This is a genomic window from Mangrovimonas sp. TPBH4, from assembly GCF_001280505.1.
Taxonomy (GTDB): Bacteria; Bacteroidota; Bacteroidia; order Flavobacteriales; family Flavobacteriaceae; genus Mangrovimonas_A.
The window spans coordinates 1-57,671 of sequence record NZ_LBIO01000055.1 but is presented as its reverse complement, the minus strand read 5'-3'; the positions used below and the strand labels follow the sequence as shown (position 1 = coordinate 57,671).

At 38.6% G+C, this 57,671-nt stretch carries 54 protein-coding genes (1 of these 54 running past the window's edge); 9 read left to right on the top strand and 45 right to left on the bottom strand.

Translation table 11 applies throughout. The features are described from left to right. Together ZA05_RS12270 and ZA05_RS12265 are read left to right on the top strand one after the other, a co-directional pair. On the top strand, nt 1-903 hold the 3' portion of the coding sequence (locus ZA05_RS12270; RefSeq protein WP_053991984.1) for a nucleoside transporter C-terminal domain-containing protein. Its footprint begins 810 nt before the window's first position; the window shows 903 of its 1,713 coding nt (coding positions 811-1,713); the start codon falls outside the window, past its left edge; it ends in the stop codon at nt 901-903. Nucleotides 904-1,085: 182 nt separating this feature from the next. Then, on the top strand, nt 1,086-1,910 hold the full coding sequence (locus tag ZA05_RS12265) for a thymidylate synthase (RefSeq protein WP_053991983.1): 825 nt from the start codon (nt 1,086-1,088) through the stop codon (nt 1,908-1,910). 72 nt (nt 1,911-1,982) lie between these two features. Here the strand turns inward: ZA05_RS12265 and ZA05_RS12260 are convergent, their stop codons facing one another. Next, a complete protein-coding gene (locus ZA05_RS12260) occupies nt 1,983-2,279 on the bottom strand; it encodes an isoamylase early set domain-containing protein (RefSeq protein ID WP_053991982.1) in 297 nt (98 codons plus the stop codon). 283 nt (nt 2,280-2,562) lie between these two features. Here ZA05_RS12260 and ZA05_RS12255 point away from each other — a divergent pair, with 283 nt between their 5' ends. The 4 genes from ZA05_RS12255 (at nt 2,563) to lspA (ending at nt 6,576) form a co-directional block, all read left to right on the top strand. Beyond that, nucleotides 2,563-3,447, top strand: coding sequence for a dihydrofolate reductase (locus tag ZA05_RS12255; RefSeq protein ID WP_053992108.1), 885 nt, complete (start codon nt 2,563-2,565; stop codon nt 3,445-3,447). A gap of 53 nt (nt 3,448-3,500) precedes the next feature. After that, nucleotides 3,501-5,057 (top strand): NAD(P)/FAD-dependent oxidoreductase, encoded by a 1,557-nt coding sequence (locus ZA05_RS12250; RefSeq protein WP_053991981.1) that lies wholly within the window; start codon nt 3,501-3,503, stop codon nt 5,055-5,057. Between the two features lie 121 nt (nt 5,058-5,178). Continuing rightward, a complete protein-coding gene (fabD, locus tag ZA05_RS12245) occupies nt 5,179-6,072 on the top strand; it encodes an ACP S-malonyltransferase (RefSeq protein WP_053991980.1) in 894 nt (297 codons plus the stop codon). A 6-nt stretch (nt 6,073-6,078) separates the two neighbouring features. Next, entirely contained in the window at nt 6,079-6,576 is a 498-nt protein-coding gene (gene lspA, locus ZA05_RS12240) for a signal peptidase II (protein WP_053991979.1), read from the top strand. A 33-nt stretch (nt 6,577-6,609) separates the two neighbouring features. Here lspA and ZA05_RS18490 read toward each other — a convergent pair whose 3' ends face one another. The 9 genes from ZA05_RS18490 to ZA05_RS12195 form a co-directional block, all read right to left on the bottom strand. After that, a complete protein-coding gene (locus ZA05_RS18490) occupies nt 6,610-6,801 on the bottom strand; it encodes a hypothetical protein (RefSeq protein WP_053991978.1) in 192 nt (63 codons plus the stop codon). A gap of 203 nt (nt 6,802-7,004) precedes the next feature. After that, complete coding sequence (locus ZA05_RS12230) at nt 7,005-8,603, bottom strand: aryl-sulfate sulfotransferase (RefSeq protein WP_231632492.1); 1,599 nt, start codon at nt 8,601-8,603, stop codon at nt 7,005-7,007. A gap of 126 nt (nt 8,604-8,729) precedes the next feature. Beyond that, a complete protein-coding gene (locus tag ZA05_RS12225) occupies nt 8,730-9,650 on the bottom strand; it encodes a hypothetical protein (RefSeq protein ID WP_053991976.1) in 921 nt (306 codons plus the stop codon). Nucleotides 9,651-9,665: 15 nt separating this feature from the next. Continuing rightward, the gene (locus ZA05_RS12220) at nt 9,666-11,366 is read right to left on the bottom strand and encodes a SusD/RagB family nutrient-binding outer membrane lipoprotein (protein WP_053991975.1); all 1,701 of its coding nucleotides are present in this window, start codon (nt 11,364-11,366) and stop codon (nt 9,666-9,668) included. Nucleotides 11,367-11,377: 11 nt separating this feature from the next. Further along, entirely contained in the window at nt 11,378-14,542 is a 3,165-nt protein-coding gene (locus ZA05_RS12215) for a SusC/RagA family TonB-linked outer membrane protein (protein ID WP_053991974.1), read from the bottom strand. Nucleotides 14,543-14,842: 300 nt separating this feature from the next. Beyond that, nucleotides 14,843-16,219, bottom strand: a complete 1,377-nt coding sequence (locus ZA05_RS12210; protein ID WP_053991973.1) for an AraC family transcriptional regulator — start codon at nt 16,217-16,219, stop codon at nt 14,843-14,845. Between the two features lie 198 nt (nt 16,220-16,417). Beyond that, nucleotides 16,418-17,704 (bottom strand): amidohydrolase family protein, encoded by a 1,287-nt coding sequence (locus tag ZA05_RS12205; protein WP_053992107.1) that lies wholly within the window; start codon nt 17,702-17,704, stop codon nt 16,418-16,420. Between the two features lie 11 nt (nt 17,705-17,715). Then, a complete protein-coding gene (gene galE / locus ZA05_RS12200) occupies nt 17,716-18,735 on the bottom strand; it encodes a UDP-glucose 4-epimerase GalE (protein WP_053991972.1) in 1,020 nt (339 codons plus the stop codon). 4 nt (nt 18,736-18,739) lie between these two features. Further along, the gene (locus ZA05_RS12195) at nt 18,740-19,897 is read right to left on the bottom strand and encodes a DegT/DnrJ/EryC1/StrS aminotransferase family protein (RefSeq protein ID WP_053991971.1); all 1,158 of its coding nucleotides are present in this window, start codon (nt 19,895-19,897) and stop codon (nt 18,740-18,742) included. A 135-nt stretch (nt 19,898-20,032) separates the two neighbouring features. Here ZA05_RS12195 and ZA05_RS12190 point away from each other — a divergent pair, with 135 nt between their 5' ends. Together ZA05_RS12190 and ZA05_RS18360 are read left to right on the top strand one after the other, a co-directional pair. Further along, nucleotides 20,033-21,268 carry a 3-deoxy-D-manno-octulosonic acid transferase gene (locus ZA05_RS12190; RefSeq protein ID WP_053991970.1) on the top strand — a complete coding sequence of 412 codons (1,236 nt, stop codon included), beginning with the start codon at nt 20,033-20,035 and terminating at the stop codon, nt 21,266-21,268. A 119-nt stretch (nt 21,269-21,387) separates the two neighbouring features. Continuing rightward, nucleotides 21,388-21,789: a hypothetical protein gene (locus ZA05_RS18360; protein ID WP_197276093.1), complete on the top strand. Its 402-nt coding sequence runs from the start codon at nt 21,388-21,390 to the stop codon at nt 21,787-21,789. 160 nt (nt 21,790-21,949) lie between these two features. Here the strand turns inward: ZA05_RS18360 and ZA05_RS12180 are convergent, their stop codons facing one another. The 34 genes from ZA05_RS12180 to hutH form a co-directional block, all read right to left on the bottom strand. Continuing rightward, on the bottom strand, nt 21,950-23,602 hold the full coding sequence (locus ZA05_RS12180) for a sodium/sugar symporter (RefSeq protein WP_053991969.1): 1,653 nt from the start codon (nt 23,600-23,602) through the stop codon (nt 21,950-21,952). Between the two features lie 176 nt (nt 23,603-23,778). Further along, on the bottom strand, nt 23,779-25,068 hold the full coding sequence (locus tag ZA05_RS12175) for a phenylacetate--CoA ligase family protein (protein ID WP_053991968.1): 1,290 nt from the start codon (nt 25,066-25,068) through the stop codon (nt 23,779-23,781). After that, entirely contained in the window at nt 25,068-26,732 is a 1,665-nt protein-coding gene (locus ZA05_RS12170) for a C45 family peptidase (protein ID WP_053991967.1), read from the bottom strand. The genes ZA05_RS12175 and ZA05_RS12170 overlap by 1 nt, the downstream gene beginning before the upstream one ends. A 7-nt stretch (nt 26,733-26,739) precedes the next feature. Beyond that, nucleotides 26,740-27,615, bottom strand: coding sequence for a cupin-like domain-containing protein (locus ZA05_RS12165; protein ID WP_053991966.1), 876 nt, complete (start codon nt 27,613-27,615; stop codon nt 26,740-26,742). A gap of 1 nt (nt 27,616) precedes the next feature. Beyond that, nucleotides 27,617-29,161 (bottom strand): NAD(P)/FAD-dependent oxidoreductase, encoded by a 1,545-nt coding sequence (locus tag ZA05_RS12160; protein WP_053991965.1) that lies wholly within the window; start codon nt 29,159-29,161, stop codon nt 27,617-27,619. Then, complete coding sequence (locus ZA05_RS12155; RefSeq protein ID WP_231632491.1) at nt 29,158-32,850, bottom strand: 1-acyl-sn-glycerol-3-phosphate acyltransferase; 3,693 nt, start codon at nt 32,848-32,850, stop codon at nt 29,158-29,160. Before ZA05_RS12155 ends, ZA05_RS12160 begins: the two co-directional genes overlap by 4 nt. Then, entirely contained in the window at nt 32,843-34,039 is a 1,197-nt protein-coding gene (locus tag ZA05_RS12150) for a DUF2062 domain-containing protein (protein WP_053991964.1), read from the bottom strand. The genes ZA05_RS12155 and ZA05_RS12150 overlap by 8 nt, the downstream gene beginning before the upstream one ends. Nucleotides 34,040-34,059: 20 nt before the next feature. Continuing rightward, nucleotides 34,060-34,554 (bottom strand): hypothetical protein, encoded by a 495-nt coding sequence (locus tag ZA05_RS12145; protein ID WP_053991963.1) that lies wholly within the window; start codon nt 34,552-34,554, stop codon nt 34,060-34,062. A 2-nt stretch (nt 34,555-34,556) separates the two neighbouring features. Further along, entirely contained in the window at nt 34,557-34,922 is a 366-nt protein-coding gene (locus ZA05_RS12140; protein ID WP_053991962.1) for a 3-hydroxyacyl-ACP dehydratase, read from the bottom strand. Between the two features lie 54 nt (nt 34,923-34,976). After that, nucleotides 34,977-35,558, bottom strand: a complete 582-nt coding sequence (locus ZA05_RS12135) for an outer membrane beta-barrel protein (RefSeq protein WP_197276092.1) — start codon at nt 35,556-35,558, stop codon at nt 34,977-34,979. An 8-nt stretch (nt 35,559-35,566) separates the two neighbouring features. Continuing rightward, nucleotides 35,567-36,178 (bottom strand): hypothetical protein, encoded by a 612-nt coding sequence (locus ZA05_RS12130; RefSeq protein WP_053991960.1) that lies wholly within the window; start codon nt 36,176-36,178, stop codon nt 35,567-35,569. Further along, nucleotides 36,156-36,773 carry an outer membrane lipoprotein carrier protein LolA gene (locus ZA05_RS12125; protein ID WP_053991959.1) on the bottom strand — a complete coding sequence of 206 codons (618 nt, stop codon included), beginning with the start codon at nt 36,771-36,773 and terminating at the stop codon, nt 36,156-36,158. The genes ZA05_RS12130 and ZA05_RS12125 overlap by 23 nt, the downstream gene beginning before the upstream one ends. Next, on the bottom strand, nt 36,766-37,542 hold the full coding sequence (locus ZA05_RS12120; protein ID WP_053991958.1) for a polysaccharide deacetylase family protein: 777 nt from the start codon (nt 37,540-37,542) through the stop codon (nt 36,766-36,768). Before ZA05_RS12120 ends, ZA05_RS12125 begins: the two co-directional genes overlap by 8 nt. Further along, nucleotides 37,536-38,600, bottom strand: coding sequence for a beta-ketoacyl synthase N-terminal-like domain-containing protein (locus tag ZA05_RS12115; protein WP_053991957.1), 1,065 nt, complete (start codon nt 38,598-38,600; stop codon nt 37,536-37,538). The genes ZA05_RS12120 and ZA05_RS12115 overlap by 7 nt, the downstream gene beginning before the upstream one ends. After that, nucleotides 38,600-39,802 carry a beta-ketoacyl synthase gene (locus ZA05_RS12110; RefSeq protein WP_053991956.1) on the bottom strand — a complete coding sequence of 401 codons (1,203 nt, stop codon included), beginning with the start codon at nt 39,800-39,802 and terminating at the stop codon, nt 38,600-38,602. The genes ZA05_RS12115 and ZA05_RS12110 overlap by 1 nt, the downstream gene beginning before the upstream one ends. Before the next feature lie 6 nt (nt 39,803-39,808). Further along, a complete protein-coding gene (locus ZA05_RS12105) occupies nt 39,809-40,066 on the bottom strand; it encodes a phosphopantetheine-binding protein (RefSeq protein ID WP_053991955.1) in 258 nt (85 codons plus the stop codon). 2 nt (nt 40,067-40,068) lie between these two features. Next, complete coding sequence (locus ZA05_RS12100; protein WP_053991954.1) at nt 40,069-40,686, bottom strand: 3-oxoacyl-ACP synthase; 618 nt, start codon at nt 40,684-40,686, stop codon at nt 40,069-40,071. A 2-nt stretch (nt 40,687-40,688) separates the two neighbouring features. Then, the gene (locus tag ZA05_RS12095; protein ID WP_053991953.1) at nt 40,689-41,750 is read right to left on the bottom strand and encodes a class I SAM-dependent methyltransferase; all 1,062 of its coding nucleotides are present in this window, start codon (nt 41,748-41,750) and stop codon (nt 40,689-40,691) included. A 14-nt stretch (nt 41,751-41,764) separates the two neighbouring features. Next, nucleotides 41,765-42,910: a beta-ketoacyl synthase N-terminal-like domain-containing protein gene (locus ZA05_RS12090; protein ID WP_053991952.1), complete on the bottom strand. Its 1,146-nt coding sequence runs from the start codon at nt 42,908-42,910 to the stop codon at nt 41,765-41,767. Then, on the bottom strand, nt 42,903-43,355 hold the full coding sequence (locus ZA05_RS12085; RefSeq protein ID WP_053991951.1) for a thioesterase family protein: 453 nt from the start codon (nt 43,353-43,355) through the stop codon (nt 42,903-42,905). Before ZA05_RS12085 ends, ZA05_RS12090 begins: the two co-directional genes overlap by 8 nt. After that, on the bottom strand, nt 43,333-44,598 hold the full coding sequence (locus tag ZA05_RS12080; RefSeq protein ID WP_053991950.1) for an ABC transporter permease: 1,266 nt from the start codon (nt 44,596-44,598) through the stop codon (nt 43,333-43,335). The genes ZA05_RS12085 and ZA05_RS12080 overlap by 23 nt, the downstream gene beginning before the upstream one ends. After that, nucleotides 44,591-45,334 carry an ABC transporter ATP-binding protein gene (locus ZA05_RS12075; protein ID WP_053991949.1) on the bottom strand — a complete coding sequence of 248 codons (744 nt, stop codon included), beginning with the start codon at nt 45,332-45,334 and terminating at the stop codon, nt 44,591-44,593. Before ZA05_RS12075 ends, ZA05_RS12080 begins: the two co-directional genes overlap by 8 nt. Nucleotides 45,335-45,339: 5 nt before the next feature. After that, the gene (locus ZA05_RS12070) at nt 45,340-46,335 is read right to left on the bottom strand and encodes a BtrH N-terminal domain-containing protein (RefSeq protein WP_053991948.1); all 996 of its coding nucleotides are present in this window, start codon (nt 46,333-46,335) and stop codon (nt 45,340-45,342) included. Then, the gene (locus ZA05_RS12065; RefSeq protein ID WP_053991947.1) at nt 46,325-46,768 is read right to left on the bottom strand and encodes a hypothetical protein; all 444 of its coding nucleotides are present in this window, start codon (nt 46,766-46,768) and stop codon (nt 46,325-46,327) included. The genes ZA05_RS12070 and ZA05_RS12065 overlap by 11 nt, the downstream gene beginning before the upstream one ends. A 5-nt stretch (nt 46,769-46,773) precedes the next feature. Continuing rightward, nucleotides 46,774-47,232 carry an ABC transporter permease gene (locus ZA05_RS12060; protein ID WP_053991946.1) on the bottom strand — a complete coding sequence of 153 codons (459 nt, stop codon included), beginning with the start codon at nt 47,230-47,232 and terminating at the stop codon, nt 46,774-46,776. Further along, nucleotides 47,232-47,663: a FabZ gene (locus ZA05_RS12055; protein ID WP_053991945.1), complete on the bottom strand. Its 432-nt coding sequence runs from the start codon at nt 47,661-47,663 to the stop codon at nt 47,232-47,234. The genes ZA05_RS12060 and ZA05_RS12055 overlap by 1 nt, the downstream gene beginning before the upstream one ends. A gap of 1 nt (nt 47,664) precedes the next feature. Beyond that, nucleotides 47,665-48,798, bottom strand: a complete 1,134-nt coding sequence (locus tag ZA05_RS12050; protein WP_053991944.1) for a beta-ketoacyl-ACP synthase III — start codon at nt 48,796-48,798, stop codon at nt 47,665-47,667. 21 nt (nt 48,799-48,819) lie between these two features. After that, complete coding sequence (locus ZA05_RS12045) at nt 48,820-49,734, bottom strand: hypothetical protein (protein ID WP_053991943.1); 915 nt, start codon at nt 49,732-49,734, stop codon at nt 48,820-48,822. 52 nt (nt 49,735-49,786) lie between these two features. Beyond that, complete coding sequence (locus ZA05_RS12040; RefSeq protein ID WP_053991942.1) at nt 49,787-50,674, bottom strand: lipid A biosynthesis acyltransferase; 888 nt, start codon at nt 50,672-50,674, stop codon at nt 49,787-49,789. 21 nt (nt 50,675-50,695) lie between these two features. Further along, complete coding sequence (locus tag ZA05_RS12035) at nt 50,696-50,938, bottom strand: phosphopantetheine-binding protein (RefSeq protein WP_053991941.1); 243 nt, start codon at nt 50,936-50,938, stop codon at nt 50,696-50,698. Next, nucleotides 50,938-52,164, bottom strand: a complete 1,227-nt coding sequence (locus ZA05_RS12030) for a beta-ketoacyl synthase (RefSeq protein WP_053991940.1) — start codon at nt 52,162-52,164, stop codon at nt 50,938-50,940. Before ZA05_RS12030 ends, ZA05_RS12035 begins: the two co-directional genes overlap by 1 nt. 13 nt (nt 52,165-52,177) lie before the next feature. Beyond that, entirely contained in the window at nt 52,178-52,909 is a 732-nt protein-coding gene (gene fabG, locus ZA05_RS12025) for a 3-oxoacyl-ACP reductase FabG (protein WP_053991939.1), read from the bottom strand. 44 nt (nt 52,910-52,953) lie between these two features. Then, nucleotides 52,954-54,081, bottom strand: a complete 1,128-nt coding sequence (locus ZA05_RS12020; RefSeq protein WP_053991938.1) for a WG repeat-containing protein — start codon at nt 54,079-54,081, stop codon at nt 52,954-52,956. 90 nt (nt 54,082-54,171) lie between these two features. Then, nucleotides 54,172-55,692 carry a histidine ammonia-lyase gene (gene hutH / locus ZA05_RS12015; RefSeq protein WP_053991937.1) on the bottom strand — a complete coding sequence of 507 codons (1,521 nt, stop codon included), beginning with the start codon at nt 55,690-55,692 and terminating at the stop codon, nt 54,172-54,174. Nucleotides 55,693-55,800: 108 nt separating this feature from the next. Between hutH and ZA05_RS12010 the strand changes: the two genes are divergently transcribed. Continuing rightward, nucleotides 55,801-57,045, top strand: coding sequence for an NAD(P)/FAD-dependent oxidoreductase (locus ZA05_RS12010; RefSeq protein WP_053991936.1), 1,245 nt, complete (start codon nt 55,801-55,803; stop codon nt 57,043-57,045). A gap of 37 nt (nt 57,046-57,082) precedes the next feature. Here ZA05_RS12010 and ZA05_RS12005 read toward each other — a convergent pair. After that, on the bottom strand, nt 57,083-57,671 hold a 589-nt coding region (locus tag ZA05_RS12005), incomplete at its 5' end, for a hypothetical protein (protein WP_231632490.1).

The following is a 57,671-nucleotide window of genomic DNA, read 5'->3' as shown; positions in this document are numbered from 1 at the left end:
TTACTAAAGATTTCCGGGGCCGAAAGTTTAAGTGTGGCAGGAAATATTTTCTTGGGCCAAACAGAATCCCCTTTGATGATCAAAGCCTATTTGGAAAAAATGAACCGTTCTGAAATCTTATTAGTCATGGTAGGCGGAATGGCCACCGTGGCAGGTGGTGTTTTGGCAGCATACATACGATTTTTGGGAGGAGGCGATCCTGCCATGGAGTTGTTTTATGCCAAACACTTATTGGCAGCCTCAGTGATGGCCGCGCCCGGAGCCATTGTAATTTCCAAAATTTTATTTCCCCAAACTGAAACTTTTGACTCGGAAATTAAAGTCACCCATGACGATATTGGTTCCAATATTTTGGATGCCATTGCCAACGGTACTTCCGAAGGATTAAAATTGGCCGTGAACGTAGGCGCTATGTTGTTAGTATTTCTGGCATTCATAGCCATGCTTAATGGTATTTTACAATGGTTTGGAGACATCACCACCTTGAATACCCTTGTGTCCAACCATACCATTTATAACAGTCTCTCTCTTGAATTTATCCTTGGTTATATTTTGGCTCCCGTCATGTGGCTCATTGGGGTTGCTCAAGAAGATGTCGCGTTAATGGGACAACTTTTAGGCGTTAAATTGGTAGCCAGTGAATTTGTGGGCTACATTCAATTGGCTGAACTCAAAGATATTGGAAATGTCCTTCACCTTAAATACGAAAAGTCCGTAATCATGGCCACCTACATGCTTTGTGGCTTTGCCAATTTCGCCTCCATTGGAATTCAAATTGGAGGAATTGGTTCCTTGGCGCCTGGTCAACGAAAAACCTTATCAGAATTTGGAATTAAAGCTTTAATTGGAGGTACTATTGCGTCCTTAATTTCAGCAACTATTGCAGGAATGATTATTGGTTAACCAACTGTACCAAACACAATCTATTGTGTTCTTGTTTAGTTGATAACTTTTAATATCATTTCATAGCCTCACCAATTTCTTGTTTGCCTTTTTTCTAATTTAGCCCCATATTTAGACATGTAAGTTTACGGCATGTTTTTCAACTAAAAACAAAGAAATCCCAGAGATACAGAACTAGGAATATGAAACAATACCACGACCTTGTCAAGCATGTTTTGGAGCATGGTAATGAAAAATCTGACCGCACAGGTACAGGAACCAAAAGTGTATTTGGATACCAAATGCGATTTGATTTAAGCGAAGGCTTCCCGATGGTGACCACCAAAAAATTGCACCTAAAATCCATTATTTACGAATTGCTTTGGTTTTTAAAAGGGGATACCAACATCGAGTACCTTACTGAAAACGGCGTTAGAATTTGGAATGAATGGGCCGATGAAAATGGTGACTTAGGTCCCGTTTACGGACATCAGTGGCGTAATTGGAACAGCGATGAGATCGACCAAATCAAGGAAGTCATCCAAACTCTGAAAACTAATCCAGACAGCAGACGTATGTTGGTTTCCGCATGGAATCCTTCGGTGCTTCCTGATACTTCGAAAAGCTTCAGTGAGAATGTTGCCAATGGAAAAGCGGCATTGCCGCCCTGCCATGCCTTCTTTCAATTTTATGTGGCCAATGGCAAACTTTCCTGCCAACTCTACCAACGCAGCGCCGATATCTTTTTGGGGGTACCGTTCAACATTGCATCCTACGCCCTCTTGACCATGATGATGGCTCAGGTTTGTGGTTATGAAGCCGGAGAATTCATCCATACTTTTGGAGATGCCCATATTTATAGCAACCACTACGAGCAATTGGAACTGCAATTATCCAGAGAGCCAAGACCTTTGCCTACCATGGTTTTAAACCCAGAAATCAAGGATATTTTTGAGTTTACTTTTGAAGACTTCACATTGGTCGGCTACGATCCACATCCTCACATTAAGGGAGTGGTTGCCGTATAATGCCCAAAATATATTCAAAAAAAAAAGCGCTTTAAGGATTCTTAAAGCGCTTTTTATATGGAATTAAAAAGGTTATAGGTTCAAAATACAATTGTCTGCTGAAGCATAATCACTCCATTTGTAGCCATCGGCTTGGTCGTCATTCACATAGGTTCCGTCTACCACATATCTAAATTCATACGAATGATCTTTCTCTAAATTCAAGGTTCCTTTAAAGGTGCCATTTTTCAATTTTTTAAGCTCTACAGCTCCAGTATCCCAGTCATTAAAGGTGCCTACCAAAGCTACTTTGCTCGCTTCCTCTGCAGGTAAGGAAAAAGTGACTTTACAAATTGGTTTACTCTTTAGGTATTGTTTTGAAATTGCCATGGTAAAATGAATTAATTATACTCAAATCTATGAAAGAAAACTTCAGCAACAAACTGAAATAAAGACATATACCGAATATTTATCATTTTCTTAAAAATGGCTTTATTTTAATTTAAAGAACAAAATAAAAACTTCTGTTTTTTGGCGTTTTAAAATCCAAACCCCATAAACAATACCATATCCATTTCATTTTCAACGCATCACACTCCCATTTCCTTTCCATAAATTAATGTTATCCATTTACACTAAAAAGAGTAAATTTACATTAACTAATATTCAACCTATGTTCGGAAAAAAGAAACCAACACCGCAAATAGACAAAGAACAATTGGAAATGCTTGAATACGCCCAAAAGCGCATCAAACAAAAAAAACGTCTATACTCCCATTTTGTGGTTTTCTTAATTGGTGCCGTGTTTCTAATCCTTGCCAACCTTGCCATGGGCATCGGCAAAGATGTCAAACCTTTTGGAGTCAATTGGTTTGTCTACCCTATCGTTATTTGGTTGTTCTTTTTGCTCTACCATACCTTTAATGTGTTCGTAACCCACAGATTTATGGGCAAAGATTGGGAACAAAACCAATTAAATAAGTTAGTCGCCAAACAGAAAGCAAAAATTGAAGAGCTTAAAAAAACACTTCCAGAGCCAACAGTTACAGCTGTAAAACCAGCAAAAAACAGTGAATTGACCATTATTGTAGCGGCTGCAGAAAACAATGTTATCGGGAAGGACAATGACTTGATCTGGCATTTAAGTGACGACTTAAAACGATTTAAAAACCTAACCAACGGACACCATATTATCATGGGAAGAAAAACCTTTGAAAGTTTCCCAAAACCGCTGCCAAACAGAACCCATATTGTCATCACCACCCAACAGGATTACAAAGTCCCCAGCGGAGTAGTTTTGGTGCACTCCTTGGAAGATGCCATCGATGCCGCCCAAAGTGATCCTCAGCCCTATATTATTGGTGGTGGCGAAATTTACAAACAAGCTATGGCCATTGCCGATAAAATTGAATTGACCAGAGTTCATGAAAGTTTTGAAGGCGACACCTATTTCCCTGAAATAGATCCAATGCAATGGAAGGAAGTGGCTAATAAATTCCACCAAAAAGACGACAAGCACGATTACTCATTTTCATTTTTAACTTACGAACGCGCGTAATTCTCTAGCTTAATAAATCGCAATAAAAGCTACTTTTTCAGTAATTTTGCCACATGGTAAAAGACATACAGCTGCGTGTAACTCTGGAAGAGGAAAGGCAAAGCGATATTCTGCTTCTTAAAGCAGCTCAATTTTTAGATATTCCTGCAGAAGACATTTCAGGAATTAAAGTGTTGCGTAAATCTATTGATGCCCGTAAACGCCTCATCATTCTTAATTACAAAATAGCTGTATACATAAAGGAACCCGTTCCTGACACTTCAGAATACCAATTTGATTACAAAGATGTTTCCAATGCCAAACCCATACATATTATTGGGTTTGGACCCGCAGGAATGTATGCCGCTTTGCGCTGTATTGAATTAGGATTTAAACCAGTAGTTCTCGAAAGAGGTAAAAATGTAAAAGACAGACGCCGCGACCTCAGAGCCATCAACCAAGAGCATTTTGTAAATGAAGACTCCAACTATTGTTTTGGAGAAGGCGGTGCTGGGACTTATAGTGATGGGAAACTCTACACCCGCAGTTTGAAACGCGGTGATGTTCGCAGAATTTTTGAAAATTTGGTGTATCACGGTGCCACAGACCAAATTCTAGTGGATGCCCACCCCCATATTGGGACCAATAAATTGCCAAAGGTGGTTACCAACATTCGTGAAACCATATTGAAATACGGAGGAGAAGTTCATTTTGAAACCCGTGTTTCCGATTTTACAATTAAGGGCGGTACCATCACGGCCATCCACACACAAAAAGGAGAAGAGATTCCTGTGAATCGCGTAATTCTTGCTACGGGACATTCTGCAAGAGACATCTTCTATTTATTGAACGACAAAAACATTTCTTTAAAAGCAAAATCTTTTGCAATGGGCGTTCGTGTGGAACATCCACAACATATTATCGACTCCATACAATATCACTGTTCTGGACAACGCGATGAACTTTTACCCGCTGCAGCCTATAGTCTGGTACAGCAGGTAAACAATCGCGGTGTTTATTCTTTTTGTATGTGTCCCGGCGGATTTATTGTGCCTGCGGCAACCGCTAATGGAGAAGTGGTGGTAAACGGAATGTCGCCATCAAAACGCAACAATGAATTTGCAAATTCAGGGATTGTTGTTGAAATAAATGCTGACACCGATTTGCACAAATATGAAAAGCACGGTGTATTTAAAGCCTTGGAATATCAAAAGGATTTGGAGCGTTTGGCCTTTACTGCTGGAGGCAGAACCCAAACTGCTCCCGCGCAACGACTCACCGATTTTGTGGAAGGCAATTTATCAACCGATCTCAACCCGACATCTTACCAACCGGGATTAAAATCGGCACCATTGCATTCATTACTACCAAAACTTATTGGCGGTTCGTTAAGAAAAGGGTTTAAAGCCTTCGGAGAAAAAATGAAAGGTTATTATACCTCCGAAGCTAATGTTATAGGCGTGGAATCTAGAACTTCTTCACCTGTGAATATTCCTAGAAACGAACAACTTGCACACCCTCAAATATCCAATCTTTACCCATGTGGTGAAGGTGGCGGTTATGCCGGTGGAATTATTTCCGCAGCCATGGATGGCGAACGTTGTGCAGAAGCTGCTACAGAGAATTTATAACAAGATTACAAAACGTGAATCCAAGTTAAAATATTAAGTTTCAAAACCTTTTATAGTGCTGATAAAGACTACTATCTTTTAAAGATATTATTCCTATTTTTGCATGACTAAAATTAATAACATGAATGCATATATATTCCCAGGTCAAGGTGCCCAATTTACAGGAATGGGTCTAGACCTTTACGAAAACTCAACTTTAGCCCAAGAACTTTTTGAAAAAGCCAATCAAATTCTAGGTTTTTCAATTACCGATATCATGTTTGAAGGAAGCGCTGAAGCCTTAAAAGAAACAAAAGTAACACAACCTGCCATATTTCTACATTCCGTAATACTAGCCAAAACTTTGGGAGATAAATTTCAACCAGACATGGTTGCTGGACACTCTCTAGGTGAATTTTCAGCATTGGTTGCCAACGGTACCCTAACGTTTGAAGACGGTTTGCGTTTGGTATCCCAACGTGCTATGGCTATGCAAAAAGCTTGCGAATTACAACCTAGCACCATGGCTGCTGTATTGGGCCTTGAAGATCAAGTTGTGGAAGATGTATGTGCTTCTATTGATGGTGTGGTAGTTGCTGCCAACTATAACTGCCCAGGACAATTGGTAATTTCCGGTGAAGTGGAAGCTATCAACAAGGCCTGTGAAGTATTGAAAGAAAAAGGAGCCCGTAGAGCATTGGTTTTACCTGTAGGAGGCGCATTCCACTCGCCTTTAATGGAGCCTGCAAGAGAAGAATTGGCTGCCGCTATTGAAAATACAACCTTCAGCCAACCCAAATGTCCAATCTACCAAAATGTAACGGCCAGCGCTGTAACCGATCCTGCAGAAATTAAGGCCAACTTAATTTCGCAGTTGACTGCTCCAGTAAGATGGACACAATCTGTTCAGCAAATGGTTGCCGATGGTGCTACACATTTCACTGAAGTTGGCCCTGGAAAAGTATTGCAAGGTTTGGTAAAGAAAATTAATAAAGAGTCTGAAACTGTTTCGGCAACCTTAGAAACCAACAACTAAACGCTCATGAAAATTTCAAGAAGTTTAGGAATTGTTCTGCTCATTGCGGCCAATATTGCCGTGGACCAAATTTCAAAAGTTATCATCAGGCAAAGTGTCGATCCAAGAGAACAAATCTCTTTGATTGGAGATGTGTTTGTAATGATGAATGTTGAAAACACAGGCGCATTTTTGGGCATGGGAAGTGATTTAAACCCAACTTTTAAGCTCATCTTCTTATTGCTATTACCTGTGTTGGTATTGGGATATTTAATCTATTACATCTTTAAAACAAAAACATTGGACCGCTTTAGTCTTGTGGCCTTATGCTGTATTGCCGGTGGAGGAATTGCCAATGTTTACGACCGCATTGTTTATGGATCAGTAACCGACTTTTTGCATCTTGATTTTGGAGGGATGTTAAAAACCGGAATATTTAACATTGCAGATGTCTCGGTAACCACAGGAATGATCATGCTGCTTGTGGCCAATTTTTTCCATAAGAAGACAACAAAAACCGCATAAAAAATAAAGCCTCAATATTGAGGCTTTTTTATTTTATCGTGCTAAAACACAATCTTCGCAGTCTTTGATTTTGCCATAATAGGTCTCCCTATATTTATGCAAGGTTTTAAAAGGAATACTTAAAAATTGCTTTTTAATGTATGTCACTTTTGTACTTAATAATCCCATCTTTGGGGTGAATCGTTCTTCGGAAATAGTTTCCCTTTTTATACTTATCAATTTCATTATAGTTCATTTATCATTGGGTACAAAGTAAGGCAACCTATTACCCAATTCCAAATCACAGCCAACAAACCATTAAAAATCAACCCATTAATATTACATCCTCAAACATTGTAGGATATCACTGAATATTTCTTAATGATAGGCAGTATTTGATAAACTATCTCGAATTCGTACAATTTGAAGTAAAAACCTACTTCTTTAACTTACATCTTAATCACTTTTTGATACAAAATGTGGCCATTTATCTTGAGTGAAACCATATACATTCCCCTTCCATAACCGCTAAAATCCAACACCTTTTCATACCCTTGAAAGATCAGTTTTCCCGTATAATCATATACGAAAATCTCCTCCATTCTATCTTTTGTTTCAACATAAAGTACAGTCCTTACGGGATTGGGATATAGCTTGACCTCACTTTGAGTTACTTCTTCAACATTGAGAATACTGCAATTTTCCAGATTAGGATTTAATTCAATAGGTAATCCAGGCGTGAGGTCCTTTCCTTCAAAGGCAACATAGTCGGGGGGATATTTGGTAGCTCTAAACGTCAAATTACTTTCGGGTACCTCTCCTTGACTTAAAATACTCCCTGATGCTTTTTGGGGGTTGATGTACTCCCAAACCTTATTCTCTTCAGAATCGATTTCAAAAAAATACCCAGAATCCGAATCGCAAATTAAAGTATTACCGTTTGGCAACCGTTGCGCACTAGACATGATCCTTGAAAACAAATTGGTCATGGGTGTATCGGTATATTGCCACTCCGCCTCCTCGGGCCCATAGGCTTGCCCCGCTTCATAAATATAATTATTGAATTCATCTACGGGAGGCTCAATAATATCGACGCTGGAAAACAATTCTGGCCTACCATTTCCATTATTATACATTAAAATCTTCCCTTCATCTACCAAACCTTCAGGGATCCAGTGAGGCGTATGTTGCCCAAAAAGCTGCTGATCTTCTTCATCTCCATGACCATAAGCTATTGGATTTCCCCACCGATACAAAAAGTCGCCACCTTTACCATAAAGTCCTCCGGTATGTCCAGCTGCTTCAAGTGTAGTTGTAGAGTGATCTATGATATAAATTTCATTTAACTGTCGAGAGCTTAAAATGATTTGATCCAAAGTTTCATTATACTGAATTGAATTGACATGCATCCAATTGGATGCCCGCACCGACACCCCTAAATAATTAACATCCAACAGTTCTGGATGCTCAGACACTACTCCAAAATTATCCTTAGCACTATCATAATCCTGAATTAAATGATCCCAAACATTCCATTCCCAAACAATTTCTCCAGAATCAAAGCCAACAGGAGCTACTTCTATAATTTGTTCATTATACAAGGAATCCTCATCCAAAAGCAAAGGGTCCCTCCCTGCTTGAAAGGCTTCCGTATCCGTTTTCTCGGTAACTGCCAAAATAAGAACATTTCCATTTGGAAGCGGATAAACATCATGGTGCTGTGAATAGTCTTCAGTTGAATATGTATACTCCCAAAGTACAGTACCATCCCAATCTATTTTTTGAATGACACCACCAATACCAGGCAATGAAAAATTGGAATTCTCCACAAAACCACACCTTAATATACTGCCATCTTCCAACAAATACACCGATTTCCCGTCGATATACTCACTTTCCCATTGGTTAATCACCTCGCCACAATTATTGATTAAATACGTTGTGGTATGATTGGTAAACAAGGTATATCCATTATAGGCTTCAGCAGTATTTGTAATTACTCCAACAGTATTTTGCGTATAAGACTGCCAAGAAAATAAGAACAGCATCAACGCAATTTTGATAGAAAAAATTCTTAAAATATAGTAACTATTTGTCCACATATGCTTTTACTAAAAACCTTCACTTTAATTAAAATGAAGGTTTCTTTAGTTATTATTCATCATACAATCTTATCATTCCGTGAATAGTGCAGGCCAATCGGCGCCGCCTTCTCTTGTAATCACTACGTCTCCAGAATCTCCATAATCATTCGTCCAAGACATGGACAACTCGGGGCCATTCACCCCAGTAATTACCCAGATATAGGTAAGTCCATATTGGTCTGTTCCTCCAGAAATAATCTCTCCACACACCTCGCTAAAGGTAGCTCCACCACTGGTTGCAGGTGTATCATTCCAGCAAGAAGATTCATATTGACCAAAACCAAGATCCGATGTCAAATAAGTACCTCCTCCTTGAGCAGTCCAAACAACAGTTCCTGTAACCTCTCCACTGGGGCAACCATAGCCATAGGCCGCTTGTAAATTACTGGATACGAACGAATGTGTACCGGCCAAATCAGACTCGCAAGACACCACATAATCCAATTTTGCCGTAAACATTGGAAAGGCATCGAAATCGGGTGCATAGTAATTGGCTTCCCCGTTCTCGTTTAGGATATCAAAACTACTTCCATCGGAAAAAGTAAAGCCCGTAAACAGTTTCAACATATCCCCTACTTGCACATCGTCAACACTATTGAGTTCCGGAAATGCATTGATAATATCCGATCCGCTAAGCGAATATTCCTTTGGAAACGTAGTAACATTTTCATCCAAAGTTGCGGGTCCATATAGCTCTCCATTTGTTGTGAGATAGAATGCCTTCAAATCGAAAGACTCCGGATTTCCCAATCCCACATCAACCGTAAACTGAAGTGTTAAATCATCAAAGCTCGTCAAGTCAATAAAATCGGCACTACCTTCGACAATATTGAAATCTGGCAAAGCCCCATATGATGTTTCAATCACCGAATCTCCACCGTCATTATCACACGCAGTTACCCCCAACAGGATGGAAATCAAGAAAATTATTATGTTATATTTTGTTTTCATAGTGTAAAATTTTGATTAGTTATCCCAGAAAATTGCATAGGTTGTCGCGTCCTTTTGGCTAGGCGCATTTTGATTGACATTCAACTCTGCTTGTGGCCAAAACAGTGAAATTTGATAGGATCTTGTCAACGTGGTTTCACTATCAACCAAAGGCCAATCATCTTCATTGTCCAATTGATATTCTGGTGAAGGTCCGTTAGGATCTGCTAAAACAGGATAGCCCGTTCTTCGGTAGTCGTTATATTGATCGAAAGGATCTCCAAAGGTCGACACCCACTTTTGGGTCATGATAATCTCCATTTGTTTTTCTGCGGAAGCTCCATCATACTCCTGCAAAATTCCTTCTACAAACTCCGTAACAGCAGCTGACCCTAAAAGAACAGGCACATCCTGAGTAGTTTCAGAATTAGCCACTACATTGTCCACCTTACTGAACGCCGCTATAATGGCTTCTTCCAATTTACTTCTGGCATTTCCTGGAATCAATCCAACTTGCATTAATTCTGCTTGAATGAACAGCGATTCATGATAGGTTAAAATTCTATGGGGAGCAGCCCCCGTTCCTGCACTAGCATTCGCACTCCCGCCTTGTCCGTCATCATATTTCCCTCCGCAAACATAGATCCCAGGATAGGTTGATGAATTTCTTGAGGTGAAATCCCTATTGGCACTTACACTACCAAACCTAATGGAATGGAAACCTGTATTTCTATCCCAATAATCTGCAAATGGATTGCCCGTTGTTGGGTCTCCTACATCTGGTGGTAGTTGATCTGGCACTAATTGATTGAAGAAATAATAGGGTAATCTAGGATCTGGAACTCCTGTATGGATATTAGGATTCCATCCTTTTAAAATTTCATAAAACCAAGGACTAGCATACTGTGACGTTTGCCCCGTCAGGTATGAATCTCTATATAATGGGTTTCGCTCATCGGCAGGCGATTGGGTGGACGTATAAGGATATTGAAAATCATCCGTTAGGCTCTGCATAAAATTATCTTCGGCAACCAAAGCACTCAAATCGCCAGCATTAAACATGGAAGACAAACGAATTTCGTTATACAATTTCAACTTCAAGGTGTTTACAAAACGGTTCCATTGAGCCACATTTCCACCATAAAACAAATCCTGACTTCCAGGATTCTGCCCAACACCACTGTTGATATTGGCCAAACCTTCATCAATCATCTCCAGAGCGGATTGGTAAATAAACTCCTGATCATCGAACACGGGACTTACCACGCCACTTTCCAAAAGTGCCGCTTCTGTAAAGGGCGCATCTCCCCAAACATCCACAATTATCACAGCTGTATAGGCCTTGATGATTTTAGCCATCCCAACCATAACCATTTCATTGTCTGCGGTTCCCTGTTCTATAATAATATTGGACTCCGTAAATACCGAATAGGCCACATCCCAAGAATTCTGCACATCCGCATTGTCCTGTTTTGTTCCGTATTGATCCTGCTCTTCCCTGTATACTATTTGATGTACGTAGCAAGACAACTCTTCTGCAATAAACAATTCGAATTCAGTAATCTGATTAAAACTCCCCTCAACATTCGTGAGTAACTGATCCAAGGGCGCTGTGGTTGGGTTATTAGGATCTGTATTGATATCCAAGTAGTCACTACAATTATACATACAGATGAAAAGAAGCCCAAGAGCTGAAATTTTAAGGTATTTTAATTTTATTTTGAATAGATTTCTCATGACCGTAATAATTAAAAAGTGACATTTATCTTAAACCCAAAGCGTTTTGAACTTGGAGCAGACTGTGTTTCTATCCCCTGAAGGTTTGTAGAACCATAGGAGGTTACATCGGGGTCGAAATGTGTATATTTGGGTACATTTGGAGCAAAATACCACAGGTTACTTCCAATCACAGAAAAGTTCAAGGCCCCAATAAAACTGTTTTCCAACCATTTCTTGGGAAGTTCATAGGAAAGAGACACTTCCCTCAATCTATAAACCGTACCATCATAAATGGAAGCCTCATCTACCGAATTGATACCAAACGTATTACTATTGGTGGTTGGTGAAAAGTACAGGTTGTTCATACTTACCTGAGTTACATTAGGAATCTTGTTCCCGTTACTGTCTAAAATGGGCAGCCCCGTATCCGGATCACCATAATACCCTGGAATAATGTAAGTATGCTCTCTATCTTCAGTATCCTTGGTCACCCCTCTACCCAGCAAGGACGCCAAAGTGGTAGAAGAAATATCCCCTCCTTCTTTCCAATCTATCTGAGCCCGAAGGGTTAAATTTTTAAATCGGAAGGTGTTTGTAAATCCAATTTTGAAATCTGGAGTAGGGTCTCCAATCACTTTATTTTCCAACGCCTGAAGGATTCCTCCGCCACCTTCTTCAATCAAATAATTCCCTTCTTCATCTCTTGCAAAGGCAGTTCCATAGAACACACCATATGGTTGTCCTTCTTCAACGAAACCAATTTGGTCAACATCAATAGGAAACCTATCAAGTCCTTCAATTAATTCCTTGACCTCATTTCTATTTCTGGTAAATGAGGTAAACGTTGTCCAAGAGAAATTGTCACTTCTCACAGGAGTCAAGGTAAGCCCTATTTCCACTCCGCGATTTTCCATTTTACCAATATTGGTCAATAACGCCGTATACCCAGAAGAGGTTGGCACATTTACCTGCGAAATCAAATCGGTCGTTGTTTTTTGGTACCAAGTGAAATCCAAAATGATGCGCTTATTGAAAAACTCCAAATCGGTTCCTATTTCAAACTCTTCGGTATTTTCAGGTTCCAGATCTGGATTTCCCAAAATAGTTGGCACAAAAACGGTGGGCTGACCCGCATAAACTGCTCCCAAACTAAACACCTTGTTAATTTGGTAAGGACTCGCATCTCTACCAACATTGGCCCATCCACCTCTTATTTTACCATAGCCCAAAACATCCCCTCCAATACCAAGGGCATCTGTAAAGATTAAAGATGCAGACACTGAAGGATATAAAAACCGATTGTTATCCTTTGGCAAGGTTGACGACCAATCGTTTCTTGCCGTAATATTTAAAAAAGCATAATCTTTAAAATTCAATCCAATATCTGTAAACACCCCAACAATACGCTTACGGGTGGATATATTAAAATCGGAAACCACATTTGAGGTATTATTAATGGTAAAGATATCATCGGCAATCAACCCTGTTCCTGTATAGCCAATATCCAAGGTTGAAAATTGGTTCACGTTATTCCCCAACAGCACATTAAGATTCAAATCTTTTGCCAAATCATGATTGTATGTAAACACCAATGTGGACTCTATTTCTTCACTCGAAAAATCTTCTGTTCTTACCTGTCCCAATCCCGCAGCTGCTCTAGAGCCTTTATCCGTGATTTCAACACGGTTCAAGACATATTTATTGATTCCCAACTGATAACGTGCACTGAGGTGACTGTTAAAATTATATTGCAGACTCACATTTGACACCGTTCTATTTACACTGGTAATAATTTGATTATGCTCCCAAGACCATAAAGGGTGATCATAGCCATCATTAGGCGTCACCGAAGCCCCTGTAATTGGGTCCTCATAGGGAAGTGTAAAATCCCATGTTCTACCAAGTACCAAAGCTCTCGCGAAAGAAGAAGCCGCTCCTGCATATTGATTTTCTCCAAAAAATCCACCGACCTGCTCACTGTCAGCATAGCTCAAATTGGCACCTATCTTTAAGCCATTCTCCAAGCTTACATTACCCCCTGTGGAAATATTGGTTCTCCTATACGTGTTGTAAGGAATGTACCCCTCTTGATCCAAATTAGAGAGCGTTAAACTGAAATTGTAGTTCTCATTGGCTGAATTCACATTAATGGAATTATCCGCCACTACACCTGTACGGAACAAGTCCTTCACATTATTGGGCTGCGCCACATAAGGCACGGTTGGCCCAAACATATCCGGAAAGGCATTCAACAAATTGGGCCAAGTTGGGATAGTTTCCCGAGAATCAAATCTTGCACCCCAAGACCCATTGGCATTGTTATAATTGAAATTGGTACCATTTCCATAGGTATTTTGATATTCCGGTAATCTTGCAATGGATTCAAGATATAATCCTGAGTTTAAAGAGACTTCAAACTTCTTATTGGAAAGCCCTCCCGATTTCCCAGATTTTGTAGTAATCACAATTACCCCATTTACAGCTCTCGATCCATACAACGCTGCTGCTACCGCGCCTTTCAGCACTTCTACACTGGCAATATCATTGGGGTCTAAGGACGAAATCCCAGATTCGTAACTACCACCCGTCCCTGTAGTTTGACTTGAGGTGGTTACTTCGTTGTTACTATAGGGCGTCCCATCAACAACAAACAAGGGCTGATTCCCTCCTTGAAACGACGTAATCCCGCGAATGTTGATTTTGTTGGCCGCCCCGGCTACCCCTGTAGATACATTTACATTAACCCCGGGCACCTTACCATTTAAGGACCTTACCAAATCCGGCTCGGAGTTTTCTGTTATTTCTTCGGATTCGATGGATTTTACCGAATACCCCAAAGCTTTGGAATTCCGTTTGATCCCCAAAGCCGTCACGACCACTTCATCCAATTGACTGGCATCTTCCTGCATGGTAAGATTGATGTCACTTGTAGTAGCGGTTACAGGTAGCTCAACCGTCTTTAGTCCCACAAAGGTGAATACTAACACATCTCCATCCTGTGCCTCAATGGTGAAATTACCATCAAAATCGGATTGGGTTCCTGTGGTAGTCCCCTTAACTATAATGTTAACCCCTGGCAAGGGTATACCGAACTCATCAATAATATTACCCGAGATGAGCTTCTGCTGGGCAAAGCTAATAGAGGAGACCAAAAACATTACAAGGAGCAAGCCTGAATTGTAAATCTTTCTCATAAGTTCATTTTTTAATTTCGAAGACTACTTTTACTAGTAGCACTTATTCTTTTAAATAAGAATGGCAGACAACAACGCAAGAAAAAAATGCATCGCAATGAGAAGGCTAATTCAAATTTCTTAACTACTGATTTCGAAAACAAGTTTAGTGGATTCCAATAAAAGTAGCTTGTCTGCCAAACTTTTATCTACATAAAGTAAGAGAAGATTTGTTGTATTTTTGGCAATCCCGATAAAGCTTTACCTTTTTTAAACAACCATAAAAACCAATAGATTAGCAGCTTAATAGAACAGAAGACATCATGAATTTTCCTTTCTAAATTGAGATGGAGTTAGCCCTGTACGCTTTTTAAAGGCATTGTTGAAGGTAACCTTATTGTTGAAGCCAACCTCATAGAAAATCTCACTGATATTCATTTTGAATTCTGGATTCGAAATCATCAACAGTTCTTTGGCTTCTTGAATTCTGTAATCGTTAACCAATTCAAAGAAGTTCTCATTAAAATGCTCATTAATGATTTGAGAAGTATTATGACGGGAAGTATCCAATTTTTCGGATAGCTTTTCAAGATTTAGAGAACTGTCTCTGTAGATTTTCTCATCAAGCAGCAACCTTACAAGTGCTTCTTTAAGCTCATTTGAAAAAGAGGAGGTCAAACCTGATTTTTGATATTTATCCTTAAGGGAAACATCCATTCTTTTGAACATGGAGCTAGCAAATACCTTGGGCTGAATATAAACCATGGATGCTATGTAAATTACCATTAAGGACATAGAAATAACCTGTGAATGGTATATAACATTGAGCCCTTGCGCAATTACCCCACTGATACTGATTCCATAAATAAAATAAGACAATACATACACCACATGAATTCGGTATAGGTTGTTCTTCCATTGGGTGGCCAATTCCTGGTTGGCAATACTTTCCTTTTGTTTGGAGCTAAAATATAATCTTCTAATTAATGCTCCATAAATAACCAAGGAAAGTAATTTTGGAACAAAAATCATCCATAGAAAATCAACTTTATCATATAAAGGACTTGTTCCCAGCATAATTCTCAACTTTTCCATGCCAGATAAGCTATAGATAGGAACCAAAACAACTAACAATCCTACAGCTGGTAGCAGATGTAATAAATCAATAATTCTAAAGTTGTAGTTTTGGATGATTCGTTTAAAATAGAAGTACAACAAGGGACCATACAACAAGGCTACGGAAGAGGCCATTAGATAAGTGTGCACATACTTATATTGATAATTGGTATTATACAAAACAAACTCCAAAATAAACAGAGAATGCACACACAAAAATGCACTGATAAGCATTTTAGCTAGTCGATCATTCTTTTTGGAAAAATTTAAAAGTATCGCAATAAAAAATCCAATCAGAGCAATGTAAAGATAAATAAACGACAGTACTGTCATTTTGGGGGTAAAGTCTTCTTCCAATTCTGAAAATAGATTGGTGTCTCGAATGGAATCGTATTCCTTAAATTCCATTGCCTCAAAATCGGCTGAATTTCTAATATATTTTTCAAGAAAATTTACAGCAGGTAATGGCTGATTTAAATTGGCATAAACCAATGACTTTTCTTTAAAACCAAATACCGAATCATAGGATGTATTTACAGATGCTACCCCGATATTTGAGCCATTTAAAGTAGAAGCTCTCATACTAACAGCCCATAAGAGACAAACCCAAAAAGTTAGGAACCAACAATATACAGATAAGGTACAAGGTAATATTTTACGATAAGAATGCATTTTTTGATTGAATAGCCTAACTAAAGTTATTCATTAATGCTTCCTAGCCGTCCTAAAAAAATCCTAAAATTTTGTTAATCAAGTATATCCCGATAAAGTTTTACCTTTTTAAGGGGCTGTTGACTTATATATTTCACCTGATTTCATTACAAAGACTACATTTTCCATAGTAGCAATGTTCTCTGTTGGATCATCGTTTGTAGCAATTAAGTCTGCCAAATAGCCTTCTTTAATTTGACCTAGTTCGTCTTGCATGTTTAATAACATGGCGTTGGTTACTGTGGCACATTTTAAAGTTTCTATGGCAGGCATTCCTGCTTCCACCATATAAGCAAACTCCTTAGCATTCTCGCCATGGATAAACACTCCGGCGTCCGTACCGAAGGCTATTCCAACACCTTTTTTGTAGGCTTTTCCAAAAGTAGTTTGAATTTTCGGTCCGATATTCAAAGCCTTTCCAACAATAACCTCGGGATAGTATCCTAGAATTTTAGCTTTGTCTGAAACTGTTTTTCCTGCCGTGATAGTAGGCACCAAATATACATCATGTTTTTTCATGAGCTCCATAGTTTCATCACTCATTAAGGTACCGTGTTCTATGGTTTTAACACCTCCTAAAATAGCACGTTGCATCCCTTCATCACCATGGGCATGAGCTGCCACATGAAAACCATAATCCTTGGCTGTCTCGCAAATAGCCTTTATTTCTTCTAAAGTAAATTGTGGATTTTGACCACTTTTGGCAACGCTCAATACACCACCTGTCGCAGTTATCTTTATTAGATCAGCGCCATTTTTATAGCGCTGCCTTACGGCTTTTTTGGCGTCCTCAACTCCATTGACAACGCCTTCTTTAGGACCGGGATTCCCAACAAGCTCTCTGTTGCTTCCATTGGTAGGGTCAGCATGACCTCCTGTGGTTGCCAAAGCCTTTTCCGCAGTAAAAATCCGCGGACCAATAACTTTTCCTGAGTTGATGGCATTTCGTAAAGACACATTCACTCCCGAGCCACCCAAATCCCTAACCGTTGTAAAACCCGACATTAAAGTAACCTTGGCATATTGTGTAGAGTTGAAGGCTACATCTGCTTCGTTAAGGGTATAACGCTCCAAATAGGCTTTTGGATTGGTTTCATGCTCAATATGCACATGCATATCTATAAGACCCGGCATGACCGTTTTGTCCTTCAAATCAATTACTGAATCCTTTTCCGATTCTGGGATTATAAAGCCATTTTTTACTGAGACAATTTTATTTCCTGAAACAACCACCGTTTTGTTGGTCAAAACTTTTTCGGCTTTCGTATCTACCAGCTTCCCACAATGTAAATAGAGGTCTTGTCCGGTTACCGAAAGTGAAAGTAACAGGATGCACAAGGAAATAAAATGTCTCATTATATTGGTTTTTAAATGTTCCTGATGTGCTTTTCCCACTTCCAAGCAGACTCCATGGCATCGTCAAGGTTCAATTCTGCTTTCCAACCCAATACTTCATTGGATTTAGAGGTATCTGCAAAGGCTTGGATCACATCCCCCGCTCTTCTCTCTGCAATTTTATAATTCAATTTAAGACCAGTTACCTTTTCAAAAGATTGGATCACTTCCAAAACAGAACTTCCCTTACCAGTCCCAATATTGAACACTTCATAATTTTCAGGGTTCTTCTTCTCCAAAAGGCGCTGTAAAGCTACCACGTGTGCCTTTGCTAAATCTACCACATGGATATAGTCTCTAATGCAAGTACCGTCTGGCGTTGGATAATCATCTCCAAATACCGACAATTGCTCTCTAAGGCCTGCTGCCGTTTGTGTGATAAAAGGTACTAAATTTTGAGGTACGCCTAATGGTAACTCTCCAATTTTTGCACTGGCATGCGCCCCAATTGGATTGAAATAGCGTAGAGAAATAGCATTTAGGTTTGACCTTACCTTACAGGTATCTACAATAATTTCCTCCCCTATTTGCTTGGTATTTCCATAAGGTGACTCAGCTGGTTTTACAGGGGCACTTTCCAAAATTGGAAGCTCATCAGCTTGTCCATATACCGTACAAGAAGAACTAAAGATGAAATTGGAAGCATCTAATTGAAGTACTGATTTCAGAACATAAATTAGAGTATTCAAGTTGTTTTCGTAATACATCAATGGTTCATTGACACTTTCTCCAACAGCCTTACTGGCAGCAAAATGAATCACACCAACAATGTCCTTATGCGCTTTGAAGAATTCTTCTACTCTTGACTTTTCCTTTAAGTCCAATTCCTCAAACAAAGGTCTTACTCCTGAAATAGCCTCGATTCCATCCAAAACCTCTATAGAGGAGTTAGAAAGATTATCGATAATGACTACTTCAAAACCTTTATTTTGCAATTCTACGACGGTGTGCGAGCCAATAAACCCGAGTCCTCCTGTTACCAGTACTTTCATTAAATTATTTGTTTATAAAATTAATAACTGTTGTTGTAATAAAGTCAATTTGTTCCGCATCCAATTCGGTGTGCATTGGCAAAGAAATTACCTCTTTCACCAATTGGTTGGTTACTGGAAAATCCTCCTCATTATATCTTTCGTCCTTGTATGCCTTTTGTGAATGTAAAGGAATTGGGTAATATACGCCACAAGGAATCCCGTTATCATTTAAGTGTTTTGCCAAAGCATCTCTATCTGTATTCAAAACCCTCAAAGTATATTGATGGAACACATGGCAATCGCAACCATCACAGATACCCTCACAACAAGCGCTTACCGTTTTTGGTATAATGATATTAGTTTGCCCTTCAAAAGCTTTGTTATACGCTATTGCCGCTGTTTGTCTTGCTTTATTGTAAGCATCTAGCTTTGGTAATTTTGCATTTAAAACGGCCGCTTGAATAGAATCCAACCTAGAATTAACACCAACCACATCATGATGGTAACGCTCATACATTCCATGATTTACAATTCCTCTAATAGTATGGGCCAAATCATCATCGTTTGTAAAGATGGCACCACCGTCACCATAACACCCTAAGTTCTTGGATGGGAAAAACGAAGTGGCCCCAACATTACCAATGGTTCCCGCCTTAACTTTTGTTCCATGGCTATAGGTATAATTAGCCCCAATAGCTTGGGCATTATCTTCTATCACAAACAAATTATGCTCTTTCGCAATTTCCATGATAGCTTCCATATTAGCACATTGTCCAAATAGATGCACCGGTACAATCGCTTTGGTCTTGGGAGTAATCGCCTTTTTGATGGCCTCAATATCAATATTGAAATTTTCAAGATCTACATCCACCAAAACAGGTGTTAATTGTAAAAGTGCGATCACCTCAACAGTTGCTGCAAAGGTAAAATCGGCAGTTATGACCTCATCTCCCGGTTTTAATCCCAGTCCCATCATGGCAATCTGCAGGGCATCGGTTCCATTGGCACAAGGAATCACGTGTTTTACGTTAAGATATTCTTCTAAATTGGCTTGAAACTCATGAACCTTAGGTCCGTTTATATAGGCTGTATTATCTAAAACTTCCTGAATGGAAGTATCCACGACATCTTTTATTTTGGCATATTGACTTTTAAGGTCTACCATCTGTATTTTTTTCATCTGAAATGTAATAATCGTTAAATGTAGAAAGGCCCATTGACACATGCGCCACAAAGAAGCGAATTTACGAAATTCAACAACGACAGCCAATGAATTTATAGTAAAGTACCGTATTTTAGCGGAAACAATTAACAGGTGAATTTATTATATAATTTAGGAATTTTCCTCACGGGAATTGTATTAAAAATCATTGCTCTTTTCAATTCAAAAATAAAATTGGGAGTTGAGGGAAGAGCCCACACTTTTGAAGTTTTAGAAAAATCCATCCTGCCTGGAGATAAAACTCTTTGGTTTCACTGTGCTTCTTTGGGAGAATATGAACAAGGGCTTCCGGTTTTTAAAAAACTAAGGGAACTATACCCAAATCACAAGGTAGTTCTAAGCTTCTTTTCACCTTCCGGCTATGAAATCCGAAAGAACTCCGAAATCGCGGATACCGTGGTTTACCTGCCTTTAGACTATAAACGCAAGGCCAAAAAATTTGTGGATTTGGTACACCCAGAAATCACTGTATTTGTAAAATATGACATTTGGCCCAACGTGTTAAACGAATTGCACAGACGCCATCTTAAAGCCTATTTAATTTCGGCTAATTTCCGACCTCAACAGTCGTACTTTAAATTTTATGGCGGGTATATGAGAAAAGCCCTAAACAGCTTTGACCACATTTTTGTTCAAAATGAAAGCTCTAAAACTCTTCTTGATTCCATAGGAATCACTCAAACAAGTGTTACAGGCGACACAAGATTCGATCGCGTTTCAGACCAACTCAACCAAGACAATCATTTGCCATTTATAGATAAGTTTAAACAGGAGGCGCTTTGCATTGTCATTGGGAGTTCATGGCCAGAGGACGAAGCGCTTCTTATTCCGCATATCAATTCACATGCTTCTGAAAATGTAAAATACATTATCGCGCCTCATAACATCAAACCCAACTTGATTGCTGACTTAAAAACACAGATCACGGCAAAAACAGTTCTTTTTTCGGAAAAAGAAGGGAAAGATCTTTCGCAATATTCCGTATTCATCATAGACACTATTGGATTGCTTACCAAAATTTATGCCTATGCCGATATTGCCTATGTTGGTGGTGCCATGGGAAAAACTGGACTTCATAATATTCTGGAACCTGCCGTTTTTGGCGTTCCGGTTATCATTGGAAAAAACTACAAAAAGTTCCCTGAGGCCCATAATATGATTGCCAACGGTGGTGTACAATCAATTTCTTCACAATCTCAACTTGACAGCACTTTAACCCAACTTACTGAAAATGAATCTCAAAGAAAAAAGCTTGGGTTATTGAACACAGATTTTGTCAAAAAAAACAAGGACGCCGTCATCCAAATCCTAAATTATATTCGTAAATAGACTAGCGACTTTAAAATATTTTTACTAAAAATGTTAATTTTTGCCATATTATTTATTGTCAATTAACTTTTTAGTAGTTAATTTCGCTATTAATTTTTAACACTAAAAAACTATTAACCATGAAAAAATTATTATTGATTCTTCTTGCAGTTGGAATTTCTTTCACCGCTTGTAAAGAAACAAAGGAAAAAACCGAAGAGGTAACTGAAACTGTAGAAAACACTATGGAAGATGCTGTTGATGCTGTTGAAGAAGCTGCAGAAGCCACTGGAGAGGCAGTTGAAGAAGCCGTAGATGCAACCGAAGAAGCTGTTGAGGATGCCATTGATGAGGCCGTGGAGGGTACACCAGTTGACACTGAATCTGTAACTGTTGAGTACGACTATATGGTTGCTGGAAAAGAAGTAAAAGGAAGCAAAACTTTTACAGGGTCTCAAGAAGAAGTTGAAGCCGCTGTTAAAATGCTTCAAGACTCTTTAACGAAAGTAGATCCTAATATCAAAGTTTCTATTAAGGAATAATAACATTGCTTGTTAAGCAAAGGAGACTGTCTGAAAGGGCAGTCTTTTTTTTTAAATTAACTCTCCCCATAGCCTCCATCCTACTATACCAAACAAAAAAGAGAACTGGCGCAAACCAATTCTCTTTCTTATAAATATCAGATTTAATCTTATTGTTCTATTACTTCCAGAACAAGGCATATAGCACTACTAAAATAATCATTACCGCAAAGGCCCCTATATTAAACACAGGTCCTGTTTTGAACAGTTTACTGTTTAATGGAATTCCTTTAGGATCTTCTTCTCCTTTATTCTGCATCAAGCTTACAATCACAATCACAATCATGGTTAAGATGGCAGTATAGCCCATTTGATCCATAAAAGGTATATCAACAAATATAGGACTTGTAGACCATCCCTTAGGCGCCACCTTAAAGTACATCGCAATTGGAATAGAAGTCAATGCCCCAACGATAGCAGCCTTGTTTGTAGTCTTTTTCCAGAAAAGTCCAAGAATAAATACCGCCAAAATACCAGGACTTACAACGCCCGTATACTCCTGAATGAATTGGAACGCTTGGTCAATCCCTCCTAGCAGTGGAGCCATAACACAAGCTACTACCAAGGCTACAGCTGCAGAAATTCGTCCCATGGTTACCGTTTGCTTAGAGCTAGCCTCTTTGTTGATATACTGTTTGTAGATATCCATGGTAAAAATGGTAGACGTTGAATTTAACATTGACGCCAAAGAAGACACAATTGCTGCCGCTAAAGCCGCAAAAGCCACTCCTTTAAGTCCTGCTGGTAAAAACTGTAATAACCAAGGATATGCCTTATCCGCTTGTTCCGTTGATGGTAAGTTTTGAAGTCCAGCTTCTCCAAGACTTCCTAAAATTTCAGGGTTATTTACCATTAAGTAAGCTGCAATACCAGGAATTACCACAATTAATGGAATGATCAACTTTAAGAATGCCGCCAATAAAATTCCTTTTTGAGCCTCCCTTAAAGATTTTGCTGCCAAAGTTCTTTGGATGATGTATTGGTTGAATCCCCAATAATAAAGGTTGGCAACCCACATACCCCCAACTAAAACACCTATTCCAGGTAGGTTTTTATACTCTGGGTGGGATTCATCCAAAATCATAGCAAAACGCTCTGGAACCGTTTCGTAAACCGTTTTGATTCCTGCTACAACTCCTTCTCCTCCCGAAACGGTATTCAAGGCTAAATACGTTGTGGCCAAACCACCCAAAACCAAGAACACTACTTGGATAACGTCGGTCCATGCTACTGCAGAAAGTCCTCCATACAATGAATAAGCTGCCGCAAATAGCGCCAATCCCATAACTCCATACATCATCGGAATTCCCATAATGGTTTCCAAAGCCAAAGCTCCCAAATACAGTACCGATGCCAAGTTTACGAACACATACAAGGCAATCCAGAACACTGCCAATATGGTCTTTAAATTGGTAGAATAACGTTTTTCAACAAATTCAGGGATGGTATACAGCCCTTTTTCAATAAAGATTGGCAGAAAAAATTTACCGACAATAAGCAATGTTAATGCCGCCATCCATTCATAGGAAGCAATTGCCAATCCGGATGCAAATCCAGACCCGGACATTCCAATAAATTGTTCTGCAGAAATATTCGCTGCAATCAAAGAGGCCCCAATGGCCCACCAAGGCAACGACTTACCCGCCAAAAAATAATCTTCGGCATTCTTTTCATGACCCTTCTTATCTCTTGACATCCATAATCCTACAGAAAGGATAAGTATGGCATAGGCAATAAATACAAAGTAGTCTAAAAACTCAAAAGAAGTATTCATAAAGTGGTTTTAAATATGTTAGTTAATTTCGAGCATGAAAGATACTAAAAAGTTACAACACGACTTCCTTTGAAACGGGAATTCCATGACATTTTCACAATAAAAAACCACCTCATTTTTGAAAAACGAAAAATTAGCCTTTCACATTTTCAAATCCTAAAACGAATAAGGATTACCTATTTTCTGTTATCGATTACCTTTATTGGTTTACGGCTCATTTTAGGAAACTGTAAAGCACTGATTTCTTGAGCATCGTGAAATTCAACTTTTGGAGCTACCCGCAATTTGGCTCTAAAATGATCCTTAATGGCTTGCTGTAACGCTTCCGAAGGGTTGCTTGCTGCAATCTTAATACAAATTTCATCTGTCCCAATTGCATTGTTGGAAATTTCCACGATATAACTTTGCACTTCTTGGAAGTCGTTCAAAATATTATCCATAGCTGGAGGGTACAAGGTCGTCCCCTTGTATTTGATCATTTGCTTCTTCCTGCCAACAACTGGCCCTAAGCGCAAGGTATTTCGGCCACATTTACATGGTGAGGTATGCGCCTTGACCATATCTCCCGTTTTAAATCGTAAAAGTGGCATCCCTTCCACACCTAGGGTGGTAATAGTAAGTTCACCAACCTCTCCATCGGCCACTGGTAGGTTTTCGTCATCCAATATTTCAACTATAATCAATTCCGGATGATGGTGTCCGCCTTGTTGATGCTCACATTCGGTGAAGGCTGTGTTCATTTCCGTAGAAGCGTAAGTAGAATACAATTCTATATCCCAACTCGAGGTTATTTTTTCAGCAAGAGTATTCAAAGTGAAATCTTGATTCCTTAAAGATTCCCCTATACAAATGGCTCCTTTCACACCTGACTCTTTTAAATTTATACCATGCTGGTTGGCGTATTCTATCAATTTCAACAGGAACGAAGGTACCGCAATAAGATAAGTGGGTTTGAATTTTAAAATAGAATCCCATTGCAATTCTGGAATGCCTGCACCTACCCTAATGATTCCCGCCCCCAATTTTCGGACTCCCAAAAAATAAGCCAGTCCCGCCATAAAACGTCTATCAATAGTGGTCATAAGTTGCAAAACATCGGTTTCGGCAACTCCTGCGCAGGCAAATGAAATAGCTTCGTTGTAGGCCAAACGTTCCAAATCTTGATCTGTTAAAGCGAATGTTACTGGATCCCCCAAGGTTCCAGAAGTCGTCACATAATCTATAACCTTATGCCTTGGTACACATAAAAAATCATCATTGTATCTTTGCAAATCCTCTTTAGTAGTTAAGGGTAATTTCACCAAATCCTCAAGTGTTTTAATGGTCGAGACATCAATATTGTGTGCCTCAAAAACCCTTTGATAATAGGTAGAATTCTCTTGGATATAACTTAGAAGTTCTCTTAATTTTTCCTCTTGGAACGATTCAATGTCTGCCAACGACGCTTTTTCAATTTCTGGAATCATTACTGTAATTGTCGTTTTATTTTTTTTAAATAATGTTGAATATCTTGCTTGTAAGGTACCGTTGAAATTTCCTTTGTCAAGGCTTTTCCAAACGCATTTTGCGCTGCAGTATAGTACTTTTTTTTGTAATAATACTGGCCTAACATATAATAGGTTTCCCAATAGTCAGGGTTTGATTTTTCGAATTCAAAAAGTAACTCTGGGCCTAAATGCATATCATTTTGAATGGCTTCTGTCAATCTTCTACTCAACACTCGGTAGTTCTCATAATTGGCATAGGCTTCGGTAAATAAAAATTCATCGGACTCAATGATGAGTGCTTCATTTTGAAGCGATCTTCCCTTTTCGCTATTTCCTCCAAATACCTCATCCAAATCATAAGCCACAAAAGCTCCCAACTGATAGGGAGGTGCAGAAACCCAAACCAGCCTCTTTGACGGCTGAAATACAATACCATGGTGCGCCAATAGCTGGTTTAAGGATTTTTCATTACCATAACCAATTAATTCATCTTTTAAGCCTTCTTTATTCCTTAGAATATCCACGGCAGCTTGAGGAGATAACTTTGGCACCTCATTTAAAAGTTCTTCCATTCTTTGATACCTATACATTGAATGACTTTCTGCGATATGTTTTAAATTATCTTCATCATGTACGTAAGCCTCACTTTGAAAATGATTGGAGCAGATCAACTCTTCAGAATTTGGCACTTCATACACGCCAAAATTTTCTGGAGACACTTCAATGGTCACGGCTCTATTATCGGCGGCACTGCCAACAAAAATAGATTCCGACACAAAAACCTCTCTTTTTTTGGCAATGGCTATAGCCTCTTCAATGGTTGAGGCATATTGTAAAATTTCGCGGGTAACAATGGAAATAGGAGTTTTAGCCTCCATAGGTACTTTGGATTTTCCAGCATTTATGGTCACGGTAAGTCCCTTCTCGTTCATCCCTGACACGACCCCAATCATTCCGGCCCATGTAACGGACATGAATTTGTAACCATTAGTTGGTTGGACAAAGGCTATGATCTTATTTTCGGAAAACTCATCGCCTGCATAAAAATCAAAATTGCGTCCTATTACCAAGTTTCCATCCTCCGTATTTTCTCCCCACGCAGCAAAAGAAGAACAGCCCACCAAGGCCAGATCCTGAAACGCATGGCCTATATCATGTGCTCCGTGTAAATATAAAATCCGAAGGTAATCATCTGCGACATAATCATAAGTGTCACCTGCGTATTTTGAAAGGCCCAAAATTTCAGATTTATACTCTTCTGGTACATGTAAGTACATTTTTCGGTTATACCACGCCAAGATTTTCCGCAGCATGTACTGTTTGAATTTAGAGGGCACCATTTCTTCGACCTTGCCCAACAGAGCTTCTTCCTGTTTTTCAAATAACTCTTTGGTCAAACTTCCAGAAACCAACCCCAATTGATAGGGATTTCCTGCCACAGAAAGCTCCCATAGCCCTTGTTGATTTTTCAATAGTCTATTGGCTCCAGCAATTAAAAACGTATCTGCTATTTTTTGTCGTTCCGGAATTTGAGAATTAAAACTATTTACATTTGGAGTGTCATGCAACGACTTTGAAACACCACAGGAGGTCATGACTACCAACATCAAACCATTCAGAGCCAAAAGCCCCTTTTTATACATCATACAACTAAGCTTCCCTTTTTAATAATTCATGAGTTTTGGCTATGGCCAACTCATTTTTGTAATCTATCCATTTTTGCCCCTTCAATTTCCGCATTACATTTTCAAAATGCCTCATGACAAACACATTGCTCAACATTTTCGCAAAGGTTTTGGGGCGTCTGGAAAACGCCCTTAAAGTCATCGAAAATCCACCATCCAAGTACTTGATGTAATGCCAATAACCACTAGGCATATAAAGAGCATCACCATGCTTCATTTCTATATATTGTCCTTCCAGACATTTTAATGCTGGATAGGACTCAAAATCTGGATTGTCCAAATCGATAGTTTCCAGATTGTGCACCGAATAAGGAATTTTATAGAGGTATTTGGTCTGTTCCGGAGAGAATAACATCACACTTTTTTTCCCGTGGAAATGAAAATGCATCAAATCGGCCAAATCCATATCAAAATGAGGCAACACTTTAGACCCAGTACTTCCAAAAAACATTACTGGCAAACGCTTGAAGAATTTCAGACCTATATCTGGATATTTAAAATCATTGGCCAAATCTGGCATTTTGTCCAAAATATTGTAAAAGAAAATCCTTAAATCGGTTGGTTTGGTCTTCAAAATCTCCATATAATCTTGAAGTTTCATCTTCATAACAGGCTCTGCGGAATACTGTTTTCCCTTTGTGGGTTCGTTATTATATAGATCCACAACTTGATCACCTGCCTTTTGCTGAATATAGTCCAGATTCCACTTTTCAAATGCGGGCCAATCCTGTGTTAAATTTTCAATTAAAACAGGTATCTGAGGTTTGTAATACTGTTTGACGAAATCTTCTTTCGAAATATTCTTTACTCGAGCTACCGGGGATGTTTTAATTGTTTGCATATTACACTATTTGCGCTTTTTTATTTGCTTCCAAAATTTTATCCAGTAAATAGTCCCTTCCCAAAATCTCCGAACATGTAATTACTGCTCCAATGGTGACTCCCAAAATGCCATGCATATTCAAACTCTGGCCAGTAAACAACAAATTTTTCACTTTGGTTTTGGGAGAAATAAACGACTGCATGGGCTTATTCACATCTTTCACATAGCCATACATAGCCCCTCTATTACAGGCAATATAGTCACGATACGACAGTGGCGTTGACGTATACACCTCCTCTATGCACTCCCGTATATTGGGAAATTTCTTTTCGAGTTCAACAATCACCTTTTCAGCCTTTTCAGCTTTGAATTCCTCGTAACTCTGTCCCCTTTCATTTTTATGGGCCACGGTATTAAAGGTATTTTCCCAAGGTTTCATTTCCTCATAACGCATATAGGTCATCACAGCAATGCTATCACCGTATTCGTCATTATTTTTATGTACGCCCATAGACATCATATAACTTTCGGGCCAACTCTCTTCCGTATAGTCCTGTGTATCCCAAATGTTATTGACATCCTTGAAAAAATAATAATTCTTATTGTGGTATTTAAAGGTATTAGGCTTTAACACCAAATATACAGTGAAGGCTGCAATGGTACTTTCAATATTATCCACCCTATTGGTATAGGCTTTCCTAAACTTGTCCTCACCTACCATCTTAAGGGTGAGCTTAGGCTCTATATTAGAAATGAACAAATTACCTTTTACCTCAGCCCCATTGGCACAGATTACCGATGCAATCTTGCCGTCTTCATAAGTGAACTTTTGCACTTCGTGATGCTTATACACCTCCCCACCATGCTCTAGCAATCTTCTCACCAAAAGTTTGGTAATTTGGCTTCCTCCATTCACACAACGATAAGCACTTTCAATAAATGAATTTACAGACAGGGCATGTACATAAAAAGGCGTTCTTGTAGCGTCGCCGGCATACAGATAGTTATTACCAGACAGCACTGCTCTTAACGTTTTATTTTCGGTTAGGGAATCTATATAGTCCTTAGCGCCCAAATTAAATATCTCGGCATCGTCATAATAGGCTTTACCTCGCTGCAGTGCATACAAGGGAAACTTAGCACAAACTTCCCTCAATTTGGAGCAATATTCCTTTATGGCTGTGCCTTCTTCTGGAAACTGTTCCAATAGCACCTCTTCATAATTCTCGTAACCCTGGGCATGTTTATATTCCTTTTCATCACCCTCGAATAGGATGACATCAAAACCATCTTCATCCATTTTTTTAAGTTGAAGTTCGTCCATTATACCAATATATTTGAAGTATTGGTAAAGGTTTTGACCTTCACTTAAGCCCCCTATATAATGGACTCCGGTATCGAAAATGGTTTTGTTTCTAACAAAGGTTTGCAGATTGCCTCCGTATTGATTGTTCTTCTCGAGAACACAAACACTATAGCCCTCTTTTGCTAAAATAATGGCAGATACCAATCCACCCAATCCACTACCAATAATGACTATATCATATGATTCTTTTAACTTCAAACTGTAATGGTTTTGTTTAAAAAGACTAAATGCTTTTGTTCATATTGTGCTGTATAATTTTCAAAACTGTAAGCTCCCTTAGCGTCCACATTCAACAGAATCACTTGAGTAGCCCCAATATCTAGGAACCATTGTTCCAAATCCACTTTAGAATACTCCTCTGCATTTACAATGCATACATCTGCGGATATTTTCAATAAATCCCCAATGGCATCGACATACGTGATCTTGCTGTTGTTGTTACTAATATAACTACTTTTCATTATGTCGCGAGTATTTTCATCGGTAATACAGCTGAATATTTTTCTGTCTGGACTATCTAAAGATAATAGAAAATCCAATTGTCCACAATCTTTTGAAAAATGTAAGATTGTAGCCCTTTTATCAACCTTATCCAAAATGGTTTTATATCTCTCTGCATTCAGTTTTAAATCGGCTTTGACTTTACTATACAGGTCATCACCCTTGTACCTAAAATCTTCCAAAACGATATTATGAAAATACTCTTTTCCTTCCAGTTGTTCCCTAAGAAGATCATATTCGGCTTTAAAATACGCACTGATATTTTTAGTTTGCTCTCTTGTTGTCTTTCCAAATTTATTTGCACCGTAAGGAATTCTAGGTAGCACTTTTAAGGTAATTTCTCCATCCTTAATAACAAAGCTACCTTTTGGCAGAACTTCTGAGTTTCCATGAATGATTACGGGAACAATGTCCAATTGGAATTGTTCGGCCAAATAAAAAGCTCCCTTATGAAACCGTTTGATTTTGTTGGTTCTTGACCGCGTCCCTTCTGGAAAAGCCATCAAGGAATACCCTTGATCAACCTTTTTCTTTAAATGGGACATCCCATTTTCGATACCACTGGACACTGGATAAAAGCCCGCCATTTGAACCGCCTTTCCAAAAATTGGCGAATTATACACCCAATCGTTCACCAAAAAAATAATTTTTGGATGCAACATCCCAATCGCAAGAATATCCAGAAAAGAAGTATGGTTTGCGATAATTACTGCCTGCTTTTCAAAAGTTTCTTTGGTTGGATTAATGATGGTTTTCTTTACAAAAGGATTGGTATACAACACCGATTTCATAAACTTGGACACCACTTTGTGGAACCATTTCATCTTTACCTTTTTACTAATGGGGATCAACGGCATGATGGCAACACTGTACAGGGACAACAATAAACCACTCAAACCATAATAGCCAAAAGAAACCACCGAGTGTACTAACAAACGTAACTTTATTGGGCGCTTCGCTTTGCTTCCAATAAACAACCAAAATAATGCAGGCTGAATGGTGAAAGCCACAATCATTGCAGATAAAATTCCTATGATAGAGACAACGGATATGGTATACAACGCAGGATGTTTTGCAAAAATCATGACCCCTACGCCTAAAATAGTTGTAATTACAGAAAGAATAATTGATGTTTTATAAGTAACCAACATGGGCTCTCCTGTCCTGTACTGATGCAACAAACCATTGGTAACAAAAATGCTATAGTCAATTCCCAATCCAAATATGAAGGAAGAAATGATAATGTTAAAAATATTAAACTGAACTCCAAAAAGCCCCATCATTCCAACGGTTAAAAACCAAGTTAGCATAATTGGTACCATTGTCACTAAAGTGAGCGATATACTCCTATAAAAGAGCAACAGCAATACTACAACTACCAGAAAACAGTACCCCAATAGATTGTTGAAATCGTTTTTGAGATGCCCCAAGAAGCGTTCGTTCATCTGTTGACGATCAATCACCAATACATTAGGCTGGTCTGCAAACGTTTCCAAAACTTCATCTACTTGTTCTTCATTCAACTTAACAAGGGAGGTTACCGTAGTAAAGTTATTTTTGGAACTGATATAATCATCCACCGGAATAGCTTCAACAACACTATAGCCTTCTATAGATAAAGGTTGAAAATCTAAATTCAAAAACGCATAGAACTTACCAAAAGTGGAATCCTTAAATCCTAATGGTCTTCCACTTTCCATCAAATTATTTTCAACTTCTTGCACCTTGGAATCACTCCAAAACCTGCGCCATTTGTTGATTTTTGATTGTTGCTGTTCCTGAGATTGCACCAAAGCGCCAACGGAACTGAAATTTATGAGGGCATCTCGGTTTTTTAAACTGTTCAATTTTTCAAACACCAAATCGTTTGCCGCAATAGCCTCTTCTTGTGAATTTCCATAAGCCGCCAAGTACATAGATTTGGATGCAATGTTGGTAAGTGTGTCCAAACGTTTTTGGGCTGCCATCAAAGTGGGCGGCTCATAATTGAGCTTACTGATATCCTGATTGAACTCTACCTTGGAATAGGTAAACACACTAATCACAAAACCAATAGTCAAAAGGCCAAAGGCCCATTTTTTACGATGCCATGGAAACATTGCAAAAACATCAATCCAAGTGGACTTTACCGAAGTTGTTTTGGATTCTCTTCTATAAACCTGAGGAATAAAAATCAAGGCAAACACTGAAGCTCCTAATACGCTTATGGCAGCAAACACACCTAAATCCTGTAGAGCCTGCGACTTTACAAACAACAAGCATAAAAAGGCCAAGGCTGTTGTTAAACTACTCATCAGGATAGGTTTTGTGATATCCTCATATAGGGCTTTCACATTGCTATTACTTCTAATGTGTGTTAATACGTGTAACGAATAATCCAAGGTTACCCCCAAAAGCACCGACCCAATCCCCAAAGAGACTGCCGATATTTTTTCCCTGACAAGAAACAATACTGCAATAGCCACCAACCCTCCAAACAAAGTTGGAGTAAAAAGTACTATCGGTAACCAAAGACGCTTGTAAAAAACAATAAGAATTATAAGCAAAATTGTCATTGCAATCCCTACCGTAAACTGGATATCCTTCTTGATCTGTTTGGCATTTTCAACGGCAATTAGAGCCCCTCCAAAATATTCACTTTGTACTTTCGTTTCTTTAAATTGGAAATTCAATGAGTCTTGCAGACTGTATAATTGTTCAGCAAACAAGGTATTTTGAGCTGTTTCACTAGAACTAAAACTTGGCGTAATAAACAACAACAAGTGGTTTTGATCCTTGCTGAGCAAAAATCCGTTGTGAAGTGTAAAATCATCACCAAAACTTAATTGCCTAAGCTTATTAAGTCCCATAAAAGAAAAGCCCAGAGGATCCTTTAAAATGGTTTGTTTAGCAACAATTCCTGTTGGAGACACTAACGTTTTATAGTTGTTTTTGGTTATGGCTTCAACACTGTCTTTCTGTAATTTCTGTTGAATAACAGCATAATCCCCATCATCCAAAAACAAGGGTAAATTTTGGTAAACAAAATCCAAGGTTTGCAAGGCTTGTTCATCTTCAACACGTCCTTGGACATCCTTTACATAACTTGAAAAATTAGTAGTGATACTATCCAAAAACTGAGCGCCATATTCCGTGAGTTCTTCTACGGAACCTGAGGATTCTTTCGAAATATGAACAATAATTTTATCTGCAAAATTTACAGTTTGAAGTACCTTTTGAACATCAGAGTCCTTTTCTTCAACAGGAATAAGTTTTGTGATATCTTCTTCAAAGACTATTTGGCTCGCCAACCAAGACAGTGCAACCACTGTCAACAGCATTCCTATAAAACCAATTGTTTTTCTTTTGGAAATCGTTTGGTATAGCGCGTAGAACACTTTAGCCATTCTTTAAAATCACTTTCTTTTTGTCAAAAATAGAAAAGAAAAGAAATCCAATGCTCCCAAATAGTGCAGACATGATAACTGCCAAGGTAAAACTGCCCACCAAATAGGCTTCCAAATGTTTGATCACACCAAAATTAGACGTGACCTCATCTATGGAATATGAAAATTCCACACCCAAAACATATTGCCCAATTTTTGAACTGGCATATAGCACAAATGGGATGAAAGGAGGCAAACTTACATTGGAAAATGCAAAAGCTATGGCCTTGTTCAACTTTAAAAATATAGCTAGAAAAATGACTAATACCGTATGAAAACCCCAAAATGGCGAAAGCCCTATAAACACGCCAAGGGCTATGGACAAGGCTTTTTTACTTGGTGAGTCGTAGCTTCCTAAAAAGTCTTCAACAAAAAAACGCTTAATCCCTTTTTTTTTAAGTTTTCTATAAACTTCTCTAGGCTTGATAAAGAAAATGGTTAAAAATACCAACCAAGTATTCAAGATGCTTATTCTGGTAAAATCCTTAAATGGTCTAAAGTGAGACACGCGTTCGCTCTCATCATAAAGCACTTGAATAGGCACATTTTTCACTTCAACATCACGCCAAGCAGCTTTAACGATTACTTCTATTTCAAACTCGAATTTGGTAGTGTAAAAGTTAAGAGACTTTAAATGTTTCAACGGATAAAGTCGAAATCCCGATTGGGTATCGTCCAATTTGATCCCGGTCTCAAACCAAAACCAAAAGTTTGAAAATTTATTTCCAAAACTACTCTTGGAAGGCACTCCTTCCTGACTCATATTACGAGCACCTATAAGCAACAACTCTCCCGTGGAATGATTTTCCAAGGCTTCCATAAACACAGGAATATCGCTAGGAAAATGCTGCCCGTCTGAATCGATGGAAATAACATAGTCATAACCGGACGCTTCAGCTTTTTTAAATCCTTCACGAAGCGCTACGCCCTTACCTTTGTTTTCCTTAAAATGTAAGCATTGAATATTTGGGTAAGATTGCAATATGGACTTTGTAGCATCTGTAGAGCCATCATTTACGACCAATATGTCATCAGTATATCCCAATACCCCATCGATTACCCTTTGCAAGGTACGATGGTTATTGTATGTTGGAATCAACACACAAACCTTAAGGTCTTTGATTTTCTGTGGAATTGGATCCGTATTCACTGAAATGAAGGCTTGTTTTATTAGAGCTTCGAAATTACTGTTTTTTCTTCAGTTGTAAAGACTTTAGACTGTAAAATATAGTCCTTGATATGTCCTTTAAGGTTAGGAGAATCAATGTTTCCGAACTCGTTTAGGAGCATCATTTTATCCTCTTCGATATCCTCTTTGTATTTCAGCAATTTAGGAGTGTTTTCCTGGATTCCCAAGCGCACAAATCGGGGTTCAATGGCATTGGGTGCCTTAGCGATGGCAAACTCAATAAAGGACACACCTTCTATAAAACCTTCCTTTTTTTCTCTAATTGTTGGAGCCTGCTTCGCCTTTAAGGCAATAGCCGCCCCTTTATAAGCCACCAACGAAATATCATCATCCTTGGTAACCTTGGATAGCGACTTATAGAAACCGTCTACTTTTGAACTATCGTGAGCAGCTTCCTTATAGGCACTTCTCACCTCTGCCAAATCCAAAGTTTGAAACAAAAGAAACGCAGCAACCAAAAGAAACATTGTTTTCATGCCTACACGACTTTAAATACGGAAGATAATTTTAGGGCTACGGTATCCATAAATTTTGTAACATTTTTCACCTTGATCAAATTATCAACCTCAGTTATGGCAAGGTCCAAATGCAAATCCGGAGTTACCTCAGGGTTGATGATGGCCATAAACTTCACATTGCTACAAGACTCCATAAACAACTTCTTACCCACTATCTCCTCTGTCAACTCTTTTATAATCTGCATCATGCAAACCCCCGGAGTAACAGGATTCCCAGGAAAATGCCCCATGAACACTTCATGATCCTTGTTTATGGTAATTTTTGCTGTCGCCGATTGATCTGTGACAACTAATTCATTTACAGTATAAAAATCCTTTAATAACATATCTTATTTTAAATCCTTAAGGACATTTGCCCTCCGGCACCTTAATTGTTTTTATTAGAATTGGAATTTATAGAACACACCAAACTGCAACACGCCATTCAGCACATTGTCGTCAAACAGTTCGTCGCCTTCTTCAAAATTCTCCCAATACCCATCTCTTATATCAATAATTCCCTGCTTGTAACGTAGCTCTAGCCCCAATCCAAATGGGAACTCGTAACCTACACCTCCAAAAAATGAAAAATCTACAGGTGTAATATCTGCATCTCCATCGGCAACATTAACTTCTATACTAGGTCCTATCAATAAATGCAAGCCTACATCTGGTACTACAAAAAATTTATTGGACAAAGCAAAGCCTATATATTTTATATCTACATCACCACTCTCGCCCATAACATTCCATTCATAACCCTGATTGGAAAACGAAGCTTCGACCTGTAACTCATAAAAGCTAACAAAATGAACGTTGGCAAACATGGCGCCTTGAAACCCTAACTTAGACTCTGATCTTGGAACATTAGACACCGTTGCGGAATTTAATCCTAATTTAAGCCCTGGACGCACCTTTACCTGTGAAAAACTCAGGGTAAAAGCAGCCATAACAAAAAGAAAAGTCAATAATAAATGTTTCATAGTTTTGGTCATTTAATTGATTTAAGGTTAATGTTTAACTTAATATTATGATGTAAAATCTCAATCTGTTTCGCTGTTTCTCCCTCTATATCACTAAACACGAAACTTACTTTTTCTTTCCTTCCTTTTGTCCTAACCACCTTTTGCAGTTCATCATTGTCAAAAAAATAATAATGCGCCCTGTTGTTTATTTCAGCTTCAAAAATATGTAAATTATCCTTGGTGTAAGCATTTACAATATCAACTGGATTATTAAGAAGCACCAAAAAATCATCCCTTAAAATATTGATGAGTATTTTCTTGTCCAATTCTTCCAAGATGTAATTCACCGAAAACTCATCATTTTCAAAAGAAAAATCGAACAGCTTATTTCCCATTTCGGTAGTAAATGCAAGTCTATGTGTATTGTTCCCTAGTTTTTTAACAATGAACAACCCTCCAAAAGATTTGTTGTACACCTGTATACTTGCCTTGTAAACGTAATCTCTGACTTCGTTGGAGAAATAAGGATTCTCTATTGAAGTTTGGATGGCCTTCTTTTGAAATCCGTTTTTCTTTGGATAAGAACCGCAGGACACTAGGAGCAATAAACCTAGACTAGTGAGCAAACATCTTGTCATCCAAAGGTGTGTTTAGTTTTTTATTGCTGAAAACAATTTTAGTGTAGTCTCCAGAAGGCTCAATCATTTTTACCTCAACAACATCACCCTGCGCGTTAAAGCTAATTTGAAAATCTTTGATGAATTTTGAAAACTTAGCATCCTTTGGTGCAAAGTGAACTTCGCTAAACTCACCACTTTTAAAATATACAATATCAAAAGCCGTGTCATCAAACATATCCCCTTTGACGCTTTTAACGATTAGGGCATTTAATTCCTTGAACATTTTATTGGACCCCAGATCAACATTGCTTTTTTTGCCTTCATCATCAATGTAAAGGGTCTCATTTTTAAAGATGACCTGATATTTAAAAGGCTCCACATAGGCCCATTTCAACAAATCTGGCGATTTAAAAGCCATACTGCCTTTAGTTACAATATCCTCCGACAAAAAGTCCATATGCTTGTACTGGGTAAAGTCGCTTACAATAGAATTGGTATTTAAGGCCAAAGCCTTTACTTTTTCCTTTAGGGCATTGGCTTCATCTGAAGTCATTTTGGTTTGCGCCTGTAAAGCGCCTAACACAAAAAACAATATATATACTAGGTTACGCATAAGCTTTAATGTTACACAGTGAATCTACAGTAACGGATTCTAGGTTCTTTTGGCGTAAAAATAACAATAACTGTTCCAAAACCCTTACCGATTTCTCGCTAGTATCGTGTAAAAGAATAATGTCTCCTTTTTTAAGATTCGAGGTAATTCTTTTTAGAACTTCTGTTTCACTCAATGAAGTAGTGTCCAATGAACGTTTGTTCCAACCAACAGACTGCAGCTCCAATATTTTCAAGGCCTTTGCAATATTTGGATTGGTCACTCCAAATGCTGGACGGTATAAATTCAACCGCAATCCTGAGTTCTTTTTGGCAACAGCGTTGGTTTGTGTTAATTCAGAAACAACCTTCGAGGTCGGTAAAAACCCAAAACTAGAGCGATGCGAAAAGGTATGGTTTCCTACGGTATGTCCCTCTTCTAAAATACGTTTAAAAAGTTCGGAATGTTCCGCAATATGCTTCCCGATACAAAAAAAAGTTGCCTTGGCATTATAAGCTTTCAAAAGCTCTAAAACTTTTGGTGTAAATTCTGGGTTAGGACCATCATCGAAAGTGATGGCTATTTGATTTTTGGATGTTTTTGAACAGAAATTAATTGAGGTAATGTGATAATTCCAACCTATAAATGCCGATCCCATAGATGTTATGATTAACCACAACAAACCAAGAGCCAAAAACCACCAAATTGAAATTCCGTGAATAGCTGAAACAATCAACAAGCCAATAAACACAACAACAGCCGTTATATTTACGGTTCTGAAGTTTAGCATTGCTCCACTAAAGTAAAACTGTGATTCTCCCCTCGATATTGATTGTATAACAACACATGTTTAATCTCATTAACAGGGCGATCGTTAAATCTCAAAATTTCTGGTAACGTTTGAGTTTTCAACATTTTTGCCGCAACCCAGAACCCAAAAGACGATGCTGTATTGAATTCGCCACACAAATGTTTGTAACATACTTGTGGGGTATTTTGAAGCAATCCACTTGATAAAGTTTCATAATAACCATCAAACTGGACATCGCCATTATTCCCCAATACAACAACATCAATACCTTCAACAGACAAACCATTGGCAGATAAAAACGCTTCTACTTCAATGTTTAATTCTGATTTTGGCAAAGTATTAAAAACAGACACCGCAGTTACTTTTGCGTAAGAGTGTTCATTTTTTTCATTGGATAGCACAAAAAAGTTAGCGCCTTCCCCATAAATCGCTCCTTTGGTATTCGATGTTAAAACCTGTAATGAATCTTCAGCTTCTGCCTTTATATGATTCACCAATTTATGAAGCTCCACAGTGTACTCCCCAATTTCATCAACTCCTCCTATTAAAATATTTTTTGCCTCATCCAACTCCAGTTGCAGTTTGGCATCCATTAAAGCCGATTCAAAAGAAACGCTAGAATGCACATAAGTAAAATTATAGCCCTTACACTGCAATTCCAAAGCAATTTGCCCTCCAACCGTGTTATGTGTAGACTGAATAAAAGATGTTGGCGTAAGATACTGCTCATTATTATCCAAAATCGCACTTAGGAATTTTTCGGAATCCCTTAGACATCCCATTCCTGTTCCTGTTATTATGACCTCTACTTCCTCTAGACCAGCGTCCTTTAAAGCGATTTTAGATGCTACAACTCCCATCTTAATACCTTTGGCCATCCTACGGGCCGCGGCTGGTGGGATATAATCCTTATAGTTGGGATTTACCACAGGTAAAACCTGTTCTTGATAGGATACAACCTCATTTAAAAACTCACTGCTATCGAATGTTTTTTGAGCAGAAATAGATCCTACGCTATTTATATATACACTTTTCATCAGGCTTCTTTTGAAAATATCACAGTGGAACAATTTCCTCCAAAACCAAACGAATTGGACATTACCGTATGCAACTCCTTCGATTTTAAGGTCACCTCTGGTTGAATATTAAAGGCTTCCATTGGAGTTTTATAGTTTAAGTTTGGAAAAATCTCATTGTGCTGAAGAGCCAAAATAGAATATATCGCTTCTATGGCTCCAGCAGCAGCCAAGGTATGCCCGGTAAAAGCTTTCGTGGAACTGAACTCAGGAACCGCCTCTCCAAAAACCCTTATGATAGCACGTCCTTCAGACAAATCGTTATTTCCCGTGGCTGTACCATGAGCATTGATATAATCGATATCCTTAGGCTCCAATCCTGCTACTTGAAGGGCCTTTTCCATCGCCAAAGTGGCTCCATCTCCATAATCGGAGGACGCTGTTTGGTGAAATGCATCGTTGGCATTACCATAGCCTTTGACGTAGGCCAAAACAGGTTTGTTTTCTGCTTCAACCACAGCATCCGATTCCAAAACCAAAAAGGCAGCAGCCTCTCCCAAGTTCAAGCCTTTACGGTGTTCATCAAAAGGTGTATTATAGGTATCCGATAGGATCATCAGAGTTTTAAAGCCGTTAATGGTGAACTTCGACAAGCAATCTGCACCTCCAACAATCACCCGGTCCAACTGTCCTGATTTAATCAATCGAGCCCCAAACATAATGGCATTGGCTGCCGATGAACATGCCGTACTGATGGTGGTCACCAAACCCTTTTCAATCCCCAATTGCTCGGCTATTTTTTGGGTAGAATCCCCAGCATGGTGTCCATGGATGTATTTTTGAACCGCTTGGTTTGTTGGATATTCGTAATAATATTTTTCGGTCATATCCATCCCCCCTACACTGGTAGCAGAAACCAACCCAGTTTTATATTGGGTAATATCGGTTATCCCTGCACTCTCCACGGCCTGCTTGGCTGCCAGAGCACCAAGAAGTGCAGTTCTGGAATAATTATTTTCAGGAGATAGGTCCAATTGGGTGGCGAGCTCTTGATTTGTGGCAGCAATTTCCCCTACCATAATATCATCTCTGTGAATGGTATCGATTTTGGAAATTCTGGAAATCCCTTTCTTTCCCGTAATCAACGATTGATAATTTTCGGCTACATTGTTACCAATGGCAGAAACTATCCCCATTCCAGTTATAGCAACTCCTTTCCCCATTAAAAATTACTTGGTTCTGTGTTCTGAAATATAAGTGGCCATAGTATTGATAGATTCAAAAATGGCACGCCCTTCTTTTGGATCGGTAAGCTTAATCCCGTAGTTTTTATCGAGCATTACAATCAATTCCAAGGCATCAATAGAGTCCAAACCAAGCCCATCGCCAAACAGCATATCGTCATCAGCAATATCGGTAACTACCATATCTTCCAAATTTAATTGCTCTATAATGTTCTCTTTTAATTCTTGTTTTAAAGCTTCCATATTTAAGTATTGTATAATGTTAAAATTTGTTGTTTTGTATGAGGTTTTCCAGGATTTTTGGACACCAAATACAAAAATGCTTCATAAGCATCTGTATCATAATCTACCCATCCGCATAACACTTGGTCTGCTTTTCCGCTCTCCAAAAGGCTGTTTGCTGAAGTAAACAAATGATCGGCATTAAATCTGTCAAATATAAAAAAACTATTTTCAGAATACAGTTTATATTTTATACTAATCTCCCCTATACAGATATTGGGCAAAGTATAGACAAATACCGCTGGACTTGGGTAATATTTTTCTTTGTTTTGAATGGATGTTTGATGCGCCCTATCGGTATCTAAACTAGAAGCTCTGTTAGATAACACAATGGCTATGTTATTTTCTTCATCCAAATTCAATTTCTCATTTTTAAGGATAACTTCAGCAGTCAAAAATGCCAATTTACTCAAATTGTCCATCTTAAAAAACTTAGGGTATTTCACCCCAAACGACTTATAAGCTGCTTTGATAAATTCTGCAAAATCGGGTTGGGTTCCCTCAAAAAGATTGTCTCCTTTTAAGGTTACTTTTCCATCCCTTATGGAGGCATATGAACTGATGTTTACTGCTGACTCCATGGTTATTTCTTTTGACAAACCAACATGGTATGGTATTCGCCCAAAGGCTGATCTTCTTTAATCCTAAGGCCTGCATTATTTACTACTTCTATCAATTCCTCGGCTTGGTACATTTTACTGTTTCCATTAGCCAATACCGTAAAATACAATGATGTGGCCTCCAAAATAAACTTGGCATTGTCAAAACGTTGCCTATCGGTGAAGGTCTCTACAATAATGAGCTCGGCTTTATCATCCATTGCATTAGCGCAGATGGTTAAAATCTTTTCTATTTCAGGTTTTGAAAAACAATCCAAGAATTGGCACAACCAAATCGTATCGGCTCCAGTTGGTATTTTAGGATCTTTGGACAACCAGTCTATTTCATAAGGCTGTACACGGTCCGCCACCCCTTCTTCTTTTACATTGGCCATAGCTTTTGCCAATTGTCCAGGAAGATCTACCATGGTCACCTTTACATCCTTATTGAACTTACTGCAGCGAATTGAAAACTTACCGGTATTAGCTCCAATATCAAAAATATGTTTTCGTTCCTTGGCGAATACCTTTGTTAGTGCTTCTTCAAAAACATCGTCTGAATAGTGGTGGTCAAATTCAAACCAGGACTTCTGTTGCTGGGGTGATAATTTAGACAACCCTTCATATATTGTACTCCAATCCCCCAATTCCTTTAACCCTTGAGGCTTGCCCGTTTTAATAGCTTCCTCCAAATGATACAAACCTTTATAGCAGACATCTTGGGTAAAGTTGATATTTACATTGACCGTTTCGTTGTAGGTCAAAAAATATCCAGTAGTTGTAATTTCGTAATTCCCTGATGGGTTTTTCGTCACTATATCAGAACTCTCAGCAATTTCAAGCAACACTCCAACCCCATATGTGCTAAGGGACAATTCTTCGGCAATATCATCTAATGAAATCCCTCCCTTTTTTCGGTATTGAAAAATCTTATCAAATACACCTAATTTACGAAGAGATACAACTGCTTGAAATACGAAGGGTGCAAAAGCAATTTTGTGGGCCTCTTCAAGGGCGTCGATTGCACGAATAGAATTGTTTGCCATAGTGTTACGGTTTATTACATTGGTTTTTGAAAAATTACAGCCGTATTACAGCCTCCAAATCCAGAAGCTGTTTTTAAAAAGGTCTGCATTTTATGTTTTGTTGTGTTAGTTATAACGTTTATTGGCTGGCTCACTCCAATTGTTTGAAAACCCAAAGATTTGTATAAGGTTGTATTATGAACAGAATGCATGCCAATAATAGTCTCCAATAATCCCGAAGCTCCCAAGGTGTGCCCAAAATACCCCTTCAAACTGTTCATTGGCACCTCCTGTAACCCCATTCTATTAAAAGCAATGGCTTCCATTTCATCATTGAACAAAGTCGCCGTTCCATGAGCCGAAATATAATCGATCGCCTCAGGTTTAATTTTAGCCTCCCTGAATGCGGTTTGCATACTTCTATAAAGGCCTTCACCCGTTCTAGATGGCCCCGAAATATGATTGGCATCGTTACAGGAGCCTTCCCCCAAAACCACCATGGCTTCCTTTGCCAAACCTGCATCATCATTTGTCACCAAAATACTTGCAGCCACCTCTCCTATATTTATACCCTTTCTGTTCTTATCATAGGGCCTACAAAGTTCGTTGCTCATAGCCTGGAAGGAATTGAAGCCAGACAAAATGAACTCGCTTACAATATCGCCACTTACCACAAATACATGGTCGTACACATTTTGCTCAATATACCTCTTGGCAATGGCTACCGATAGAATTCCCGACACACAAGCATTGGAAACAACGATGGCATCATTTTTAAATCCAAAAAACTCTTTTACAATTCTACCAAGTTCACTTAAATAGGCTCTTTCTTTTGGAAATGCGCTATTGGCATCCAACACATCAACATTTCCCTTTGTAGTAGAAATTATCAATCCAACACGATCGTTTAATGTGAATTTAGAGGCTTCTATAACTTTTTGCAAGGAGACAATCATCATTTGCTCCAACCTCGTGTAATCTCCTTGAGGTTGCAATTCTTGAAACTCTTCTTGAAGTTTTCCTGTATTTATTATTGAAGAATAAAACGGTTCTGGATGCAAGGCTTTATTTTCAACTAGATCAATCCCCGTAATTTCAGACTTCACCTTTTCAACAACCGAAACACTGTCAAAGCCTAACGATGATACAATATTGTTATGTGATACGTAGACCTTATTCATCCAGCAATCCCACTTTTTGTTTCCATTCCATAAAAAATGGAGGAATGTTCAAGGACAAATCCCCTTCTCCAATCTTATCTACAAACACCTGAATGGTTTCCCCTGTACATACCAATTGTTGGTTTTGGTTGTATATTTCATAACGAAAAACCATTTTGGCAGCGGGTGTATCCACATAAATGGTTTTTATAGTGGCCACATCACCATACCTCAAAGGTAGTTTGTGGTCCGTACTGGATTTTACAATAGGTGTTGCGAATCCGTGCTCCTTCTGGTCCAAATATGAAATGCCATGCTTTCTTCCAAAAGCCTCCCTTCCATCTTCAAAATACTGAATATAATTACCGTGCCATACAATTCCCAAGGGGTCAGTTTCCACAAAACGCACCCTCACCTCACTTACATGCACAATTTCTTTCTGTTTAGACCGCATTTTTCTTTTCATTATATACAATGGCAATTATGGTAGTTAATATAAAGAATAAAAATAATAATGTTATTTCTGGGACAATATCCGTCAAGGTAGCTTGCCTTAAAAAAACGTCGTAAAAGGCATTGAGCCCCCAATTCATAGGAGAAACATTGGATAATACCTGCATGAATTTAGGCATGATAAAAACAGGTACCCAAACGCCACCCACCGCAGCCAATATCACCACAAAGGTTGCTCCAAAAGGTGCCGACTGCTCTTGGGTTTTTGCCAAGGTTCCCAGCAGCAAACCTAAGCCAATAGCTGCCAAACCAGAAAATATGGCCACAACAAACAATAAAGGCACACGCCCAGACACTTCCAAAGCGGGAAGCCCCATGGCAGGAAATACATATACCCCAATCAACAACATCAATACAAATTGAATAAGGCACACCAACAAATACAAAATGGTTTTCCCTCCCAATACCGTGGCATAAGAAACAGGATTGGTTCGTAATCGCACAAAGGTTCCCTGGCTTTTCTCCTTAACCATATTGATGGACAATGGGACTATAATAAAAAAGATGGCAAACAAGGTCCAAGCTGGCACATTGTGCTGTACCGAGTTGGGCAATACATCCCGGCCTTCCGTTTTTGGTAGAATTTCCGTAAAAGTGATAAAGTTTTCGGTTTCAAAAATAGCTTCTTCGGGATTGTCTGAAATCTGCTCCTGGAAAGCTTTATAAATAGATTGGGTCTCTACTTTTGAAATCATTTTATCAATGCCATTCTTTACCGAACTTTTAAAAGATTGTTGGGTTGCAGGATCAAAATACAGCCTTACTTCTTTATTTCCTATCAAAGGTTTGGGCAAGGTATCGACTTCCTCTCCCATAACTTTAGCCATAATCCCTTCTACATTATTGGCAATTTTTTGCTGTAAATCCTGGGTTAAATGTTCTGGAATAATTACGGCCAATTGATACTCGCCTTTAGACACCAAATTTTTAGCTTCCTCTTCGGTTGGTTTTATAATGACTTCAAAGGAATTGGAATCTTCCAGACCTTCCAACATGGTTTTGGCCACCTCACCATGATCATTGTTCACAATCAAAATTGGGATTTTTACATCCTTCACAGTTTGAAAGGTACTATCCTGAATTAATGTGATGGTAATGATGAGCACCAAGGGCATTACAAATAAAATTGCTACCCCTCCCATATCACGGAAAAGCAACAAAAACTCTTTATATGTAGACGCCCATAATTTATGCATGGTCCCTAAGTGCTTTTCCGGTTAAACTTAAAAAGACATCCTCAAGGCTATGCGCACCTTCATTATCCTGAATGAGAACTGCCGGCTTCCCTTCAACAATAATTTTTCCATGATCTATAATGGCAACTTTTGTACAAAAGTTTTCTGCTTCATTAAGGTGGTGAGATGTGTAAATAATTGTGGTGCCATTGGCATTGAGTTCCTGAAGGAATTGGATAATCACATTTTTGGATTGCACATCCACACCAACGGTAGGCTCATCCAAAAACAATACTTTCGGTTCGTGAAGAATACTGGCGATCAAGTTTACGCGACGCTTCATACCTCCAGAAAAAGTTTCGATGCGCTTATGGGCAAATTTCCCCAATCCCAAATGCTCCAAATAAGTGGTGATTTTATCATGTAATTGCTTCCCTTTCAACCCGTACATACTTCCAAAATACTGAAGGTTTTCAAAAGCGGTCAAGGAAGGGTACAAGGCATATTCCTGAGGAACAATACCTATCAATTGCTTTAATTTTCTCTTATTCTCTTTATAGGTCAGGCCATCAATAGTAAAACTCCCTGAAGTGGGCTTTACCAAGGCACACAAAATGGAAATCAAGGTTGTTTTCCCTGCTCCATTGGGCCCTAAAAGCCCAAAAATCTCCCTTTCTTCAATGTGCAAATCCAAATCATGAACCGAATAGGTTTCAGCTCCTTTGTATTTTTTGGATATGTGCTCAATGCTAATCATAGGGCTTATATAGCTTTCTTCAATTTCTTAAAGAATTCTTCTTCTCTGTCTGCAATATGCTCCAACTGCGTGGCCACCTTTACATAGGCATCCACTTGGGCACTTCTGTTTTTATAGATTCGGGAAGCCTCTAGGGCAAAATCCCGCCATAAATCACCAATTTCCGTAATTTCTTTAGAAAGTTCCTCCAACTTTGGGTTGTTCAAAATACCACTTGCTTCCTGTAAGAATGCGCCATAGATATACCTAAAGCCTCCGCCTCCAGTTCCAATCTCTTCCTGCATTCTAACAATTTGTCCCAAATAGTGATTGGCAATTTTAACACCTTTCTTTTTGGGCCATTTTTTGATAAGCTTAGCCGTATATCGAATGCCTTTCACGCCTATAAGCGGCATAGGCGCCAACATATCTTTACAGGTATGCTTGATGCCTTTTACAATAGCATTTTCTACACTCAGTTTTTCAGGGAAATCAATCGGGTAATAAATTTGTCCCTTCGGAGCAAAAGCGCCTTTGGCAAACCGTACCTTTTCCAACTCTTTATCTGTTAAAGTAGTAACGGTTTCCATTACGGGATCGCTAATCAAATAAGTATTTTCCTCTTTTCCATATACCACCAGATTATGTGCATTAAAGTGAAAGCGATAATCATCTGGAAAATACACAAGGTTATACACGCCAACCTGTAACCCTACGGGGTTATTATTGTTCAGGTTTTCATCCAATCTACTCTTTGCTAACTTGGGATCCTTAAATTTTTCACGCTTAATTTTAATACCAACGCGCTTGGCAAAACGTTTAAAGATAACCCCCGGTAAGGCACGATAGGTAAAGGCAGGTGCATGATTCACCTTTACAAAAGGCACATAACAAAAAAACAAGCCCGAACCAATACCAAAGGCCAAAGGTTCACTGATGTTGAACCCGTGATGCCTCATTAAATTGGAAATCACACCATTCTCACAATGTGCCGATTGTTGGTGCTTAAATTCAATTTTCATTTGAGGTATTATTTTTTATCTCTGGGGTTTTATACAATCTAATGTCTTTTAACTCTTCCAAGGAAATTTCAAATACATCGGCGTAGCGCTGTAACATTTTATTGGAAAGCATCTTGAATACCTTAGGTTTAAAATGCCGTTTCACACGCCATTTCCAAAGTCCTACATAGCTAGCCAAAATAGTAACATCCATTTTATGGCACTCCATATAGAATTCTATGGGACTGCTTTGGTTGTTAAGAACACGCTCTTTGGCATTTGAAATACGATTTTGAATTTCCTCAATCGCATTATTTAAGGCGATAGTTTTGGGGTTCCAACCAGAACTTAATTCAGTAACATACTTACCGTCCTCGCCCACGGCATAGCACAATTCCTTTTGGCTAGTGGACTGCAGATTACTTTTATCCTGGGGCACCTCTTCCTTTTTCATCTCCGTTACTTCCTTTCTTGGATAAATAAGTTCATCTCACAAGTTAACAATTCTGTTTCTGTTTGAGATACCTTACATTCAAAAGTACAAATGCTATAATCGTCTGAATCAAACCTGGATTTTAGGGTCGCATGAGAAGTGATAACTTGCCCAACATTAGGACACTCAAAAACAGTTACCTTTTTTATGGCACTGATAAAGCCTATCAATTTGTTTTCAGACTTCGTATCCTCTTGATCCACATAATAACTTTTCCCTACAATGGCCGAACAGGTTTGCGCCGCATGCTCCACCATGCCCGCCTCATTAAAACGACCTTGTTCTACAAAAATATTATCTGGTTTTATTTCGAAAGAAGTGGATACATGCTCGTCTCCTATAGAAAGAATATAATCCACCATTAAGAATGGCGGCCTATGTGGCAAAAACTGAGAAATCTCTAAAGCTTTAAATACCTCTTCCATTAACTCGCAATAACCGTTTTCATTTCGCCAGAGGCAATTTCTTCTTCTTTATCATTATACACTTTTACATGAACCATGGTCACCCCCATAATTTCATGTAAAATAGTTGCTTTGGTGGTAATCGTTTCTCCTACCAAAGGCAATTTTTTTATCTCCGTTTTTTTTATAGAGCCTATATAACCTGTAGGAGCCTCTTCACCCCTACTAAAATAATCGTATCCTGTATGCAAGGCTACCGTTTGAGCCATATTTTCCACCAAACCAGGCTCTGTAAAGCCTCCTTGATGAGTCAATATATTGTCTTCCAAAATGGTCAAAGAAGACACCACCTCTGTTTTTGAAAATTCCTCAAGGGCATCTACCATCACAAATGGGCTTCTTTGTGGAATCAACGGCAACACATTATTAATTGGGAACACTTCCTTTGTCATACTAACACACAGTTAACAATGCATATGCATAAGAAAAACGAGCACTTTCAGGTACCGACAATAAAATCTTATCTCCCTTGTTTAGCCTGCCAGAAGTAACCAACTCATCCAACATAATGTAGATAGAAGCTGATCCCACGTTACCCACAGTGGCTAAATTGGTAAACCAATTTTCCATAGGAATGTGAACACCATTAGCCTTCATTTGTTCATATAAGGAATCCTTAAAATAGTAAGACGAAATATGTGGCAGAAAATAATTTACCTCAGAGGGCGCTAATCCGTTTTTATCCAAAGCCAATTTCAAACTGTCTACACCTTTTTTAAGAATGTGCTGATCCAATAATTTTACATCTTGTTTCGCTGCAAAAATGGACTGCTGGCTCCACTCTTCCGAATGGTATTCGCTCCAACCTTTTAAAGCCCCGTCTACCGTTTTATCTCCACCAGCATACATACATGGTTCCAGCTCAAAAGCATAAGAATAGCCCTCCATCCACTCAATTCGCAAAGGACAATCCCCTTTAGGTTCATTTTCCAGCAAAAAGGCCCCAGCTCCATCAGACAGCATCCATCTCAGAAAATCTTTATTGAAGGAAATGATCGGTTTTTCCTCCAGTTCCTTTAAATGCTCTACTTCACTTGTATAAATAGTAGCCCTAAACCATGAAGACGTTCGCTCAGACCCCGAACAAACCGCATTTTTTGTTTGACCAGACTTTACAGACATGAATCCATATTTTAAGGCATTCATACCTGAGCAACAGGCTCCAGAAGGCGAATTAATTTCGGCGTTACCACTTTTAAGAGCTCCATGAACCATTGCCGCGTGAGAAGGCAAAATTTGATCAGGACTGGAAGTTCCGCATGACAAAAGTTCTATTTCATCTGCTTGAAACTCTTCATCACAAAGGTTTGAAATGGCTTCCTTGGCTAACTCAGCGTTATTATGTGTGATATTCCCTTCATCATCCAAAGCATAATATCTTGTCTTAATCTGGTTATTTCTTAAAACTAATCGGCGTCCTTTGGATGGCACCCCATTTATCGCTCCCAATTTTTCTTCCATTTCATCATTGCTAATGGGACGATTTGGTAAAAATTTTGATATTCTGGTTATGTAAACTTCTTTCATATTTTAATTTGGGCCTTCTTTTTATGAAACAGATGAAAAGTACACCTTATCTCTCTTTATTTTGGCATATAGGGGCATATAGGTCAACAAAAATAGAATAAAAACGATAGGGGCAATAATCCAAATGGCAAATAATAGGTAATATTTAAAAATTTTAATCCAAAAAGGGCGCTTGGATGAATCCTTATTTGATTTGTTTTTAATAAGATTTGCCCACTTAGAAAACAACACATTGGCACGTTGGTCCGCTACCACCAAAAAAGGTTTTATTACAACGGCCCCTTTCTCTAACAAACTCCCTTGCAAATTGGAATAGCTTCCTGTTTGGAGCTCCCTAGAAATCACCTCACCAAATTTAACTGACTCGTCAATATCCTTTTGAGAAACGCCTGGCTTAGGAAAAATTCCAAGATAACGTTTCTTTTCACCTGAAAACATCCACTTTACAATGGTAATAACACTAACGTGATTAATATGCCGATCTACCAGAACAATATTGCCAACCAATTCTGCATTAAGGCGCTTTAGTTTCTCCTTAACCTTTTCCTGCGCCATCACCCACATATTTCTGCAACCAATAACGGTAACCACCTTGGTGTTGGTCAATAGCTCTTTGCCTTCCTCACTTTCCAAAAATGAATTAGCAGGGATGGAAGGTGTCAAATACCAAACGCTATACCCAAAAATCACCAAGTCATAATCCGTGTTTTTTATATAAGGCGGAATGGACTTTATCTTTTGGGGAATTTGCAAAAAGGACTCCGGGAAGGCATCCAAAAACTTATGTTTTGGCCATGGAAACGGAAAAGGTTTTTCCATTTCAATTTCTAAAAAGTCTACTTGATGTCCATTTGAAATTAATGGATCACTGATATTTTTGACAATTTCTGTAAGCTGGCCCGATTGGGAGTAGTGTATGACGAGTACTTTTTTCAAAAACTGATTTTTTCCGTAATTACGGAATAATTAATCAAAAAAAAAATCAAGTTTAAGATTCATTTTCGGTTTTCCAAAAATCGAAATAATTAAACCATTGTAAAGGATATTTTTCCAGGATCCAAGTTACACTTTTTGTGTATTCGTCCAACAATCCAATGGCGTCCCTATGTTGTGAATGAGCTTCTCTGGTGTATAAATGATAATGCTTATTGGTCTCTTTCATTACATACACAAACAAAACAGGAACTCGAAGACGGGATGCCAACACAAATGGACCCGCCGGAAATTGCGCACTTTCACCCAACAAATCATGCTGCATGAATTTAGCCCCTTTCACATACCTATCCCCGGTAATGCAAACCAACTCATTCCTTGCCAAGGCAGCATTGATTTCAAAAATATGGGATAGATCTTCCTTGATTAAAATTAATTTAATTTTGGATTTGCCTGTTATGCTCTCGAGATACTCCTTGATAGCGGTATGCTCTACATCTGTAGTGAGCAAATTGATGGAAGCGTAGCCTTCCAACTCTCCAAAAAAATGTTCGGCTATTTCAAAATTACCCACATGAGCACTAATTAGAATACCTCCTTTTTTCTTCCTTAGAGCCTCTTCCAAAAGTTCTACACCATCAAATTGATATGTAAAATAGTCCCTTAGCCCCGAAGAAATAGCGACCTTATCAATAATGGTCTTACCAAAAACGTAGTAATTTTTATAAATACTGATTATACTTTTCAAAAAAGAATACCCTCTTCTTTTCCGAAAGTAATAATAAATAGATTTTGAACTGTCCAAGGCAAACAGACAGTAATAAGCGGCTACAAAGCAGAGAATGAAATAAGCAGAAACAACGCCAAATTTCTGCATAAAGAACACAAAGATTCTATATCCAAAAACAGTGCCTCTGGATTTCCCCTCCCATTCAGTAGCCATAAAATTTTAAAGTAAAATTGCTTAGCTTAATTTAGTTTCAATTAGATTATAAAAATCCTGAAGCGTCACCACATTTACGAAGTCTTCTCCAACAAGTTTAACACCAAAGTTAGACTCTATAGCCACAACTAGGTCAACAAAGTCTAAGCTATCCAACTCCAATGTCTCTTTTAAATTGGCCCCTGCAGATATGTCATCCTCTTCCACTTCAAACTCGTCAACCAAAAAGGTATTTATCTTCTCAATGATAACTTCTTTATCCATTATCTCTCGCTTATTTTTTTAATTATTAATGCTGAATTTGTTCCTCCAAATCCAAAAGAATTGGACAAAAATACATCAAATTTTTCATCTATAGTTTCCGATACCAAATTTAATTTGGCAGCCGCCTCATCAGGCTCTCCAAGATTAATGTTAGGTGCAATAAAGTCATTCTGCATCATCAAAATAGAGTAAATCACTTCACTGGCCCCTGCCATCCAACACTCATGTCCCGTCATGGATTTCGTAGAACTTACATAAGGGCCATTTTCACCAAAAACCGAAAATATGGCTTTCGCCTCGTTGGCATCACCTACAGGTGTAGAAGTTGCATGCGCATTGACATATTGAATATCCGAAGTCTCAATAGCCGCCTGGTCAATAGCCATTTTCATTGCTCTGGCAGGCCCATCTACATTAGGTGTTGAAATATGATCCCCGTTGGAAGAAAACCCATACCCCAAAACCTCTCCATAAATAGTAGCTCCACGCTCCATGGCAGACTCATAGGTCTCCAAAACCAAAGTAGCCGCACCTCCACTAGGCACTAAACCATCTCTGTTTTTATCGAATGGTCTTGATGCTTCATGAGGAGCTTCCGTATTAACGGAAAATACGCCTAAACCGTCAAAACTGGCCATTGCCAGTTTATTAATTTCTTGGGTTCCTCCACAAATCACGCAATCCTGCATTCCACTTTTTATTAAATGGTAAGCCATCCCAACAGCATGAGACCCACTAGCGCAAGCTGCACTAATAGTAAAGTTAACCCCCTTCAGTTTAAAAATGGTAGACAAATTCATGGTGACGGAAGAGTTCATCCCCTGAAAGATGGCTCCAGACCCTACCAAAGTAGTATCTTTCTTCTCTCTAATTTTATCAACGGATTCAATCACCGATTTGGCCGTACTATCATTTCCATATAAAATCCCGACTTCATGTTGATCTAAAAAGTCCTGATCGATTTTTGCATTCTTCAAAGCTTCCAAAGTCGCTACATAAGCGTACTCCCCCTCTTCGCCCAAACTAATGCGCTGGCGTCTTGACAGCAACCCTTTAAGATTAGGCTGAGAAACCATTCCTGTTAAGGGAGAGCGATACCCAAAGGAAATACGGTCTTCATCTATAACAATCCCTGATTTTCCTTTATAAAGCGACTCCTTGACTTGCTCTAAATTCTCTCCAATGCAGGAGTAAATTCCCATCCCCGTTATTACAACTCTTCTCATCTAGAATCCTTAATTAGGAGTAAATCCCTCCATTTATATTTATCACTTCTCCCGTAATATAAGACGCTTTATCTGAAACCAAAAAGGACACAGCATGCGCTACTTCCTCAGGCTCTCCAAACCGGTTTAAAGGAATCATGCCTTTGAGCTCTTTTTCATCCAACTCTGCCGTCATATCCGATTTAATAAATCCAGGTGCTACTGCGTTAACAGTAATTTTTCGCTTGGCCACCTCCTGAGCTAAAGCTTTGGTTGCACCAATTAATGCGCCCTTCGCAGCCGAATAATTGGTTTGCCCAGCCGTTCCTTTAACACCAGACACAGAGGCTACGTTTACAATGCGGCCAAAACGATTTCGCAAAAGCTTTTGTATAAAGAAATTGGTTACGTTATAAAACCCATTCAAGGACGTATTGATCACGTCTTGCCAATCATTTTGAGGCATCCACATAAACAATCCATCCTTTGTAATTCCTGCATTATTAACTACAACCTCAACAACAGCATCTTTATTAGCTTCTTGCCAAACTCCCAGCGCATTGGACACCTCTTCAGCATTGGCTACATTGAACTTGATAATCTCGGCAGTATTGCCCTCTGCCTCCACAGCCTGCTTGGTTTCCAGAGCTGCAACTTCATTACTATTGTAGTTAATAATGATATGATAATTGGTATCTTTTGCTAATTGAATACAAATGGCTCGTCCTATTCCTCTAGAACCACCTGTGATTATGGCACACTTCATTTAGTTAGTTTTTATAGCGGATATTATTTTTGCAATTATAGGTTTTATTGGAACAATTCCAAATTCTCAAACTCCATATCTTTCAAAATATCTCCATTGGTATTGATATAATACCATGATTTTTTATATTTCACTCGAGCCAATCCATCAACAAACCCTTTTTCATTATTTCTTTTGAAAACCGAAAAACCGCTAGCGGTAATATCGTATTTATCCTCTATCACCAAGTCGCCTTTCGTATTGACAAATCCCCATAGTTTTGAAATCTTGACGGGCGCCAATCCATCTTCACTGAATATTTCGGCATCTCTATATTGAAAAGGGATGACCTCTTCTCCAGATTCATTGATGTATCCCCATTTTTTATCCTTCATCACCGGAGCGAGGCCGTTTACAAAAGCACGGGCTTTATCATAGTTAGGTGAAATTACCCACTCCCCGGAAGTATTTACATACCCCAATTTCCCATCTTTTTCGGCATAGGTAAGCTCTGAATTATACATAAAGTCCCATACCTTATCGGCTCCTTCAACCTCTTTAAAACTACCATTTGAAATAACGCCGTACACCCCTCCTTTATCGGCAATGACACTGCCATGGTACATATTACTAACCCCATCATATTCAGTTGGTACAAAATAGTTTCCAGAACCATCTACCAACCCCCACTTTTCATTTTCCTGAACTTTAGCATAGCCATTAACAAAGCCAAAAACTTTTGAAAATTTTGCGGGCACCACCACTTCTCCTTTGGTATTAATAAAACCTACCTTATCTCCTTGCCTCACGATGGCATAGCCTTCCTCAAAATCGTAGAGCTTATCTGTAGAAACATCCTTGAGGATTTGATTGCCCTCGGTATTTATGTAGATCCATTGATCATCCTTTAAAACCACGGCCACTCCAGAATCGAAGGCCTTTGTTTTATCAAACATGGGCTGAATTACCCATTCTCCTTTTCTATTGATATACCCCCATTTTTTATCATCATCCATCGCTTCTGCCAAATCACCAGAAAAATTTTTGGCAATTTTAAACTGTGGACTAATTTGCCAGTCCCCAGATTTTGTGATATATCCAAATTTACCGTCTTGGTTGGCCAACGCAAGCTCTTGGGCCATTACCGTACAAATGCTGCAAAAAAACAGCCATAGGAAAGATTTAATTTTCATGATTAACAGCTTTATATTAATAAATTACGTAAAGATAATAACTAAATCCTGTACCCAAATCTCCCTAGACATGTTTTAAAATGAAGCAAATTAATGAGCCATGATAAACTCCTTAACCTTGTTCACAAATGGATACATAGCAACATCTTCTTTAAACACGGGTACTATTGCTCTAATATCATCATAAATCTTCTTTGTTTTGGAAGACACCTTATCCTGGAGCTCCAAACACTCTATGGCCTGTACAATTGTAATAAGCTCTATCCCTACTACCTCATAGGCATTCTCTATTACTCTTTTGGTAATCAAGGCTGCGTTGGTCCCCATACTTACAATATCCTGATTATCGTTATTATTTGGAATACTGTGCACATACATTGGGTTGGACAACATTTGGTTTTCAGCTGTTGTAGATGTTGCGGTAAACTGCACTCCCTGCATTCCAAAGTTCAACCCCAATGTACCAAGGTTTACAAATGGCGGAAGAATATCGTTCAATCTTGCATTTAGCAAATAGTTCAACTGGCGTTCGGCCAACATACTTGTTTTGGCCACTACCGTCTTGAGTTTATCCATTTCCAAGGACACATAATCCCCATGGAAATTTCCACCATGATAGACATGTTGTTTTGCCACATCTACAATAGGGTTGTCATTGGCCGAATTAACTTCTTCAATCAAAATTTTCTCCACACTTTTTAAAGTGTCCAACACAGGCCCCAATATTTGCGGCACACATCTTAAAGAATAATACTCCTGTACTTTTTCCTTGAATACGGATACATTGTCATTATTGGTATAAAGGTGATGCTCGCGCTTGCGCGTTAACTGACTATCCCTTAAATGCTCACGCATATTTTTGGCAACTTCTCTTTGACCTATATGCAATTTAGAGCCATTTAACTCTTCGGAAAGATGGTCATCATAAGCCTGAACAATTTCATTTATGGAAGCCGAAGCCGAGGTAATCCACCCTAGTAATTTCCTAGTATAAATAGCATTCACAATTCCAATCCCAGTCATTACAGAAGTTCCATTCATCAAAGCCAAACCTTCCCTAAGCTCTACAGAAATAGGTTGCAGCCCTTCCAGTTTAAAGACGTCTTTTGTTGACGTTCTCTCTCCTTTATAGAATACTTCACCTTCTCCTATCAAAACCAAAGCCAAATGGGCCAATTGCACCAAATCGCCACTGGCACCAACACCTCCATGTTCATAAATTAGCGGAATGATATTTCTGTTGATCAACTGAGCCATCAACTCAATTACCGAAACATGCACTCCAGAATAGCCTAAGGACAGGGTATTTAAACGTGCCACCATAGCAGCCTTCACATACATAGGAGCAATAGGCTGGCCTGTTCCAGAAGAGTGACTACGTATAAGATTATACTGCAACTGGATTCGCTCAGAGTCCTTAATCTTATATTGTGCCATTGGGCCAAACCCAGTATTTACACCATAAATTACCTTATTTTCAGAAAACGTCTTTAAAAAGTCAAAACTCTTACTCACCCGCTCCAATACCGTTTTATCAATTTGAATTGGAGTATCCTCAAAAATAATTTTATAAAAATCTTCAATACCTAGTTTCCCGTCAAATGTTAGCATCTATATGTAATATGGTTATTTTTATGATTAAATTTTAATAACTAAAACGAAAGTAGTTATTTTGGTTAGCAAATTTAAAATAATAAATGAATTTATACCATAAAGCCCATGAGCGATACAACTGTTGATGTTTTGATAATTGGGGCTGGTCCTTCAGGATGTGTTTCCGCCGCTTATTTGCACAAACAAGGCCTCAAAATCAAGGTGATTGAAAAGAGCCAATTCCCCCGTTTTGTAATTGGAGAAAGCCTATTGCCAAGATGTATGGACCATTTTGAGGAAGTAGGGCTATTGGACTGCTTGAAAGCTCAGAATTTTGAAGTGAAAGCTGGGGCTCGTTTTTTAAGAGATGATATTGTCTGCAATTTCGACTTTAGCAAAAAACATACAGAAGGCTGGAATTGGACATGGCAAGTACCAAGAGCCGATTTTGATAATGCTCTGGCTCAAGAAATCCAAAATTGGGGCGTAGACATACAATTCCAACACGAAGTGGTAGATGTGAACATAAAAGAGGATGGCACTTCTACTACCAAAATAAAGGATGAAACAGGAAACGAATACACCGTAATCGCTAAGTTTATTGTGGATTCTAGTGGCTACGGAAGGGTATTGCCTAGACTTTTAGATTTAGACAAACCTTCTTCAATCCCAGAACACTCTTCCATTTTCACCCACGTAAAGGACTTGAAACGCCCTGAAGGTAGAGAAGGCACTTTGATAACCTTTGATGTCTTAGATAAAGACACTTGGTTTTGGGTGATTCCATTTTCAAATGGCATTACCAGTATTGGATTTGTAGGCAAAAATGAATTGATAGATGCTTATGAAGGTTCAACTACAGAACGCATGAAAGCCATGCTCAAGCTATCCAAATATTACCATGAACGCTTTGAAGGACTAGATTTTGAATTTACTCCAGTCTGCATCAGGAATTATTCAAAAGCTGTTAAAAAATTCTATGGGAAAGGATTTGTATTAACTGGAAACAGTGCCGAATTTTTGGATCCTGTATTTTCATCGGGGGTAACCTTTGCAACGGAATCGGCATTGCAATCGGCCAAATTGATTTCCAAAGAACTAAAGGGCGAAGCTGTAGATTGGGAAACAGACTATGCCGATTACATAAAATCTGGCGTTAACGTATTTGCCACCTATGTAAAGGAATGGTATACTGGAAATCTGCAAACGTTATTCTTCCACAGACCAGAAAACCAAGAGGTCAAAAAACAAATCTGTGCGGTTTTGGCAGGCTATGTTTGGGACCAAACCAATCCATTTGTAAAAAAGCATAATCGAATAGTAGCCACCTTGGCACACCTCATCAATATGGAAAAAGAAAAAAGCGAATAGTTTCCTATTCGCTTTTTTCTTTTTTAATACGCTTGCATTACGCAGACTTTTTAATCATTGTTTTCGCCAAGGTTTTTGCCAATTTCGCATAGGCCTCCGCAATTCTATCTCCTGCATTATATACGGGAGTACCTTCCGCTTTTGTATATTTTACTGAAAACAATACTTCATCCGGCGCATCCTTTTTATAAACAGAAATTATTGCATCTACTTTAGACTTCTGAGCTTTTATCCCAACATTATATCCAGAATACATAAATGTTGTTTTTATTTTCATCACATATTCCGATGCATCTTCCATACCAACTTTTACTTCTCCCTCGTCAAAGCGCTTATTAAAAGACTCAATAAACTTTGGCTCATATTTATTTTCCCTGTCGGCAAACCAACTTGCTTTAAATTTCTCTCCGGCACCAGCTTCCTTTTCTTCTCTCTTTTTCATTTTATCCTTTAGAAACTCTTCTTCAGAATCATAGTTCGGAATTTCAAGGTTTTCGTACTCAAAAACCAAATCATAATTGGATATCCCCTTTAATTCAGCCCAATCTCCCTCTAACACTTTTGCTTTTTGGGCGAACAAAAATGTGGAACAACAAATAACAAATAGAAATGATAAACCTTTTTTC

Coding starts and splice junctions, on each gene's coding strand:
- ZA05_RS12205 (WP_053992107.1), bottom strand. CDS start 17,704: ATGAGACATTTTATTTCCTTGTGCATCCTGTTACTTTCACTTTCGGTA.
- ZA05_RS12210 (WP_053991973.1), bottom strand. CDS start 16,219: ATGAGAGCTTCTACTTTAAATGGCTCAAATATCGGGGTAGCATCTGTA.
- galE (WP_053991972.1), bottom strand. CDS start 18,735: ATGAAAGTACTGGTAACAGGAGGACTCGGGTTTATTGGCTCGCACACC.
- ZA05_RS12180 (WP_053991969.1), bottom strand. CDS start 23,602: ATGAATACTTCTTTTGAGTTTTTAGACTACTTTGTATTTATTGCCTAT.
- ZA05_RS12140 (WP_053991962.1), bottom strand. CDS start 34,922: ATGTTATTAAAGGATTTTTATACTGTAAATGAATTAGTTGTCACAGAT.
- ZA05_RS12220 (WP_053991975.1), bottom strand. CDS start 11,366: ATGAGAAATCTATTCAAAATAAAATTAAAATACCTTAAAATTTCAGCT.
- ZA05_RS12065 (WP_053991947.1), bottom strand. CDS start 46,768: ATGAAAAAGGAAGAGGTGCCCCAGGATAAAAGTAATCTGCAGTCCACT.
- ZA05_RS12055 (WP_053991945.1), bottom strand. CDS start 47,663: ATGACAAAGGAAGTGTTCCCAATTAATAATGTGTTGCCGTTGATTCCA.
- ZA05_RS12090 (WP_053991952.1), bottom strand. CDS start 42,910: ATGAATAAGGTCTACGTATCACATAACAATATTGTATCATCGTTAGGC.
- ZA05_RS12175 (WP_053991968.1), bottom strand. CDS start 25,068: ATGATTCCAGAAATTGAAAAAGCGTCGTTGGCAGACATTGAATCGTTC.
- lspA (WP_053991979.1), top strand. CDS start 6,079: ATGAAAATTTCAAGAAGTTTAGGAATTGTTCTGCTCATTGCGGCCAAT.
- ZA05_RS12170 (WP_053991967.1), bottom strand. CDS start 26,732: ATGTATAAAAAGGGGCTTTTGGCTCTGAATGGTTTGATGTTGGTAGTC.
- fabG (WP_053991939.1), bottom strand. CDS start 52,909: ATGAAGTGTGCCATAATCACAGGTGGTTCTAGAGGAATAGGACGAGCC.
- ZA05_RS12020 (WP_053991938.1), bottom strand. CDS start 54,081: ATGAAAATTAAATCTTTCCTATGGCTGTTTTTTTGCAGCATTTGTACG.
- ZA05_RS12215 (WP_053991974.1), bottom strand. CDS start 14,542: ATGAGAAAGATTTACAATTCAGGCTTGCTCCTTGTAATGTTTTTGGTC.
- ZA05_RS12100 (WP_053991954.1), bottom strand. CDS start 40,686: ATGGAGTCAGCAGTAAACATCAGTTCATATGCCTCCATAAGGGATGGA.
- ZA05_RS12255 (WP_053992108.1), top strand. CDS start 2,563: ATGTTCGGAAAAAAGAAACCAACACCGCAAATAGACAAAGAACAATTG.
- ZA05_RS12155 (WP_231632491.1), bottom strand. CDS start 32,850: ATGGCTAAAGTGTTCTACGCGCTATACCAAACGATTTCCAAAAGAAAA.
- ZA05_RS12035 (WP_053991941.1), bottom strand. CDS start 50,938: ATGGATAAAGAAGTTATCATTGAGAAGATAAATACCTTTTTGGTTGAC.
- ZA05_RS12230 (WP_231632492.1), bottom strand. CDS start 8,603: ATGCTGTTCTTATTTTCTTGGCAGTCTTATACGCAAAATACTGTTGGA.
- ZA05_RS12070 (WP_053991948.1), bottom strand. CDS start 46,335: ATGAAAATTGAATTTAAGCACCAACAATCGGCACATTGTGAGAATGGT.
- ZA05_RS12115 (WP_053991957.1), bottom strand. CDS start 38,600: ATGAAAAGTGTATATATAAATAGCGTAGGATCTATTTCTGCTCAAAAA.
- fabD (WP_053991980.1), top strand. CDS start 5,179: ATGAATGCATATATATTCCCAGGTCAAGGTGCCCAATTTACAGGAATG.
- ZA05_RS12075 (WP_053991949.1), bottom strand. CDS start 45,334: ATGATTAGCATTGAGCACATATCCAAAAAATACAAAGGAGCTGAAACC.
- ZA05_RS12265 (WP_053991983.1), top strand. CDS start 1,086: ATGAAACAATACCACGACCTTGTCAAGCATGTTTTGGAGCATGGTAAT.
- ZA05_RS18490 (WP_053991978.1), bottom strand. CDS start 6,801: ATGAAATTGATAAGTATAAAAAGGGAAACTATTTCCGAAGAACGATTC.
- ZA05_RS12110 (WP_053991956.1), bottom strand. CDS start 39,802: ATGGGGAAAGGAGTTGCTATAACTGGAATGGGGATAGTTTCTGCCATT.
- ZA05_RS12250 (WP_053991981.1), top strand. CDS start 3,501: ATGGTAAAAGACATACAGCTGCGTGTAACTCTGGAAGAGGAAAGGCAA.
- ZA05_RS12010 (WP_053991936.1), top strand. CDS start 55,801: ATGAGCGATACAACTGTTGATGTTTTGATAATTGGGGCTGGTCCTTCA.
- ZA05_RS12195 (WP_053991971.1), bottom strand. CDS start 19,897: ATGAAAAAAATACAGATGGTAGACCTTAAAAGTCAATATGCCAAAATA.
- ZA05_RS12080 (WP_053991950.1), bottom strand. CDS start 44,598: ATGCATAAATTATGGGCGTCTACATATAAAGAGTTTTTGTTGCTTTTC.
- ZA05_RS12165 (WP_053991966.1), bottom strand. CDS start 27,615: ATGCAAACAATTAAAACATCCCCGGTAGCTCGAGTAAAGAATATTTCG.
- ZA05_RS12145 (WP_053991963.1), bottom strand. CDS start 34,554: ATGAAAACAATGTTTCTTTTGGTTGCTGCGTTTCTTTTGTTTCAAACT.
- ZA05_RS12085 (WP_053991951.1), bottom strand. CDS start 43,355: ATGAAAAGAAAAATGCGGTCTAAACAGAAAGAAATTGTGCATGTAAGT.
- ZA05_RS18360 (WP_197276093.1), top strand. CDS start 21,388: ATGAAAAAATTATTATTGATTCTTCTTGCAGTTGGAATTTCTTTCACC.
- ZA05_RS12260 (WP_053991982.1), bottom strand. CDS start 2,279: ATGGCAATTTCAAAACAATACCTAAAGAGTAAACCAATTTGTAAAGTC.
- ZA05_RS12135 (WP_197276092.1), bottom strand. CDS start 35,558: ATGAAACATTTATTATTGACTTTTCTTTTTGTTATGGCTGCTTTTACC.
- ZA05_RS12050 (WP_053991944.1), bottom strand. CDS start 48,798: ATGAAAGAAGTTTACATAACCAGAATATCAAAATTTTTACCAAATCGT.
- ZA05_RS12125 (WP_053991959.1), bottom strand. CDS start 36,773: ATGCGTAACCTAGTATATATATTGTTTTTTGTGTTAGGCGCTTTACAG.
- ZA05_RS12060 (WP_053991946.1), bottom strand. CDS start 47,232: ATGGAAGAGGTATTTAAAGCTTTAGAGATTTCTCAGTTTTTGCCACAT.
- ZA05_RS12225 (WP_053991976.1), bottom strand. CDS start 9,650: ATGAAAACAAAATATAACATAATAATTTTCTTGATTTCCATCCTGTTG.
- ZA05_RS12040 (WP_053991942.1), bottom strand. CDS start 50,674: ATGGCTACTGAATGGGAGGGGAAATCCAGAGGCACTGTTTTTGGATAT.
- ZA05_RS12095 (WP_053991953.1), bottom strand. CDS start 41,750: ATGGCAAACAATTCTATTCGTGCAATCGACGCCCTTGAAGAGGCCCAC.
- ZA05_RS12105 (WP_053991955.1), bottom strand. CDS start 40,066: ATGGAAGCTTTAAAACAAGAATTAAAAGAGAACATTATAGAGCAATTA.
- ZA05_RS12130 (WP_053991960.1), bottom strand. CDS start 36,178: ATGACAAGATGTTTGCTCACTAGTCTAGGTTTATTGCTCCTAGTGTCC.
- ZA05_RS12030 (WP_053991940.1), bottom strand. CDS start 52,164: ATGAGAAGAGTTGTAATAACGGGGATGGGAATTTACTCCTGCATTGGA.
- hutH (WP_053991937.1), bottom strand. CDS start 55,692: ATGCTAACATTTGACGGGAAACTAGGTATTGAAGATTTTTATAAAATT.
- ZA05_RS12120 (WP_053991958.1), bottom strand. CDS start 37,542: ATGCTAAACTTCAGAACCGTAAATATAACGGCTGTTGTTGTGTTTATT.